This is a genomic window from Streptomyces dangxiongensis (assembly GCF_003675325.1).
Classification (GTDB): Bacteria; Actinomycetota; Actinomycetes; order Streptomycetales; family Streptomycetaceae; genus Streptomyces; species Streptomyces dangxiongensis.
Genome location: NZ_CP033073.1, coordinates 3,157,308 through 3,214,978, shown reverse-complemented (window position 1 = coordinate 3,214,978; position 57,671 = coordinate 3,157,308). Strand labels below are relative to the sequence as shown.

The following is a 57,671-nucleotide window of genomic DNA, read 5'->3' as shown; positions in this document are numbered from 1 at the left end:
GTCGCGGCGCAGCCGGGTGGCGACGGCGAGTTCGTCCGCCGGGGCGGTGTCGCGGACCTCGTCGAGGAGGGCGCGGCCTTCGGGGGTGAGGAGCAGAGCGAGGTCGTTCACCGGGTCATTGTGGGCCAGTCGGTGGATGGTGCGCGCCCGGCGGCGGTGTCGGCCCGGTGCGGACGCCCGGGCCTGGGAGGATCCGACACCATGCGAGTAGTAGTACAAAATGACAAAAGTCAGGCATCGGGCGTGCCGGTGGCCGTCCGCTGCGCAGCTCTCGCGCTGGCCGCCGCCGCCCTCCTCACCGGCTGCGCCGACCGCACCGAACCGGCCACCGGCCGGGGCGGCCCCGCCCGCGCCCCCGACCCGCAGACCCGCCGGGCCGCGGAACACGCCCGCCAGGCCGCCGAACACGCCCGGCTGGCCGCCGCCGCCCACCGCTGGGGCCTGGACCGCGCCCCGCTCGCACCCCCGGCCCCGCCCGCCAGGAAACCCGAGATCACCGCCCGGGACGGCTTCGAGGTGGACGGGCAGGAGGAGGAGGGGCTCCCGCCGGTCTTCACGACCATCCCCACCCGGCAGAAGGTCGTCTTCCTCACCATTGACGACGGCGCGGAGAAGGACCCCGCGTTCCTGCGGATGATGAGCGAGCTGAAGATCCCGTACACCGCCTTCCTCAGTGACTACCTCGTCAAGGAGGACTACGGCTACTTCCGCAGGATGCAGGCGCGGGGCGTGACCCTCAACAACCACACCCTGACCCACCCCTACCTGCCCGGACTGTCCTACGACGAGCAGAAGCACGAGATCTGCGGCATGCAGGACATCATGAAGAAGCAGTTCGGCAAGGCGCCCACCGTCTTCCGGCCGCCGTACGGCAACTACAACGGCGACACCCTGCGCGCCGCCAGGGCCTGCGGGATCAGATACGCGCCCATCTGGGACGAAGAGGTCTTCGTGGACCACTGGGAGTACCGCGAGTGGGACCGCAGCCTGCACCCCGGCGACATCGTCCTCACCCACTTCCGCGGCCGGGACGACTGGAACGGCACGATGGTGGACGACATGCGCCGCTTCCTGGACAAGGTCACGCGCGAGGGCTACGCCGTGGCCCGCCTGGAGGACTACCTGTGAGGCCGCGGGGCCCGGCCGCGGTCCTCGCCGCGGCCCTGCTCCTGACGGGCTGCGCCCCGTCCGTCGACCCCATCGAGCGGCTCGGCAAGAAGGCGGCCGAAGGGGTGCGCCCGCACGGCCGGGCCCCCGACCGCGGCTACCGCCGCTGGGGGCTGACCGAACCGCTCGCCCGCTCCCCGCTGCACACCGCCCGGCCGCTGACCGCACACCCGGGGGCACACGCCCTGCCCCCGGTGGCCGACCACGTCCCCACCCGCGACCGGGTCGTCTTCCTCACCTACGACGACGGCGCCGAACAGGATCCCAGTTTCCTCGACATGGTCCGCGACCTGCGGCTGCCGGTCAGCATGTTCCTCACCGACAGCGTCGCCGGCCCCGGCTACCGCCACTTCGCCCGGCTGCGCGCGCTCGGCGCCGGCATCGAGAACCGCACCCTCGGCCACCGGGCGTCGGCCGGCACGCCGTACGCCTCCCAGCGCGCCGAGATCTGCGGCCAGCAGCACCGGCTCCGCGCCCGCCTCGGCGTCCGCCCGCGCCTCTTCCGGCCGCCCTACGGCTCGTACGACACCACCACCCTGCGCGCGGCGGCGGACTGCGGCATCACGGCGGTCGCCCTGTGGCGCGCCGCCCTGACCCCGGCCGGCCTCGTCTACACCCACGGCCCCCACCGGCTGCGCCCCGGCGACATCGTCCTGGTGGGCCCGGACGAGTCGACGGGCCTGTCCTTGCGCGAACGCACGGCGCGGGTCCTGCGCCACGCGCAGGAGCACGGGCTGACCGTCGGACGCCTCGAGGACTACCTGTAGAGGCGGACCGGGTGGACCCGGAGGCCCCCGGCACGGGCGGCCCCGGCCGCCCGCGCGGGACGCTCCGGCACCCCCGGATCGGGGCGACGCGCCGCGCGCATTGGCACTCCGCTTGACCGAGTGCTAATCACGGTCATAGTCTCGGCCCTGGCACTCGGCAGTCGAGAGTGCCAACAAAGCGACGGGCAGGTCCGGCACCCGCGACGACGGATCGACCTGGTCGCCACCTCAGACAGTTAACCCCGTGAGATCTCCGAAGGGGGAGGTCGGATCGTGACGACCACCAGCTCCAAGGTTGCCATCAAGCCGCTCGAGGACCGCATTGTGGTCCAGCCGCTCGACGCCGAGCAGACCACGGCCTCTGGCCTGGTCATCCCGGACACCGCGAAGGAGAAGCCCCAGGAGGGCGCCGTCCTCGCCGTGGGCCCGGGCCGGTTCGAGAACGGCGAGCGCCTGCCGCTCGACGTCAAGGTCGGTGACGTCGTCCTCTACAGCAAGTACGGCGGCACCGAGGTGAAGTACAACGGCGACGAGTACCTCGTCCTCTCGGCTCGCGACGTTCTCGCGATCATCGAGAAGTAATTCACCTCAAGCACTTCGCTGCTCTGAGCTGCGCCCCTGGCCCCCGCGAATCGATAAGAAGCCGGGCGTCCGGGGCGCAGTCTCTTTTCACCCACACTTTCGGAGAGGGCTCCCGCTGTCATGGCGAAGATCCTGAAGTTCGACGAGGACGCCCGTCGCGCCCTCGAGCGCGGCGTCAACAAGCTTGCCGACACGGTGAAGGTGACGATCGGCCCCCGCGGCCGCAACGTCGTCATCGACAAGAAGTTCGGCGCCCCCACCATCACCAACGACGGTGTCACGATCGCCCGCGAGGTCGAGCTCGAGGACCCGTACGAGAACCTCGGCGCCCAGTTGGTGAAGGAGGTGGCGACCAAGACCAACGACATCGCTGGTGACGGCACCACCACCGCCACCGTGCTCGCCCAGGCGCTGGTGCGCGAGGGCCTGAAGAACGTCGCCGCCGGCGCTTCCCCGGCTGCCCTGAAGAAGGGCATCGACGCCGCGGTCAAGGCCGTCTCCGACGAGCTGCTCGCCACGGCGCGCCCGATCGACGAGAAGTCCGACATCGCCGCCGTCGCCGGGCTGTCCGCCCAGGACCAGCAGGTCGGCGAGCTGATCGCCGAGGCCATGGACAAGGTCGGCAAGGACGGTGTCATCACCGTCGAGGAGTCCAACACCTTCGGTCTGGAGCTGGACTTCACCGAGGGCATGGCCTTCGACAAGGGCTACCTGTCGCCGTACTTCGTGACGGACCAGGAGCGCATGGAGGCCGTCCTGGAGGACCCGTACGTCCTCATCCACCAGGGCAAGATCGCCGCCATCGCCGACCTCCTGCCGCTGCTGGAGAAGGTCATCCAGGCCGGTGCCTCCAGGCCGCTGCTCATCATCGCCGAGGACGTCGAGGGCGAGGCCCTGTCGACCCTGGTCGTCAACAAGATCCGCGGCACCTTCAACGCCGTCGCGGTGAAGGCCCCCGGCTTCGGCGACCGCCGCAAGGCCATGCTCCAGGACATCGCCACCCTCACCGGCGGCACCGTCATCTCCGAGGAGGTCGGCCTCAAGCTCGACCAGGTCGGCATCGACGTGCTGGGCTCGGCCCGCCGCATCACCGTCACCAAGGACGACACCACGATCGTCGACGGCGCCGGCAAGACCGAGGACGTGCACGGCCGCGTCGCGCAGATCAAGGCCGAGATCGAGAACACCGACTCCGACTGGGACCGCGAGAAGCTCCAGGAGCGCCTCGCGAAGCTGGCCGGCGGCGTGTGCGTGATCAAGGTCGGCGCCGCCACCGAGGTGGAGCTGAAGGAGAAGAAGCACCGCCTGGAGGACGCCATCTCCGCGACCCGCGCCGCGGTCGAGGAGGGCATCGTCTCCGGCGGCGGCTCCGCCCTGGTGCACGCCTCCAAGGTCCTGGCCGGCAACCTGGACAAGACCGGCGACGAGGCCACCGGTGTCGCCGTGGTCCGCAACGCCGTGGTCGAGCCGCTGCGCTGGATCGGCGAGAACGCCGGCCAGGAGGGCTACGTCATCGTCTCCAAGGTCAAGGACCTGGAGCCGGGACAGGGCTACAACGCCGCCACCGGCGAGTACGGCGACCTGATCAAGGCCGGCGTCATCGACCCGGTGAAGGTCACCCGCTCCGCCCTGGAGAACGCCGCCTCCATCGCCTCCCTGCTGCTCACGACCGAGACCCTGGTCGTCGAGAAGAAGGAAGAGGAGCCTGAGGCCGCGGGCCACGGCCACAGCCACGGCCACTCGCACTGAGCGAGCAAGCGCCCGAGTGAAGGCCCGGTCCCGGCAGGGGACCGGGCCTTCGCCCTGTCCACGGCGCGCAGGCCCGGCCGCGTCCGGCCCGGCGGTGTCACGCGCGCTCGCCGGGCTTCTCTCCCGAGCGGCAACTCCACCGGTGCCACGAGCCGCGACGCGTCCGGACGGCCCCGGCCGGCCGCCGGGCCGCCGCGAGACCATGAATCCGGGCCGGCGGAAGACTGTGGATCCGGGCCGCCGGAACATCGGGCCGGCGGAACACGGGGAAACCGGGACACCAGGCCGGTGGCGTCCCCCGTCCGCTACTGCGGCCCGTACCTGCGTCCGGTCTTCGAGCTGATCCCGCCCAGCAGTGCGCGCGGCGTCACCTTCACCAGCCCCATCAGCGCCTTGTACCGGGGATCCGGGACGGACACCGTCTTCCCCCGCGCGAGGTCGGTCAGGGCCGCCGCGACCAGCTTGTCGGCATCCAGCCACATCCAGCCCGGGATGTTGTCCGTGCCCATGCCGGCCCGCTGGTGGAACTCGGTGCGCACGAAGCCCGGGCAGAGCGCCATCAGCCGGACCCCGCTGCCGGCCAGGTCCTTCGCCGCGCCCTGGGTGAACTGCACGACCCACGCCTTGGACGCGCCGTACGTGCCGCGCGGGACGAAGGCGGCCACGGAGGCGACGTTCACCACGCCGCCCCGGCCCCGCTCCCGCATCGCCCCGGCCGCCGCCGACGTCAGCCGGAGCACCGCCTCGCAGTGCACCTTGAGCATCATCAGCTCGTCCGGCATGGGCACGTCCAGATAGCGGCCCTTGTTGCCGAAGCCGGCGTTGTTCACCAGCAGGTCGACCGGGTTCTTGCGGTCGCCGAGCCGGTCGGCGACCGCCTCGATGCCCTTGTCCTCGGACAGGTCGGCGGTCAGCACCTCCACCTCGATGCCGTGCCGGTCGTGCAGTTCGGTCGCCTGCTCGCGCAGCCGCCCGGTGTCCCGGGCCACCAGGACGAGGTCGTGCCCGTCAGCCGCGAGCCGCCGCGCGAACGCGGCACCGATTCCCGCGGTCGATCCCGTAATCAGAGCCGTTGTCATGGCCCAAGCGTAGTGACCCGGACCCGCGGAGTCCGCTGCGGCGACGGCCCGTCAGCCGGTCCGCGCGGCCAGGTACGCGCGGGCCGCCGCCCGCGCCTCCGGGTGCAGCGCGTCGCCCGCGGCGAGCAGCTCCGGCAGCAGGTCCCGGTCGGTGGTGATCGCGCGGAACTGCAACGCCGCCGTCACCCCGTGGTCCGGCCGGTACACGATCTCCACGGCGTCGCCCGCCTGGATCTCACCCGGCTCGATCACCCGGAGGTAGGCACCCGATGCGCCCTTCTGTGTGAACCTCCTGACCCAGCCGCGCTCGCCCAGATGGCCCTGGAACGTACGGCACGGAACACGGCCCGAGGTCACCTCCAGCACCACCGTGGGGCCGATCCGCCAGCGCTCGCCGATCAGCGCCCCGGAGACCTCCAGGCCGTCCGTCGTCAGGTTCTCCCCGAAACAGCCGTTGGCCAGAGGCCGGCCGAGTTCGCGCTCCCACGCGTCGAGGTCCTCGCGGGCGAACGCGTACACCGCCTGGTCGTCCCCGCCGTGGAAGCGCCGTTCGCACACCGCGTCCCCGGCGAGCCCGCTCCCGCCGGTCCCCTTGGGCCCGGGCGCCGCCACCCGCACCGGCCCGTCGGCCGGCCGCTTGTCGATACCGGTCAGCCCGTCCGGCTGACCCGTGTAGGGCACGCGCCGGGGGCGGCCCACATTCACCGAGAGAACCTTCATTCCCCGCACGGTACGGGACCGGGACCCAAAGTACCGACGCGTGATCGGACGTCTCGTCCAAGGCTGTCTTATGCTCCTGGGGTGATCGAGGCCCGTCATCTCCGCGTTCTGCGCGCCGTCGCCACCACCGGTTCCTTCTCCGCGGCGGGGCGCCAACTGGGCTGCACCCAGCCGGCCGTCAGCCAGCAGATGAAGGCCCTGGAAACCTCCGTCGGCACCCCGCTGCTGGTCCGCGCGGGCCGGGAGATGCGTCTCACCCAGGCGGGCGAGGCCCTCGTGCGGCACGCCGCCGGCATCCTCGCCGGGCTCACCGCGGCCGAGGAGGAGGTCGCCGCCATCGCCGGTCTGCGCGCGGGCCGGGTCCGGCTGGTCTCCTTCCCCAGCGGCAGCTCCACGCTGGTCCCGACGGCCTTGGCCGCCCTGCGCGCCGCCCATCCCGGCACCCGCGTCTCCCTGGAGGAGGCCGAACCCCCGAGGTCCGTCGAACTGCTGCGCGAGGGGGACTGCGACCTGGCCCTGGCCTTCCGTTACGAGGGCGCGGCGGTTGCCGAGGACTGGGACGACCTCGTCGTACGGCCCCTGCTGACGGACCGGCTGGTCGCCCTGGTGCCCGAACGGCACCGGCTCGCGCGCGCGGACGCCGTCGCCATCGGAGAGCTGGCCGCCGAGCCCTGGATCGCGGGCTGCCCGCGCTGTCGCGGCCAACTGGTCGCGGTGTGCGAGAAGGAGGGCTTCACCCCGCGGATCGACTTCGCCACCGACGACTACCCGGCGGTGGTCGGCCTGGTCGGCGCGGGTCTGGGGGTCGCCGTACTGCCGCAGCTCGCGGTGGAGTCGGTACGGCCGAGGGGCGTGCGGACGGTACGGCTGGAACCGGCGGTACGGCGGGAGATCGTCGCGCTCACCCTGCCCGACCTGGCACAGGTGCCGGCCGTGGCGGCGACGCTGGAACAACTGGCCCGCGCGGCCCGGACGACCGGACGCGGCTGACGCGGCGCCGACGATCGGACGCGGTCGGTACGGCGCTGGCCGGGCGCCGCCCACTCGGCCCGGTCACCGGGCGCGGCAGGCGCGGTGCGGACAGCCGGGCGCGTCCTGGCCTCGCCCGCGTCCAGGAGCTGCCCGGCGGCGTCGAGGGCACGCTCGCGTGCCCGCCGAGGGGTGGGGTGCGAATCTTTGCAGAAACGTTCCTTCAGTGCTCAGGGGTGGTGTCGCCGCTGGTGGTCGACGCCGACACCAGGCGGTTGCGGGCCCGCCCCATCAACTCTTCGCGCTCGTCCTCGGTCAGGCCGCCCCAGACGCCGTACGGCTCGCGCACCGCCAGTGCGTGCGCGGCGCACTGCGCACGGACCGGGCATCTCATGCAGACCTCCTTGGCCGAGTTCTCGCGAGCACTCCGAGCCGCCCCGCGCTCGCCCTCGGGGTGGAAGAAGAGCGAGCTGTCCACGCCCCGACAGGCAGCCAGTAGCTGCCAGTCCCACAGGTCCGCGTTCGGTCCGGGAAGGCGGGAGAAATCTGCCATTACGTGACCCCTTGTAGCCGTTCTGGGCGGAAACGGTGCCTACGACCGTACGTCTCCGGTCTAAGGAGATGAAAATATGACTCATTGCGAATCTAGCCCCGGACACTACGAAACGGGAAGAAAAGGGGACGAATGGGTCATAGACGTGATGAAAAGGTGAGAGTCCGACGGCCATGTCTGCACCGTGTCGACGCCCTCACATAGAGTGCCGAAGACGGCACCCGGCCCCGTAACTCTTTCGAGTGACCGTCGTTGAGAGGGCGGAGGCGGTTGAAGAAACAAGCGCTCGGGCAGGCGTCCGAGACGGTCGACCGCACAGGTGACGATTCCGTACCAGCCTGGAGGCTCAAGGTGACGCGCATCAGCTGCGGAGGGCGGTCATGACATCCGTCCTCGTCTGCGACGACTCCCCGCTTGCCCGAGAGGCGCTCCGCCGCGCGGTCGCGACCGTGCCCGGTGTCGAGCGCGTGACGACGGCGGCCAACGGCGAGGAAGTCCTCCGCCGCTGGGGCGCCGACCGCTCCGATCTCATCCTCATGGATGTGCGCATGCCCGGCCTGGGCGGCGTAGAGACCGTGCGCCGTCTGCTGTCCGCCGACCCGGGCGCGCGCATCATCATGCTCACCGTCGCCGAGGACCTCGACGGCGTGGCCCTGGCGGTCGCCGCGGGCGCGCGGGGCTATCTGCACAAGGACGCGTCCCGCGCGGAACTGCGGGCCACGGTCACCCAGGCCCTCGCCGACCCCACCTGGCGACTCGCCCCGCGCCGCCTGCGCTCGGCCGAGATGGGCGCCGCGCCCACGCTCACCGCGCGCGAGATCCAGGTGCTGGAGGGCATGAGCCACGGCCGCTCCAACGCCGAGATCGGCCGTGAGCTGTTCCTCTCCGAGGACACCGTGAAGACCCACGCCCGGCGTCTGTTCAAGAAGCTCGGCGCCTCCGACCGGGCCCACGCGGTGGCCCTCGGCTTCCGCTGGGGACTGGTCCGGTAGCGGGTGAGCGACCCCGCGGGGCACCTTCCGTCCGCCGGGCCCCGCCCGGCAGTGCCCCGCCCCCCGCCCCGCTCCCGTTCCCCCTTACGGTTCCCTCGCCGACCGGCCGACCCGACGGCGAAGGTGCCGCCGGGAGAAGCGGAAGCGGTGCCGTCCGGAGATGCGGAAGCGGTGCCGTTCAGGTGTCGGGTCGGTACGGGCGGCTCGCGGGGTGCGGTGGGGCGCCGGAGGCCGCCTCCGGCCGCCGTGACTTTTTTCGCAGTCCCGTGTGGGGCGAGGGCGCCGTGCGGCCTCGGCGGGTCCGGCGCACGCAGCCGTCCCCGGGTCTCCCGGACGCCGCGTCCGCACGGCCGTTCCGGGTTCCCGCCCGGCCCGGTCGTAGGGCGGGACCGCGTCCCGCGTCCAGCCCGGGACCGCGTCCCGCGTCCAGCCCGGGACCGCGTTCCGCGCCCGGCCTGGTGGGCGCCCGGTGTCCGTGCCCGTATGGTTTCCCGGGGTAACGCAGTTCCGTGCTGCCGCTTCCGGGGTCCGGCCCGAGCGCGCCCCGCGGTGTCGGTGCCCGCAGGGGCGCGCCGGCGGCAACCGCCTCCGGCGCGCGCTCCGGGGTTACGCGCTCCGGGCGTACGCGCCCCGGAACACCAGCCCGCCCCACCTGCCGACAGGCGAGGTGCAAGGCGACCCGCCGGACGCGCGCTGCTCGTTTCGGCGCGGATGCCGCATCCTTGAGGTGTGGAGTCTCTCGGGGACGAGTCGGTCGAGCGGAAGGGGAGGGCGCAGGGAATGAGTGCCGGCGCACCTGCTCATAACGCTTCGGTGCACAACCACGGACAGGATGCGACGGACCGGACGGCCGCAAGGCACCATGGACCGATGCGCGACGACGAGGCGGGCACGGCCCACGGGGCGATCGGTGCGCTCGTGCACCGGGCCGTCGACGGCGACGCGCAGGCCACGCACGACCTGCTCGCCCATGTGCACCCGCTGGCGCTGCGCTACTGCCGCACCCGGCTGTCCCGGCTCCCCGGCGACGCGCGCCACTTCGTGGAGGACCTCGCGCAGGAGGTCTGTGTGGCCGTCCTCCTCGCCCTGCCCCGCTACCGCGACACCGGCCGCCCCTTCGAGGCGTTCGTCTTCGCCATCGCCTCCCACAAGGTCGCCGACCTCCAGCGGGCGGCCATGCGCCACCCGGGATCGACCGCGGTGCCGTCCGACGAGATGCCCGAGCGGCCCGACGACTCCCTCGGCCCCGAGGAGCGCGCCCTGCTCAGCAGCGACGCCGAGTGGGCGAAGAAACTGCTGGCCAACCTCCCCGAGAACCAGCGTGAACTGCTCCTGCTGCGCATCGCCGTGGGCTTGACCGCGGAGGAGACGGGGCAGATGTTGGGAATGTCACCCGGTGCGGTCCGCGTGGCCCAGCACCGGGCCCTGAGCCGGCTGCGGGCGCTCGCCGAACAGTGATCCCCCCTGTGCGGGGCCTCCGTGGCCCGTCGTTGAACAGGCGCGCCGCTGGTTCCGTACGAACATACGAAGCCTGAAGCGACCTCGTATCGTGGAATTTGCTAGCGACGCTTCCCGTTAGCATGGACATCCGCACCGAGCAAGGCCATTTGGGGAAGGTGTCATGACTGCCAACGTCGACGGAGTGCCCGGAAAATTCGCGACACTCGGGCTGACCTACGACGACGTGCTGCTGCTGCCGGGCTCGTCGGACATGGCACCCGACGAGATCGACACCGCCTCGTACGTCTCCAAGAACGTGCGGGTCAACATCCCGCTGCTGTCCGCCGCCATGGACAAGGTGACCGAGGCCCGCATGGCGATCGCGATGGCCCGCCAGGGCGGCGTCGGCGTCCTGCACCGCAACCTGTCCATCGAGGACCAGGCCAACCAGGTCGACCTGGTGAAGCGCTCCGAGTCCGGCATGGTGACCGACCCGATCACCATCCACCCGGAGGCCACCCTCGCCGAGGCGGACGCGCTGTGCGCGAAGTTCCGCATCAGCGGTGTGCCGGTGACCGACGGGGACAAGAAGCTCCTCGGCATCGTCACCAACCGCGACATGGCGTTCGAGAGTGACCGCAGCCGCCGCGTGCACGAGGTCATGACCCCGATGCCGCTGGTCACCGGCAAGGTCGGCATCTCCGGCCCCGAGGCCATGGAGCTGCTGCGCAAGCACAAGATCGAGAAGCTGCCGCTGGTCGACGACGAGGGCGCCCTCAAGGGCCTGATCACCGTCAAGGACTTCGTCAAGGCGGAGAAGTACCCGAACGCCGCCAAGGACGCCGAGGGCCGCCTGCTCGTCGGCGCGGCGGTCGGCGTGGCCGGTGACGCCTACGAGCGCGCCCAGGCCCTGATCGAGGCGGGTGCCGACTTCATCGTCGTGGACACCGCGCACGGCCACTCCCGGCTGGTCGGCGACATGATCGCCAAGATCAAGTCGAACTCCGCCGGCGTCGACGTGATCGGCGGCAACGTCGCCACGCGCGACGGCGCGCAGGCCCTGGTCGACGCGGGCGCCGACGGCATCAAGGTCGGCGTCGGACCCGGCTCCATCTGTACGACCCGTGTGGTCGCCGGTGTCGGCGTCCCGCAGGTCACCGCCATCTACGAGGCCGCGCTGGCCGCCAAGGACGCCGGTGTCCCGGTGATCGGCGACGGCGGCCTCCAGTACTCCGGCGACATCGCCAAGGCCCTGGTCGCGGGCGCCGACACGGTCATGCTCGGCTCGCTGCTCGCGGGCTGCGAGGAGTCCCCGGGCGAGCTGCTGTTCATCAACGGCAAGCAGTTCAAGTCGTACCGCGGCATGGGCTCGCTCGGCGCCATGCAGACCCGTGGTGAGCGCAGGTCGTTCTCCAAGGACCGCTACTTCCAGGAGGGCGTCGCCTCCGACGAGCAGTTGATCCCCGAGGGCATCGAGGGCCAGGTGCCCTACCGCGGTCCGCTGTCCTCCGTCGTCCACCAGTTGGTCGGCGGCCTGCGCCAGTCGATGTTCTACGTCGGCGGCCGGACCGTGCCCGAGCTGCAGACGGGCGGCCGGTTCGTGCGGATCACCTCGGCGGGTCTCAAGGAGAGCCACCCGCACGACATCCAGATGACGGTCGAGGCGCCGAACTACAGCAGCAAGAGGTAGCTCTCAGGCAGTACGCACGCGTCTGCACGCGCGCGTGACGGCCGTCGACGGCGGCTCCGCACCCCGCGGGGCCGCCGTTGCCGTGCCCGTCGGCGATACTGGAAGACGCTGAAACGCATCAGGGAAAGGCCCAAGACGTGACTGAGATCGAGATCGGGCGCGGCAAGCGCGGCCGCCGGGCGTACGCCTTCGACGACATCGCCGTCGTCCCCAGCCGCCGTACGCGGGACCCGAAGGAGGTCTCGATCGCCTGGCAGATCGACGCCTACCGCTTCGAGCTGCCGTTCCTGGCCGCCCCGATGGACTCCGTGGTCTCCCCGGCCACCGCGATCCGCATCGGTGAGCTGGGCGGCCTCGGCGTGCTGAACCTCGAGGGGCTGTGGACCCGCTACGAGGACCCGCAGCCGCTGCTGGACGAGATCGCCGAGCTGGACGCCGAGACGGCCACCCGCCGTCTCCAGGAGGTCTACTCGGCCCCCATCAAGGAGGAGCTGATCGGCGCCCGCATCAAGGAGGTGCGCGACTCCGGTGTGGTCACCGCCGCCGCGCTCTCCCCGCAGCGCACCGCCCAGTTCTCCAAGGCGGTCGTGGACGCGGGCGTGGACATCTTCGTCATCCGCGGTACGACGGTGTCGGCGGAGCACGTGTCGTCCTCGCACGAGCCGCTGAACCTGAAGCAGTTCATCTACGAGCTGGACGTGCCGGTGATCGTCGGCGGCTGCGCCACGTACACCGCCGCGCTGCACCTGATGCGCACCGGCGCGGCCGGCGTGCTGGTCGGCTTCGGCGGCGGCGCCGCGCACACCACGCGCAACGTCCTCGGCATCCAGGTCCCGCTGGCCACCGCCGTCGCCGACGTGGCCGCGGCCCGCCGTGACTACATGGACGAGTCCGGCGGCCGGTACGTGCACGTGATCGCGGACGGCGGAGTCGGCTGGTCCGGCGACCTGCCCAAGGCGATCGCGTGCGGCGCCGACGCGGTGATGATGGGCTCCCCACTGGCCCGGGGCACCGACGCGCCCGGCAAGGGCCACCACTGGGGCATGGAGGCCGTCAACGAGGAACTGCCCCGCGGCAAGAAGGTCGACCTCGGCACGGTCGGCACGATCGAGGAGATCCTCACCGGCCCGTCCCGGATCCCCGACGGCTCGATGAACTTCTTCGGCGCCCTGCGCCGCGCCATGGCCACCACCGGCTACAGCGAGCTGAAGGAGTTCCAGCGGGTCGAGGTCACGGTGGCGGACTCCCAGCACCGCCGCTGACTCCCGCGACATGCGAGGGGCCGGTCACCCGGGCGGGTGACCGGCCCCTCGCGTTCGTCCGGCTCCTCGCGTTCGTCCGGCCGGCGCGCGGGCCGGCCGCCGGGTGGCGGGCCGCCGTTCCGGGGCACGGGCCCCTTCACAACCGGTGCGCCGCCCCTGTGGGCGTGGCGCCCCGCGTGTCCAGCAGGAGCTGCGCCTTCACCGACAGGCCCTGGAGGTCGTAGGTGCGGTGCTGCTGGAGCAGGATCGTGAGGTCGGCGTCGGCGGCGGCTTCGTAGAAGGAGTCCACGCGCGGGACCGGGCGGTCCAGGACGCTCCACGCGGGCACGTACGGGTCGTGGTAGCTGACGGCCGCGCCCAGCTCCATCAGCCGTACGGCGATCTCCTGGGCCGGTGTGCCCTGCTGGTCGGCGAGGTCGTGCTTGTAGGTGACGCCGAGGAGCAGGACGCGGGCGCCGCGCGCGGACTTGCCGTGCTCGTTGAGGAGCGTGGCGGCGCGCCGGACGACGTACCGGGGCATCCGGTTGTTGACCTGCTGGGCCAGTTCGACCATGCGCAGGGTGCGGGTCGCGTGGCCGGTCAGGTCCTGGGGGACGCCGTGCCCGCCGACGCCCGGACCGGGCCGGAACGCCTGGAAGCCGAAGGGCTTGGTCTCCGCGCAGCGGATGACGTCCCACAGGTCGACGCCCAGCTCGTGGCAGAGGACGGCCATCTCGTTGACGAGTGCGATGTTGACGTGCCGGTAGTTGGTCTCCAGTAGCTGCACCGTCTCCGCCTCGCGCAGCCCGCGCGCGCGGACGACCTTGTCGGTGAGCCGGCCGTAGAACGCGGCGGCCGACTCGGTGCAGGCGGGGGTGAGGCCGCCGATGACCTTCGGCGTGCCGGCGGGGGTGTGGTCGCGGTTGCCGGGGTCGACCCGGCTGGGGGAGTAGGCGAGGTGGAAGTCACGGCCGGCGCGCAGACCCGAGCCCTTCTCCAGCAGCGGGCGCAGGAAATCCTCCGTGGTGCCCGGCAGCACGGGCGACTCCAGGATGACCGTGGTGTGCGGGCGGAGCTGTCCGGCCAGGGTGCGGGCCGCCCCCTCGACCTGGCCGAGGTCGAGTCCGCCGTCGGCGCCCCGCGGGGTGGGCGCGCAGATCACCGCTGTGCGCACCCGGCCGAGCTGGGCCGGGTCGGTGCCGGGCCGGAAGCCCGAGGCGTGCATCCGGCGCAGCTCGGCCGGGCTGAGCGAGCCGGCCTCGGGGCCGGTGGCGTAGCCGATGGTGGCGATGCCGGCGGCGACGGCGGCCTGGGCGAGCGGCAAGCCGTAGGGGCCGAGTCCGATGACGGCGAGGTCTGCGGGCATGGCGTGGGCCGTCCTTCCCAGTAGCCGAAGCGGAACAGGTACGCAACCGCTGTGGACAAGACGAGCGAGTGCACTGTCAGACTAGGTACACATATGACCGTTATGTGTGATTGTGTTCGTGTGTCTTCCGGGGGTTCTGCGTGAGTTGTCCACAGGGTGTCAGTACGTGGTGGCCGAAGTCGGACGGCGCGGTCAGAATTTGGGCATGAGGAGGGGATGAAACCGGGCTTCGCCCGCCGGGTGCGGCCGACGTGAGTACGTCTTGCGACATCGGGAGGCAGCGGTGAGGACAACGACTCTGGGGCCGGCGCAGCGCGCCGAGGCACTGGCGGCGATGGCGGAGCGCGAGCTGGACGTCCTGGTGATCGGCGGCGGAGTGGTCGGCGCCGGCACCGCGCTGGACGCCGTCACCCGCGGCCTGTCCACCGGCCTGGTCGAGGCCCGCGACTGGGCGTCCGGCACGTCCAGCCGGTCCAGCAAGCTGATCCACGGCGGCCTGCGCTATCTGGAGATGCTCGACTTCGCGCTCGTCCGCGAGGCCCTCAAGGAGCGCGGCCTGCTCCTGGAGCGGCTCGCCCCGCACCTGGTCAAACCGGTGCCGTTCCTCTACCCCCTCCAGCACAAGGGCTGGGAACGGCTGTACGCCGGCTCGGGCGTCGCGCTCTACGACGCGATGTCCATGGCCCGCGGCCACGGCCGGGGCCTGCCCGTGCACCGCCACCTGAGCCGCCGTCACGCCCTGCGCGTCGCCCCCTGCCTGCGCAAGGACGCCCTCGTCGGCGCCCTCCAGTACTACGACGCCCAGGTCGACGACGCCCGCTTCGTGGCCACCCTGGTGCGCACGGCGGCGTCGTACGGCGCGAAGGTGGCCAACCGTGCGCGCGTGACCGGGTTCCTGCGCGAGGGCGAACGCGTCGTCGGCGCCCGGGTGCGGGACGTGGAGACCGGCGGGGAGTACGAGATCCGGGCCCGGCAGGTCGTCAACGCCACCGGCGTGTGGACCGACGACACCCAGGGCATGGTGGGCGAGCGCGGCCAGTTCCACGTCCGCGCCTCCAAGGGCATCCACCTGGTCGTCCCCAAGGACCGCATCCACTCCACCACCGGCCTGATCCTGCGCACCGAGAAGTCCGTCCTGTTCGTCATCCCCTGGGGCCGGCACTGGATCGTCGGCACCACCGACACCGGCTGGGACCTGGACAAGGCCCACCCGGCCGCGTCCAGCGCCGACATCGACTACCTGCTGGAACACGTCAACTCCGTGCTCGCCGTGCCGCTGTCCCGCGACGACGTGCAGGGCGTGTACGCCGGGTTGCGCCCGCTGCTGGCCGGCGAGTCCGACGCCACCAGCAAGCTGTCCCGCGAGCACACGGTCGCCCACCCGGCACCGGGGCTCGTGGTCGTGGCGGGCGGCAAGTACACGACGTACCGGGTGATGGCGAAGGACGCCGTCGACGAGGCCGTGCACGGTCTCGACGCGCGCGTCGCCGACTGCGTGACGGAGGAGACCCCGCTGCTGGGCGCGGAGGGCTACCAGGCGCTGTGGAACGCGCGAGCGCGCATCGCCGCCCGCGCCGGACTGCACGTGGTCCGCGTGGAACACCTGCTGAATCGTTACGGCTCGATGGCCGAGGAGGTCCTGGACCTCATCACCGCCGATCCGGCGCTCGGTGAGCCGCTGAGGGCCGCCGACGACTACCTGCGCGCCGAGGTGGTGTACGCCGCCTCGCACGAGGGCGCCCGGCACCTGGACGACGTCCTCACCCGCCGCACCCGCATCTCCATCGAGACGTTCGACCGGGGCACGCGCAGCGCCCGGGAGGCGGCCGAGCTGATGGCACCGGTCCTCGGCTGGGACCGGGACCGGATCGAGCGCGAGGTCGAGCACTACGAGAAGCGCGTGGAGGCCGAACGGGAGTCCCAGCTCCAGCCGGACGACCAGACGGCGGACGCGGCCCGGCTGGGAGCACCGGACATCGTGCCGCTCACCTGAGCCCTGCCGGCGCCCCGGCCGGGGGGCTTTCACCCGAACGAGTCGCGTGAACCGGGATCTGCGTTCGGAAGCGGCTCGTTCTACCGGGTGTGAGGGCGGAATCCGCCCGTGAGCGGGCCGCGTGGCAGCGGTCCGGGTGGGCCGGCATGTCACCGGCTCGCCCGCGCCGGCCGGGTGCGGGTCCGGTTCGGTGGACGTGGCCGGCTCGGTGGACGTGGTCGGAGCTGAAGCGCGACGGGCGGCCCGGGTGGGCGGAGGGAGGGGGCGTTATGGGTAGGTCTGAGGTGGGGTCAGCGGAGGCGTGCTCCGGGCGACTTCCCGAAGCCGGGCAGCCCGCCGGGGTGGGCCAGCGGGACCGGGCGGATGGGTCGCCGTCGGTGCCGCGCCCGTGGGGCGGCCACGGCGGACGCCGGTATGGCCGGGAGTGTCCGAAGCGTCGGCATGCCGGTTCCTCCCCTCTTGCAACCCATCATCCCGGTAAGCGGAACGCCCGCTTCACGAGGGCTTCGGGGGCGCGGGAGGCGGCCTTCGGCCACAGGCACCCTGGGCGTCGGCCACTTGCGGGGTAAGAGACAATGGAGGCTCTGTCAGGGCGGGTTGTATGAGGGGACGCATGTCGGAGACGGAGCGGGCGGGTACATCCCGTCAGGAGACTCGTCAGGACAACGGCGAGCGGCGTCTCCTCGCCGGGCGGTACCGGCTGGGAGACGTGCTGGGCCGCGGCGGCATGGGCACGGTCTGGCGCGCCGAGGACGAGACCCTCGGCCGGACGGTCGCCGTCAAGGAACTGCGGTTCCCGACGAACATCGACGAGGAGGAGAAGCGGCGCCTGATCACGCGCACCCTGCGCGAGGCCAAGGCGATCGCCCGGATCCGCAACAACAGCGCGGTGACGGTCTTCGACGTGGTCGACGAGGACGACCGGCCGTGGATCGTCATGGAGTTGGTGGAGGGCAAGTCCCTCGCCGAGGTCATCCGCGAGGACGGCCTGCTGAAGCCCAGGCGCGCCGCCGAGGTGGGGCTCGCCGTCCTCGACGTACTGCGCTCCGCGCACCGCCAGGGCATCCTGCACCGGGACGTGAAGCCGTCCAACGTGCTCATCGCCGAGGACGGCCGGGTCGTTCTCACCGACTTCGGCATCGCGCAGGTCGAGGGCGACCCGTCCATCACCTCCACCGGCATGCTGGTCGGCGCCCCCTCCTACATCTCCCCGGAGCGCGCCCGCGGCCACAAGCCCGGACCGGCGGCCGACCTGTGGTCGCTCGGCGGCCTGCTGTACGCGGCGGTCGAAGGGGTGCCGCCCTACGACAAGGGCTCGGCGATCGCCACGCTCACCGCGGTGATGACCGAGTCCCTGGACGAGCCGAAGCACGCGGGACCGCTGCGGGACGTCATCTACGGCCTGCTGACCAAGGATCCGGCCCAGCGGCTCGACGACGCCGGGGCCCGGGCCATGCTCAACGCGGTGATCCACGCGCCCGAGCAGGAGCCGATGGACGCCACACGCGTGGTCCCCCTGCCGGCGCAGCCGGGACCACCCGGCGGCAAGCGCGGTGAGGAGGCCGGGGAGAAACGGCGCGGCGCGCTGCGTTCGGTCCGCAAGGCCGCCGGCGCGGCGGCGGCGCGGCCGAGGACCACGAGCGAGACGACGGCCCCGGCGGCCGGCGGTGCGGCCACCGGGGCGCGGTCCGCCGCCGCCGGGCCGGCGGGCACCGGTCCGGCCGGCAGACCGGCCGTTCCCGCACAGGGTTCCGGATCCGTGCCGGACTCCGGTGCGGCCAAGCAGAGTTCCGGCTGGCCCGTGGTGCCGCCGCCGGACCTGGACCTGCCGCCGAGGCCGGTGCCCAGGGCGCCGCTGACCGACGTGGTGCCCCGGCGCACGCTCGTCATCATCGCCGTGGTCGTCGCTCTCGCGGTGCTCGGCACCGTGCTCGCCCTCACGCTGAGCGGCGACGACAAGAACGGCGGGAACAGCGGAGCCAAGGCCGCCGCCAGCGCCACCGCGTCCACCAAGGAGGACAGGAAGACGGGCGGCGGCACGGCCAGCGGGAAGCGGACGGACGGCGCGAGCGCCGCACCGGCCGGCACCGGTTCGGCGTCGGCCCCCGGGCCGGACTCCGACGCCGGCCCGTCCGCCGACGACTCCGGCCCGTCCGGCGGTGAGGACGACGGCAAGGACGGCGGGAGCGCCCCGGCGGTCTCGACCCGCAAGAGCGGCCAGGGGTACTCGATCGGGCTGCCGAAGGGCTGGCAGTACCGCTCCACCGGAGGCGCCGGCGACCGCTACACCGGGCCCGCCGGACAGAAGCTGCTCGTCGCCTGGACCGGCACGCCCAAGGGAGACCCGGTGGCGGACTGGAAGAACCAGGAGCGCTACATGGTGCGCTCCCAGTACCGCAAGCTACGCATCGAGAAGGTCGGCTACCGCGGCTGGAACACGGCCGACTGGGAGTTCACCTACGACGAGGGCGGCACCGGGTACCGGACGATCGACCGGGGCTTCGTGGTGAACGGCCACCTCGGTTACGCGCTGATGTACACCGCGAAGGGCGCCGACTGGCACGGCGATCTGCGCAAGGACACCTGGAAGACGCTCACCAAGTCCTTCACGCCCAAGTCGTAGGCCGGGCGCGCCGGTTTGGTGCGTGGGAATCCGTCATCCACTCCGTGCGGGTTGCCTCCGGCACGTATCGTGAATGGTCGCGGACCGTACGCAGCCGCATGCGTGTGCGAAACGGGCCGTACGACGAACGGAAGTGACGGATCTCGGGCGGCCGGGGGAGGCCAAGTGGACGACTACGCGGGTCGGGTGCTCGCCGACCGCTACCGCCTGCCACTTCCGCCGTCCGACGCGTACGAACTCACCGAGACCCGCGCCTTCGACACCTACAGCGGTCAGGAGGTCCTGGTCCGGCAGGTCCCGCTGCCGGAGGTCGTCGAGGCCGAGGTCCTCGACGCGGAGGGGCTGCCCGAGGGGTTCACCGCACGGGAGCGCGCGTCCCGCCGGGCACCCGAGGCCAGGACCGCCACCCGGCAGCCCGCCGACCCGGCCGTGCGGCGTGCCGTCGAGGCCGCGCAGGCCGCCGCCCGTGTCCCCGACCACCCGCGCCTCGACCAGGTCTTCGACGTGTTCGCCGAGGGCGGGTCGCTGTGGATCGTCAGCGAGCTGGTGGCCGCGCGCCCGCTGGCCGCCCTGCTCGCCGAGACCCCGCTCTCGCCGTACCGGGCGGCCGAGGTCGCCTCCGACGTCCTCATGGCGCTCCGCGTGCTGCACGCCCACGGCTGGGTGCACCGCAACCTCACCGCCCGCACGGTCCTCGTCTGCGACGACGGCCGCGTGATGCTGACCGGCCTCGCGGTCGGCGCGGCGGAGGAGGCACTGTGCGGGTACGACCCGGTGCCGGCTCCGGAGGGGCTCACGGCGGACGTGGGGGAGGCGGGGGACGTACGGGGGGACGATTCGCCGGGAGACGGGCGGGACGCGGGAGCTCCCGGCGTCGCGGGTGTCCCCGGCGTTCCCGGCGCTTCCGGCAGGTCCGGGGTTCCCGGCGTGCCCGGGGTCTCCGGCAGGTCAGGGGTCTCCGGTGTGCCCGCGGTCTCCGACGGTGACGGGGGCTTCGCCGGGGGCGGTCCGGACGGTGGGCCGGCCGCGGGGGCCGATCCCGAGGCGGCGCGCCGGGCCGCGATCCAGGCGCGGGCGGCCGGCGGCCTGCCGGTCCCGGGGGCGGGTGAAGCGACCGGTGCCGGTGCGTCCGGGCCGGCGGGCCAGCGGGCTCTGGAGAGCGGCGAGGACATCCGCGCCGCCCGTGCCGGTGCCATCGCCGCCTACCGCGCGGGTGCCCGGGCCGCCGCCCGGGTGCAAGAGGCCCAGCAGTACGGGCGCCCCGCCCTGCCCGCGGCCCGTCCACCGGCCGAGGCCGGCGGCGGTACCGGCCGAGCCGACGCCGCGGCACCGTCGCCGTACGGCCCGGAGACGGGCGGCGCGAGGCCGTCCGAGCGGATAGCCGACCCGTACGGGGTGCGCGGCGCCCCGTGGCACGGCGCCGCACCGCGCGGTGAGCACTCCGCCGTTCCCGGCCACTCCGCCGATCCCGGTCGTTCCGCCGTTCCCGGCCGCGTGGGCGAGTCCTCCGGCGTTTCCGCACCCTCGGCCGCCTGTTGGGACGAGGGGGGTGCCGTGCGGCGGGGACCCGGTACGGCGTTGGCCGCGGAGCGGGCCCGGCAGCTACGGATGACCGTCGTGGGGCCGGTGACCGAGCGGTGGGCGCCGGAACAGGCCGGATCCGTGCACGAGAACTGGCAGCTTGCGGCGCCGATCGGTCCGGCCACCGACCTGTGGGCGCTGGGCGCGCTGCTGTTCCGGTCGGTGCAGGGGCACGCGCCGTACCCGGAGGAGTCGACGGCCGAGCTGGTCCAGTTGGTCTGCGCCGAGCCGCCCGCCTTCGCCGAGGAGTGCGGCCCGCTGCGGCCGGTCGTGGAGTCGCTGCTGCGTCAGGACCCCACCGAGCGGCCCGAGACGGAGGAGCTGAGCGGCTGGCTGCGGTCACTGGTGCGCTCCGCGCCCGAACCCGACGCCGGCATCAACGTCGTGCCCGTGCCGCCCACCGACCCGCGCCGACTGCCGATCGTCCGGCGCCGCGGCGAGCTGGTGCGCCGGCGCCGTGCCGGGCTGCCCGCGACCCACCCGCACGGCCGGCACAAGCGGGCCCGGGAGGGCGCCCGTTCGCCGCGCAGCCTGGGCCGGACCCTGCTCCTGCTGATCCTGCTCCTGCTGGCCGGCGCGGTCGCCTACGCGCTGCTCCTCATGCCGAAACAGGGCGAGAGCGGCGAGGCGGACCGTGGCCGTACCGGCGTCACCGGGCGGACCGGCCCCGTGCCGTCCCGCTCCGCGGGGGCGTCGGCCGGGCCGAGCGCACCGGACGGCGGCGCCTCCGCGCCCGCGACCGAGACGCAGACCGGCGGTGACTCCGCCGTCGCCGACGGTTTCACCCTGCGCAAGGACCCGGACGGCTTCCAGGTCGCCGTCGCCGAGGGCTGGCACCGCACCCCGAAGAACGGCAGCGGTCAAGTGCAGTACGCACAGGGGAACTTCGAGCTGATCGTCGTACCGGGGCGGGACGGCACCTCGGCGTTCGGCAGCGATCCGATGGCCTACCAGCGGGACAAGGAGCGTGAACTCCAGCCGTACCGGGACTCGAGCTGGGCCACGGCCACCGGGTTGCGCACCATCGAGGTGGGCGGACGGACCATGGCGGAGGGGCAGTTCACCTGGACCGACGGGCAGGGGCGGGACCTGTTCGTGCGGAACATGGCGCTGCTGCTGAACGGGCGCTACCACGTCATCCAGGTCCGCGGCCCGGAGGCCGAGCGCGACGAGGTGACCCGGCTGTACGAACAGGCGACCACGACGTACCGGCTGAGCGGTTGAGCGGGTCACGGGGGCCTGCCGGCGCGGCGGCCGGACGGGCCACCGCCACGTACCGCCCTCGCAGTTGAGCGGTCGCAGTGGCGGCCCGCCGGCCGGGAGCGATACGCGCGCGCGTGCGGGGGGCGTCAACCGTCACAGTGCTGTCACCTTGGCACCCCGCCGGTTCCCTGCGGGCAGGCCGGTCCTTAGTCTGAGCCTGTCAAGAGCATTGCGGGGCAACGTGAATCAGATGCAGGGCCTGCTCATAGCGGGCCGATACCGGCTCGCCGACTCCATCGGCAGCGGCGGCATGGGCCGGGTGTGGCGCGCCCACGACGAGGTGCTGCACCGGCAGGTCGCCGTCAAGGAGTTGACCGCCGCGCTCTACGTCTCCGACAGCGACCGGTCCGTCCTGCTCGCCCGTACCCGGTCCGAGGCGCGTGCCGCCGCGCGCATCAACCACTCCGCCGTCGTCACCGTGCACGACGTCCTGGAACACGACGGCCGCCCGTGGATCGTGATGGAGCTGGTCGAGGGCAACTCGTTGGCCGACGCGGTCAAGGAGCGGGGCCGCATCGAGCCGGCGGAGAGCGCGCGGATCGGGCTGTGGGTACTGCGTGCGCTGCGCGCCGCTCACGGCGCCGGTGTACTGCACCGGGACGTCAAGCCCGGCAACGTCCTCCTCGGCGATGACGGCCGGGTCCTGCTCACCGACTTCGGCATCGCCCAGATCGAGGGCGACACCACCATCACGCGCACCGGGGAGGTCGTCGGCTCGGTCGACTACCTCGCGCCCGAGCGGGTGCGCGGTCACGACCCCGGCCCGTCCTCGGACCTGTGGGCGCTCGGCGCCACGCTGTACACGGCCGTCGAGGGCCGCTCGCCGTTCCGGCGCACCTCGCCGCTGAGCACCATGCAGGCGGTCGTCGAGGAGGATGCCGACGAGCCGCGACACGCCGGTCCGCTCGCGCCCGTCATCGCCGCGCTGCTGCACAAGGACCCGGCGCGGCGCCCGGACGCGGGGGAGACGGAGCAGATGCTCGCCGAGGCGGCGGAGGGCCGCCGACCGCGTTCGGCACAGGCGTTCGTCCCCACCCAGGGTTCGGGCGTGCACCCGGGCAGCGGTCACGGCCCGGGCGGGCCCTACGACTCCGGGGCCCCGGCGGGCGGTTACGGCCCCGCACCGGCGGGCTCCGGTCAAGGCTGGCCGACGGCACCCACCACCGGCACGCCCACCACCGGCACACCTATGGCCGGCACGCCCACGGGCGGCCCGGTCAGCCCCGGTGGGTCGACGGCAGGTGGGGTCACCGTGCTGCAGCCCGCCACCGGGGGCGGCCGGGCGGATGACCGGCCCCGCCACCGGCTGCGCGCCCTCGCGCTGGTCGTGGCCGTCGCGGCGGTACTCGGCGGTGGCGCGGCGGCGGCCGTCCAGTGGTGGAGCGGAATGGAACAGGACACCCGGACGAGCGGCGACTCCGGCCCGGCTCCGCAGCCGGCGGTGAGCGGCAGCGGCACGCCCGGCTCCACCGGCACGATCCCCGCGGGCTGGCGGACGTACCACGACCCGCTGGGCTTCAGCCTCTCCCTGCCCAAGGGCTGGACGCGCAAGGTGTACGGCATCGAGGGCGACCTCAAGCAGGTCGATTACACGCCCGACGGTGGCAGACACTTCGTCCGCATCGCCATCGACACCGCGCCGGACTACGCCAAGCCCCTCTCCCACCAGGAGGACCTGGAGCGGCAGCTCCAGCGGCTGGTCGACTACCGGCGCGTGACCATGAAGGAGAACATCTACCGCGACCGCGACGGCGCGTTGTGGGAGTACACCTGGACCGCGCTGAAGAAGGACCCGCCCTACGTCGCCGGGCCGCGCCATGCTGTCGAGGAGACGTACTTCTCCCGTGAGGGCACCGAATACGTGATCTACATGTCGGCACCGGCCGCCGACTGGGTGACGGCCGGCAAGCGGTTCACGTGGGTACTGCGGAGCTGGCAGCAGCCGAACGAGGGCTGATCCGGCGCGGCGGGCGGCGCAGACGGCCGAAACAGGCAGGCTGTGCGGGGTGGCTTGGCCGGTCGGCGCCCCGGAGGGCATGCCCGCCGTGCGGCATGATGGGGCGCATGGGGACCGAGGGAGCCGGCTTCCGGCTGATCGCGGGCCGTTACCGCCTGGAGGAACGCATCGGGCGCGGCGGCATGGGCGTCGTCTGGCGGGCGAGCGACCAGGTGCTGGGCCGTCACGTGGCGGTCAAGGAACTCCTTCCGGACGACGCGCTCCCGGACGACGACGCGCGTCGCCGCCGGGACCGCACGTTCCGCGAGGCCCGCGCGGTCTGTCAGTTGCGGCACCCGCACATCATCGTGGTGCACGACGTGGTGGAGCAGGACGAACGGCCGTACCTCGTCATGGAGTTGATCGACGGCGGTTCGCTCGCCGACCGGATCGCCCGGCACGGCCCGGTCGACACCGCCGAGGCCGCGCGGATCGGCATCGCCCTGCTCAGCGCGGTGCGTACGGCACACGAGGCGGGGGTGCTCCACCGGGACATCAAGCCCGCGAACGTCCTGCTCGAGTCCGGCACCGACCGGGTCGTCCTCACCGACTTCGGCATCGCCCAGGTCGAGGGCGCCACGACGCTCACCGAGACCGGCTCCTTCGTCGGCTCGCCCGAGTACACCGCGCCGGAACGCATGTCCGGGCTGCGCACCGGCCCGGAGTCCGACCTGTGGTCGCTGGGCGCGCTGCTGTGCACGGTGCTCAGCGGCGAGTCGCCGTTCCGGCGCGACTCGCTCGGCGGCATCCTGCACGCCGTCGTCGCCGACGAGATCCGGCCGCCGGCCCAGGCCGGACCGCTGCTGCCCGTCGTCCTGGGCCTGCTGGAACGGGACCCCGACCGGCGGCTGGGCGCGGCGGACGCCGAGCAGATGCTGGGGACGTACCTGGAGACGGGCCGGACGCCGCCCGCGCCGGGCGGGCAGGGCGCGGCGGGGAGCACGCACGGCAGCGGGCGCCTCCACCGGATCGGCGGCGGCCGGACGCCGAAACCCTCCGCGCACCACCCGCCCCCTCAGTGGGACCTCCCGCACGGCGGGCCGCCGCCGTACGCCTCGCCCCGGTCGCCGGGGGAGGCGGTGCCGGCCCGGTCGTCGCCCCGCGGTGTGCTGGTCGCGGCGCTGCTCGTCGCGGCGCTGGCCGGCGCGGGCGTGTCGGCCGCGGCGCTGCTGCTGCACCGGGACGGGGGCGGGGGCGGCGGCACCCCGGGCGGTACGGCGACGAGCCCGGCCACCCGGACCGGCACGGGAGGCACGGCCCTGTCCCCGTCGCCACCAGCGACCCGGCCGACCGCGTCGCCCACCCCCTCACCCACCTCGTCGCCCACCCCGTCGGCCGCCTCCGCCGCACCTCGCCCGACCGCCGCCGACTCGCATACCGCGCCCTCCGGTTACCGCGCGGCCCGGGACCCGGCCGGCTTCTCCCTCGCCGTACCGGAGGACTTCACCCGCAGCCCACAGGGCGAGCGGGTCTTCTACCTCTCACCGGGCGAGACCTTCCGCCTGGGCGTCAAGGTCGGCCCGCCCCAGCCGGGCGGCCCCGCCGGGGTGATGAACCGGTCGGCCGCCGACGGCGCCTCCAGCAACCCCGGTTACCGCGACGGCCGGGTCGCACGGACCAGGCACGCCGGACACCCGGCCGCGCTCTGGGAGTTCACCTGGGACGGCTTCAGTGCGGCGGAGGGCCCGCGCCACACCTACGACCTGTGCTGGGAGGAGGGCGGGCGGCTGTACGACGTGTGGGTGTCGGCGCCGGTCGGCAGGGTGCGGGAGGCCCGGGAGTACTTCGACGTGGCCCTGGACACCTTCTCGGTCACGGAGGCGTGACCGGCCGGCGCACCCTGTGGGCTATGGGCCATGGGTTCGGACCGCGGGAGACCGCGGGACTACGGGCCGGCGGTTGCCGGCGCCGGATGCGCGGTTACGGCCGCCCGCTTCGACAACGGCCTGGTGCGCACGGTACTCATGTGCCATGACCGAAGACGGCGAACTCCCGCTCGACGCACGCCTGATCGGCGGTCGCTACCGGCTGGCCGGACGTCTGGGATCCGGGCCGGCCGGCACCGTCTGGCGTGCCCGGGACGAACAGGGCGGGAGGCTGGTGGCCGTCAAGGAGCCGCTGCTGCCCGGTGATCCGGCCACCGACGAGGAGAGCCGGCGCGTCGCGCACCGGCTCCACCACGAGGCCAGGGCCGCCACCCGGGTGCGGCACCCCTCCGCCGTGACGGTGTATGACGTCGTCACCGAGGACGGCGTCCCCTGGATCGTGATGGAGCTGGTGGCGGGCGAGTCCCTGCGCGAGGTGCTGCGCCGTGGCCCCCTGCCGCCGACCGAGGCCGCCCGTATCGGACTCGCCGTGCTCGGCGCGCTGCGCGCCGCCCACTCCGTCGGCATCGTGCACCGGGACGTCAAACCGGCCAACGTGCTGCTGGAGTCCGGTACCGGGCGGGTCGTCCTCACCGACTTCGGCATCGGGGACGGGCACGCGGACGAGTCGCCCGCCGGGTTCGTCGCCCCCGAGCGGGCGGCGGGGCCCGGCGCCGGTCCGGCCTCCGACCTGTGGTCCCTGGGCGCGCTGCTGCGTGCCGCCGTGGGGGACGCGGACCCCGGGCGGCTGGGTCCGTTGGGCCCACTGCTGGACCGCCTGCACGCCGGTGAGCCGGCGGCGCGGCCGGACGCCGAGGAGGTCGCCGCCGTACTCCACGACCACCTCGGCCCGGCCCCCGCACCGGAACCCGTCCCCATACCCCGGGCGCCGAGTCCGGACCCGGCGTCCGCCCCCGATCCGCCCTCCGACTCCACCCCGGGCCCGACCCCCGCCCCCGCCCCCGCGGGTGGCGCCGCGCCCGCCCCCGCGCCGGCGCCGTGGCGTGCGCCCCTGTCCGCGCTGGGTCTGCTCCTCGCCAAGAAAACCGAGAGCGACTGAGGGCCGCCCACTCGACGCCCATGATCAGCATATTCGCTGCCAGTGATCACTGGCGGGATGTGCGTACTGCGTGAATCCCCGTTACCGACGGGTACACAAAGCCTGCGCCGCGGCATACCCTGCGCCTCATGACGGACACGCAGGCCCCGGACATCGCCGGTACCAACCCGCTCGCGCCCGCTCCAGAAGGCGCCCGCACGGCCGCCGACGTGGTCACCCCGGAGCTGGTGGCCCAGCTCGTCAAGGGAGTCGCCGGCACCGGCCGTACCGCCAACCACACCCCCCTCACCGGCGAGAGACTGGCCGACCTGCCCGAGTCCACCCCGGACGACGTCCGCGGGGCCTTCGAGGCGGCCCGCGCCGCGCAGGCCGTGTGGGCGAAGGTACCGGTACGGCAGCGGGCCGCCGTCCTGCTCCGCTTCCACGACCTGGTGCTGGAGCGGCAGGCCGAGGTCCTCGACCTGATCCAGCTTGAGACCGGCAAGGCCCGCCTGCACGCGCACGAGGAGGTGCAGGCCGTCGCCGTCGCCGCCCGCCACTACGGCCGCCGGGCCGCCGCCTATCTGCGCCCCAGGCGGCACGCGGGCGCCGTGCCGGCCCTGACGCAGGTCACCGAACTCCGGCACCCACGCGGGGTCGTGGGCCAGATCGCCCCCTGGAACTATCCGCTGGAGCTGTCCGTCGGCGACGCCCTGCCCGCCTTCGCGGCCGGCAACGCCGTGGTGATGAAGCCGGACACGGAGACCTGCCTCACCGCGCTGTGGGCGCGTGACCTGCTCGTCGAGGCCGGGCTGCCCGACGGTGTCTTCCAGGTCGTCCTCGGCGAGGGCCCGGTCGTCGGGCCGGAGCTGGTCAGGCACGCCGACTACGTCTCCTTCACCGGCTCCACCCGCACCGGCCGCGAGGTCGCCGTCGGCGCCGCCGCCCGCCTGATCGGCGTCTCCCTCGAACTGGGCGGCAAGAACGCCATGCTGGTGCTGGACGACGCCGACATCGAGAAGGCCGCCGCCGGAGCCGTCCGGGCCTGCTTCTCCTCCGCCGGCCAGTTGTGCATCTCCATCGAGCGGCTGTACGTCCACGACTCCGTCGCCGACGCCTTCCTGGAGCGCTTCACCGCCCGCACCCGGGCCATGCGGCTCGGCGGCTCCCTCGCCTACGGCGCCGACATGGGCTCGCTGGTCGGCGAGCGGCAGTTGCAGACCGTCGAACGGCACGTCGAGGAGGCCGTCGCCAAGGGCGCGAAGGTGCTCGCCGGCGGGGTGGCCCGGCCCGACATCGGTCCCTACTTCTTCGAACCCACCATCCTCGACGGCGTCGTCGACTCCATGGCCGTCTGCGAGGAGGAGACCTTCGGTCCGGTCGTCTCCGTCTACCGCTTCACGACCGACGACGAGGCCGTCGAGCGCACCAACGCCACACCGTACGGCCTCAACGCCTCCGTCTGGACGCGGAACGCCCGCCGCGGCCGGGAGATCGCCTCCCGCCTGCGCACCGGCACGGTCAACATCAACGAGGGCTACGCCCCCGCCTACGGCAGCGTCCAGTCCCCCATGGGCGGCATGAAGGACTCCGGCCTGGGCCGCCGCCACGGCTCCGAGGGCATCCTCAAGTACACCGAGGCCCAGACCGTGGCCCGGCAGCGGCTGCTGCCCATGGCGCCCTCGCTGGGCATGACGGACGAGAAGTACGCCGCCTTCATGAGCACGAGCCTGCGGCTCATGAAGGCCTTCCGGTTCCGCTGAGTGCGGCGCGGGGGCGCGGGGCCGCAGCCGGCGGGCGCCCCCCGCTCCCTCGGCCGCGCGAGCGCGTAAGACCACGGACGGCCCGCACGCACACCCAATGAGGAGACACCCGTGCCCCAGGACGCTTACGACTACGACGTCCTCATCGTCGGCTCAGGCTTCGGCGGCTCGGTGTCCGCCCTGCGCCTCACCGAGAAGGGATACCGGGTGGGCGTCCTGGAGGCCGGCCGCCGCTTCACCCGCGAGGACCTCCCGCGCAACTCCTGGGACCTGAAGAACTACCTGTGGGCCCCCCGGCTCGGCTGCTACGGCATCCAGCGCATCCATCTCCTGGGCGACGTGATGGTGCTGGCCGGCGCGGGCGTCGGTGGCGGCTCGCTCAACTACGCCAACACCCTCTACGTACCGCCGAAGCCTTTCTTCGACGACCCCCAGTGGCGGGACATCACCGACTGGCAGGAAGAGCTGAAGCCGTACTACGACCAGGCCCAGCGCATGCTCGGCGTCCGGATCAACCCCACCATGACCCCCTCCGACGTGCACCTGAAGGCGGCGGCCGGGCGGATGGGCGTCGCCGACACCTTCCACCTCGCGCCGGTCGGCGTGTTCTTCGGCGACGGCAAGGACGCCGACGGGAAGACGAAGGCCCGGCCCGGGGCGGAGGTGAACGACCCGTACTTCGGCGGCGCCGGCCCCGGCCGGAAGGCCTGCATCGAGTGCGGCGAGTGCATGACCGGCTGCCGGCACGGCGCGAAGAACACCCTCAACGAGAACTACCTGTACCTCGCCGAGAAGGCGGGCGCGGTCGTCCACCCCATGACGACCGTCGTGTCCGTCACGGACGACTCGCGGGGCGGCTACGCGGTCACGACCCTGCCGACGGACCGGAAGAAGAGGGGGCAGGGCCGGACCTTCACCGCCCGCAGGGTCGTCCTCGCGGCCGGCACCTACGGCACCCAGACCCTGCTGCACCGCATGAAGGCCGGCGGCCAGTTGCCCTACCTGTCCCCCCGGCTCGGCGACCTCACCCGCACCAACTCCGAGGCGCTGGTCGGCGCGCAGACCGACAACCGCCGCTACCACCGGGCCACCGGCGCGCCACGGGCCGACTTCACCCGGGGCGTCGCCATCACCTCCTCGATCCACCCGGACGCCAGCACCCACATCGAACCGGTCCGCTACGGCAAGGGCTCCAACTCCATGGGCAGCCTGTCGATCCTCCAGGTGCCGTACGCGGAGGGCTCCTCGCGCATGCTGGCCTGGCTGGCGAACGCGGCCCGGCACCCGATGCTGGTCGCCCGCTCCCTGTCCAACCGGCGCTGGTCGGAGCGGACCATCATCGGCCTCGTCATGCAGTCGCTGGACAACTCGCTGACCACGTTCCTGAAGCCCGGCGGCGTCGGCAAGGGGCTGCTCACCGCCCGGGCAGGGGCACGGCTCGCCCAACCCCAAGCAGATCAGGGCCGCGACCCAGGCCGCCTCCGCGCTCGCCGCCGAGATCAACGGCTTCGCCGGCAGCAACGTCGGCGAGCTGATGGGCACCCCGCTCACCGCGCACTTCCTCGGCGGCTGCCCCATCGGCGACTCCGCGGAGACGGGAGTGATAGACCCGTACCACCGCCTCTACGGCCACCCCGGCATCTCGGTGGTGGACGGCGCCGCGGTCTCGGCGAACCTGGGCGTGAACCCCTCGCTGACGATCACGGCGCAGGCCGAACGGGCCATGTCGTTCTGGCCGAACAAGGGCGAGCAGGATCCGCGTCCGGCGCGGGGAGCGGCGTACGAGCGGCTGAAGCCGGTGGAACCGCAGACCCCGGTGGTCCCCGCGGACGCGTTCGGCGCGCTGCGGCTGCCGTTCCTTGGGATACCGGCGGTGCCGCCGAAGAAGTGACCGGAACGGCGCGGACGGATCGCGCGGCTGAGCCGCGGACGAACGGTGAGAGGGACCTGCCTCCCCCTCCGGAGGCAGGTCCCTCTCACCGTTTGTTGATCCGGCAGGTTTGATCAGCGAGAAGCGCGAAGGGTTGCTCCGGGGCCGTGTTGTTCCCCTGTGACCTGAGTCACGTATGCGCCCCGTCCCGGTGCCGGGCATGACGAAGGGCCCCGCGGGACGGAGAGGCCGCGGGGCCCATGTGCCGGTCGGCACCGGCGTCGGGGCGGCGCCGGTGCCCGGAAGCGGCGCCCGGGGGAGCGCGCCGCTCGCTTCTTGCGACCAGAGGCCTGCGCAGGCGATCCCCGCCTGTGGGCTCCGGCCGGTGTGCGGTTCTCCGTCGGCCGGCCCCGGGCCGGCACGGACGACCCCCTCAACGACGCGGTGCGCGCACTGGTCACGCGCCGTACGGGTGAGAACGGGGGCGAACTCAGACGCGACCCCGGCACAGCTCCAGCAGGGTCATGGCGAGGGAGGTGCCCGGCTTGCCGAGCGCGTCGCGGTAGCGGCCGAGGATCTCCATCTCGCGGGACAGGTTCACCCGCCGGCCGCCGGAGGCGATCCGGGTCTGCTGGACGACGGCGGAGACGGCCATCCGCTCCTGGACGAGGCCGATGATCCGGTCGTCGAGCACGTCGATGCGCTCCCGGGGCGTCGGCGATGACCGTTTCCGGACTGGTGGCGGTCGCGTGCGGACCGGTGGCGGTCGCGTGCGCGCCGGAGGTGGTGGCGTGCGGGTGGGCGGTGGTCGCGCGGAGGCTGGCGGTGCTCAGGTGCGGGCTGGTGGTGGTCACGTCGGGCTCCTCGGTCGGGACGGCGGATGCCCTGGAACGGCAGAACCCGGAAAACGACAGGCGCCCCGGGCCTTGTCGGCCCGGGGCGCCTGGGAAGTCGCTTGGCGGTTCGCTCAAGCAGCACGACCATGGCAGCCGGCGGGCCGGGTGCCATAGGTAAAGACGAAGATCGCGTGCTGGAGCATGGCGCCAGTATGCCACGGGCCCTCAGCAGAGGAAGCCTCCCCGTCCACCCCGTTAGACTCGGTAGCACAGACCCCCGCCCGACCACCAGAAGGCACCCCGTGTCATCAGCGACTCACACTGCCGCCAACCCCGACACCGTTCTGGTCGTGGACTTCGGCGCGCAGTACGCCCAGCTCATCGCCCGTCGCGTCCGCGAGGCGCGGGTCTACAGCGAGATCGTGCCGAGCACCATGCCGGTCCGGGAGATGCTCGCCAAGAAGCCCGCGGCCATCATCCTCTCCGGCGGCCCCTCGTCGGTGTACGAGGAGGGCGCTCCCCGCCTCGACCGCGAGATCTTCGAATCCGGCGTCCCCGTCTTCGGCATGTGCTACGGCTTCCAGCTGATGGCGCAGAGCCTCGGCGGCACGGTCGACAACACCGGTGCCCGCGAGTACGGCCGCACCGACCTCCAGGTCTCCCGGGTGTCCTCCACCCTCTTCGAGGGCACCCCCGCCGAGCAGCACGTGTGGATGTCGCACGGCGACGCCTGTTCCGCCGCGCCCGAAGGCTTCACGGTGACCGCGTCCACCGACGTCGTCCCGGTCGCCGCCTTCGAGAACGACGACAAGAAGCTCTACGGCGTCCAGTACCACCCCGAGGTCATGCACTCCACGCACGGCCAGCAGGTGCTGGAGCACTTCCTGTACCGCGGTGCGGGCCTGAAGCCGGACTGGACCACCGGCAACGTGATCGAGGAGCAGGTCGCCGCGATCCGCGAACTGGTCGGCGACAAGCGCGTGATCTGCGGTCTGTCCGGCGGGGTGGACTCCGCGGTCGCCGCCGCCCTCGTGCAGAAGGCCATCGGTCACCAACTGACCTGCGTCTACGTCGACCACGGCCTGATGCGCAAGGGTGAGACCGAGCAGGTCGAGAAGGACTTCGTCGCGGCCACCGGCGTCCAGCTGAAGGTCGTCGACGCCGAGGAGCGCTTCCTCACCGCCCTCAAGGGGGTCAGCGATCCCGAGGAGAAGCGGAAGATCATCGGCCGCGAGTTCATCCGCGTCTTCGAGCAGGCCCAGGCCGAGATCATCGCCGACGAGGGCCCGGCCGTGGAGTTCCTCGTCCAGGGCACCCTGTACCCGGACGTCGTGGAGTCCGGCGGCGGCACCGGCGCCGCGAACATCAAGTCGCACCACAACGTCGGCGGCCTGCCCGAGGACCTCGAGTTCAAGCTGATCGAGCCGCTGCGCATGCTGTTCAAGGACGAGGTCCGCATGGTCGGCCAGGAGCTGGGCCTGCCCGAGGAGATCGTCCAGCGCCAGCCGTTCCCCGGCCCCGGCCTGGGCATCCGCATCGTCGGCGAGGTGACCAAGGAGCGTCTCGACCTGCTGCGCGAGGCCGACGCCATCGCCCGCGAGGAGCTGACCGCGGCCGGTCTCGACCGCGACATCTGGCAGTGTCCGGTCGTGCTGCTCGCAGACGTCCGCAGCGTGGGCGTCCAGGGCGACGGCCGCACCTACGGCCACCCGGTCGTGCTGCGCCCTGTCTCCTCCGAGGACGCCATGACCGCCGACTGGTCCCGGCTGCCCTACGACGTCCTCGCCCGCATCTCCACCCGCATCACCAACGAGGTCCGGGACGTCAACCGGGTCGTGCTCGACGTGACCTCCAAGCCGCCGGGCACCATCGAGTGGGAGTAGTCCTCCCCGGGGCCTAGCTCCGCCGGAGAGTGCGCACCGGCTCTCCCGGCTTCCAGACACGGGTGACGAGATACCTGTCGTCCTCGACGGAGGTCCGTACGACCTCCGTCAGCTCGGTGCGGAAGAGGTGGAACGGCTGCGGCGGTTCCACCTCTTTCACGTACGCGGCCTTCGCCGCGCCGTCCTCCACCTCGTACGCCCGCCCGCTGACCCGTACGTCTCCACCGCCCATGCCCGTCCCCTCGCCGGGGTTGGCCTGGAGGGCGAAGCGGGGGTCGCGGCGCAGGTCGAGGGCCTTGAGGGAGCCCGGCATCATGCCGAGCCAGAGTTCCCCGCCCAGGAAACGGACCTCGAGGCCGGACGTGCGGGGCGAACCGTCCTTGCGGAGGGTCGCGAGAACATGATGACGGTACGCGCCGAAACGCTTCTCGGTGGTCGCCGCCAGTTCGGGTGCGGCGGTGCTGAAGGCTGCCCAGTTCATACAGGACACTCTCGCCGGGAATGCCGACATCCTCTGTCGGGTATCCGCGGCATACGGCATCTTCACACGACGGCTCTGCTCTTCCGCCCCGGCCGGAGGTAACTTCCGCCCGTACGGCAATCCCAGTGCTGGAGGACCTATGCGCGGGCCCGAACCGCCCCTGCCGCTGCCCACCGACCAGCTTCGGTTCGCCATGCCGCCCATGCACGAGTCGGCCGAGGACGAACGCCGGCACCGCAAGGAGCGGCTCGCGGGCGCCCTGCGCATCTTCGGGCGGGCCGGCCTGGAGGAGGGGGTGTCCGGGCACATCACGGCCCGCGACCCCGAGTTTCACCGACTGTTTCTGGGTCAACCCGTTCGGGATGCCGTTCCGGCACGTCACCGTCGGCGACCTCGTCCTCGCCAATCAGGACGGGCAGGTCGTCGAGGGCCGCTACCACGTCAACCAGGCCGCCTTCACCGTCCACGCCCAGGTCCACGCCGCCCGCCCGGACGTCGTCGCCGTCGCCCACTGCCACTCCGTGCACGGCCGCGCCCTCGCCGCCCTCGGCGACCTCATCGAGCCGATCACCCAGGAGAGCTGCGCCTTCTACGAGGACATCGCCCTGTACGACGCTTACACCGGTGTCACCGTCGATGCCGGGGAGGGCCGCCGGATCGCCGCCACGCTCGGCTCCCGCAAGGCGCTCGTCCTGCGCAACCACGGGCTGCTCACCGTCGGCGACTCGGTGGACGCGGCGGCCTGGTGGTTCCTGTCCCTGGAGCGCTCCTGCCAGGTGCAGCTAATGGCCAAGGCGGCGGGCCGCCCGGTGCTCATCGACCACAGACCGGCCGTCGCCACCCGGGAACAGCTCGGCGGCGACCTGGTGGCCTGGATCAACTACCAGCCGCTGTGGCAGGACATCAGCCGCAGGGAACCGGACCTCCTCGGCTGAAGCCCCGGTACGGCCACCTCCGTCACCACGGACTTCCCCCGCTGTGTCGACCCGGCGGTACGGCAATGTGCGCAGCCGGGTCAACACGGCGGTCCACGCTTCACCCGCGGCACCCCCGCACCAGGGCCCCCGAGGCCCTGATGTAGGGCACAATTCGCTGTCGACATCGGGCAGTTGCCGGACGGTCGCGCGCACCGCGCGGACCGGCGGCCATGACGGCAGGTCATGGGGAAGGCGGGCGTCGGGCATGGCGGTGCAGGAGGCCAGAGGGGGCACGGGTGCCGAGGGCGACGAGGGCGGCTGCACCTGCGGGGACTGCCCGCACGGCGCGGGGGAGGGGCACCGGCGGGCCGTCGCCGCGTTCCTGCGCCGGCGCGACGAGTTCGCGGCCGGCCGGGGACTGCCGGCCGCCGTGGCGCACTCCGCACCGGCGTCCCGCCAGTGGGTCTCCGAGGAACTGACCCAGCGGGCCGAGGCCGTCGCCGAACGCGGCCGGGCCGAGGGCGCCACCTGGCTCGCCCGGCTGTGGCTGCGGACGGTGTACACGGTGTGGGGCGCGGTCACCGTCCTGCTGCTCACCGAGGCCCTCACCGCGATCGGCGCGGGCTGGACCGGCGCCCGGACCGCCGCTCTGCTCGCCGCGCTCGCCGTCGCCGGTGCGCTGACCGCCGCCTGCTTCCTCCACCGGGCGCGCGGCGGAGCGCTCGCACCGGTGATCGGCGAGGACAACCGCATGTCCACCTCCCGTACCGTGGCCGCCTGCTGGGTGCTGTTCGTCGGTTACGCCGTCCTGCTGCTGGCCGCCCGCCTGGCCGCGGCCTCCGACCCGGCCGCACGCGACGCCCTGGTCTCGGGCCTCGGCCTCGCACGCGGTGCGGGTGTGCTGACCGTCCTCGCCGTGGTGTGCGGCATCGCCGTCCTGGTTCGCCGGGTGGTGGGCCTGCGCATCCTCGCCCAGCGGCTCCAGAAGGTGCCGGCCCACCGGCCGCGCGCCGCCGACCTGCTCACCGACGACTCCGGCCGGGGCGCCTTCACCGACATCCAGTACGTCGCCGTCAGCGCCGTCGCCCTGCTGTTCGCCGCCGTACGGCTGGCCCGCCGCCCCGATCTGCTGCCCGACCTGCCCTGGGGCCTGGCCGTGATCGTGCTCATCTCGGCCGGGACCTACCTGGCCGGCAAGTACGCCGAGGGTGGTCGCCCCGTGATCCTCTCGGTGGTCCGCGCCCGCGAACCCGGCGACCTCGACGGGCCCGTCCGTACCGGCGACGACATCGAGATCCGCGGCGCCGGTTTCGTCCCGCCCGGCGCCCGGACCGCCGACCACCTCGCCCGCATGGTGGTCCGCATCGGCGCGGTCGACGTCCACGTCCCCCTCGTCCCCGTCACCGGCGGCTTCCGCAACCCCACGGACACCGCCCTGACCGTGCCCGTACCCGCCGACGTCGAGCCCGGTGCGGTGGACATCCAGGTGGTGACCGCGGCCGGCGCGGCGACCAACCGGTACCCGGTCCACGTGACGGAGTGAGCGACGGGGGAGCGGTGCGATGAGAGAGGTGATTCTGGGGGGGGGGCCGTGTGGGGCGTACGGGGCGAGGGTGAGGGGCGAGAGGGCGTACGGGGTGGCGGCGAGGGGCGAGAGGGCGTACGGGATGGCGGCGAGGGGCGAGAGGGAAGACGGGGTGCCGTTGGAGGGAGAGTGAGGTGAATCCGGCACGGCACGCCTCCGGGCCGGACCCGTCGGTCCCCACCCACCCCGCCATCCACACGAACCTCGGAAATCCGGAGAATCGACCGGGACAGGATTGAACGGGCTCCCTTCGCCATACGTATCGTCAAACCAGGGGTGCACGGTGGGCGAGAGGCGGCTGGCAGCGATGACTCACGGCATGCGGACGGACACGTACACCAACCGCCTGAACGGTCCCCGTCCCTGGCGGGACGCCGCCACCCACTACGCCCTGCTGCCGCTGCGCGTCTTCCTCGGGGTCACCTTCGTCTACGCCGGCCTGAACAAGCTCACCGACAGCGCGTTCCTCCACTCCAGCGGTGTCGGCTCGATCGGCGAGACCCTCCGCGCGGCCCGCGGCTCCGCCGCCGTCCCGGCCCTGATCGACCTGGCCCTGAAGAGCCCGGTCGGCTTCGGCTACGCCATCGCCCTCGCCGAGCTGGCCGTCGGCATCGGCACCCTGCTGGGTCTCTTCGGCCGGCTGGCCGCGCTCGGCGGCGCGCTGATCTCGCTCAGCCTCTGGCTCACGGTGAGCTGGGCCACCACCCCCTACTACTACGGCAACGACCTCGCCTACCTGATGGCCTGGCTCCCCCTCGTGCTCGCCGGTGCCCCGTACCTCTCCCTGGACGCGGCCTGGCGGGCCCGGCGGCAGCGGGCCGGCGGCTACCGCTAACCGCCCTCGGCACCCCCGCGTCTGCGCATCCCCCGGGTCAGGGCGGCCGTGATGCCGGCCAGGCAGAGACCGCCCACCACGAGCGGCACGACCGCGAACCACGGTGTGTCCCACAGGCCGCCCGCGTCCCCCGCGTACAGGGCGCCGGTGGCGGTGAGGAAGAGCCCGGCGACCAGCTTCCCGGGCTGGAACTCATGACGCAGCACGGCTGACCTCCACCTGTCCCACTCCGACGCCGAGCGTCAGGTCCAGCGTGCCTGCGTCCCCGGCACCCTCGGCCGGCACCAGCGTCATGTCCTTGTGCCTGCCGGGTTTCACGTCCACGTCCCTTCCGCTGTCCCCGGGCAACCGGATGTCGCCCACGCCCACATCGATGCTCATCCGCACGGTCGCGTCCGCCGGCACGATCACCTTGAGCTGTCCCGCGCCCACCCGGACGTCCGCGGCGACCGTCTGCCCCTCGCCCGGATGCACCCGGGTCAGGTCCAGGGTGCCCCGGCCGGTGCCGAGGTCGTACGCCGACCGTAGCTGGGCTGCGGCGGCCGGTTTCCAGGACATCTCTCTCCAGTCGCCGGTGATGTCCCGGGGCAGGGCCACCGCCCCGGCCAGGAGGGCCGCCGTGACGAGCGCCAGGAACACCGTGCCCGCCCCGGTCCGGCCCAGGAACGCGCTGAACGCGATACCCAGGCCGAACACCGCCAGCGCGCACGCCAGTCCGGTCTGGAGGCTGGTGCCCAGCGGGTGGCTGTCCCAGCTGAGCCCGCTGCCCAGGCCGCCCGCCAGCAGGGCCAGCAGGAACAGCCGGCCACCGATCCAGCGGGGGCCGCGCGGTATCGGGGGCTCGGTGCGGGGCGGCCGTACGGACCCCTGATGCGTCCAGGGGGTGGCGATGCCGATGTCGACGACCGAGGTGAGGTCCCGGTCCCGGGCGTCGCCGGGCCCCCACAGATAGCCGGTGCCGCCGACATGGGTGCCGTCCTTGACGATCGGGTCCCGCCACCAGGACGGGTAGGTGACGACCGGCGGCGCCTGGGCCTCCGGCGGGGCGTCGGCGGCGGCCTGCGCGGCCAGTGGGTCGGCGTCGGGGGCGTAACGGCGCCGCGACCAGTACCCGGCGCCCGCGAGCAGCAGCGAGAGCACCGCGGCGAAGGCCAGCACCCCGCCGTTTCTCAGCATCGTCAGGAAGATCCCGCAGCCGACCAGCGCGAACAGCACGGCGGCCAGCGCCTGGCCGTCGACGCGGCCCGTGAACAGCTTGCGGAGTTCGTTCTCCTCCTCGTCCTCGTACGGCACCAGCAGCCAGGCGAAGCCGTAGAAGATGAGGCCCAGACCGCCGGTCGCCGACAGCACGGCCAGGGTGATCCGGAAGATCACCGGATCCATGTCGGTCTGCCGTCCCAGCCCCGCGCACACGCCCGCGATCATCTTGTGTCCGCGGTCGCGCCGGAACCGCTCGGAGACCGCGGTGGCGTCCTGCCGTCCTTCCCGCTCGTCGGCCTCGCCGCCGGTGCCGCTGCCGGCAGCGGTGGAGGCATTGGTCCCGGCGTCGGTGTCGGTGTCGCTGTGGGCGTGGGTGTGGGTGCCCGGGCCGGCCGCTCCTGCCTTCCCCGTCGCGGCGGGCGCGGCATCCGTCGGCCCGGTGCCCGGGGCCGGGCGCGGGCCGGAGCCGGGTCCCGGACCCGTCGCGGCGTGCTCGTGATCCGTCATGCGTCCATGGTGACGGCCCGCCCGCCCCGGCGGCAGTCGGGACAACCCTGGCCCGACCCTGAAATCGGCCCCGAGACGGAACGGGGAGACGTTCGACCGGCACCGGCCGCCCGACGGTCCGCCCACCCCGGCCGGCTCCGGCGGAAGATCAGGGGCGTCTCGGGGGCCGACCCTGATGCCCTGCCCCACCGGCCGTGTGACCATCAATGCCATGCCGGAAGCCGCAAGCCCGCCCCTCGACGACCCGCGGCCGCCGCGCAAGCTCTACCGCAGCAGCGACGGACGCTGGCTCGGCGGAGTGGCGCGGGGCCTCGCCGGGCATCTCGGGCTGCCCGTCGTCTGGGTGCGGCTCGTCTTCGTCGGCCTGTTCATGGCAGACGGACTCGGAGCGCTGCTGTACGCGGCGTTCTGGTTCTTCGTCCCGCTCGGCATCGGCGGCGTCGGCGGCCAGAAACCGTCGCTGGTGGGCACGGAGACCTCGCCGGACGGTCGGCGCAAGCTGGTGGCCCGCAAGCCGGACCGGGGACAGATCGCCGCGCTGCTCCTCATGGTCATCGTGTCCATGGTCTTCGTAGGCAGCGTCAACCTCGGCGGCCCGGCCAAGGCCTATCTCGTGCCCGCCGTGCTCGTCGCTGCCGGTGTCGCCCTCGTCTGGCGCCAGGCGGACAACGCCCGCCGGGCCCGCTGGGTCGAGGTCGGCCGCCGGCGCCGTACCCTCACGCTGCTGCGGGCCGCCGGTGGTGTCCTGCTCGTCACGGCCGGTGTCTCGGCCGTCTTCGTCCTCCAGGGCTCGACCGCCCACCTCGGCGCCGTCCTCCAGGCCGCGCTCGCCGTTCTGGTGGGCATCACCCTGCTCGCCGGGCCGTATCTGGTCCGCATGACCCAGGACCTGTCCGAGGAGCGCCTGATGCGCATCCGCGCCCAGGAACGCGCGGAGGTCGCCGCCCATGTGCACGACTCCGTGCTGCACACCCTCACCCTGATCCAGCGCAACGCCGACAACGTGAGCGAGGTGCGCCGTCTCGCTCGCGCCCAGGAGCGCGACCTGCGCACCTGGCTGTACAAGCCGGAGGGCACCGGCAAGGACGAGGAGGACGAACCGGACACGATCGCCGAGGCGGTGCGGCGCAACGCCGCCGAGGTGGAGGACAAGCACGGTGTGCCCATAGAGGTCGTCATCGTCGGTGACTGCCCGCTGGACGACAGGACCGGGGCGCAGATGCAGGCGGCGCGCGAGGCGATGGTGAACGCCGCCAAGTACGGTGGCGACGGCGGTGCCGTACAGGTGTACGCCGAAGTCGAGGGGAAGTCGGTCTTCGTGTCCGTGCGTGACCGGGGCCCCGGCTTCGATCTCGACTCGATACCCGCCGACCGCATGGGCGTCAGAGAATCGATCATCGGCCGTATGGAACGCAACGGCGGTACGGCCCGGCTGCGGGCGGTGCCGGGGGGCGGGACCGAGGTCGAGCTGGAGATGGAGAGGGCGGAGAGGACGTCATGAGCGACGCGACCGAGGCGAACGGCACGGCGGGGGCTGCGGAGGCGCCAGGGACCGAGCGGTCCGAAGGCGGGGGCGTGGACGGGCGGCAGGTACGGGTGGTGCTCGTGGACGACCACCGGATGTTCCGTACCGGCGTCCGGGCAGAGATCGGCCGGACCGCCGAGACCGGGGTCGAGGTGGTCGGCGAGGCCGCGGACGTCGATGAGGCGGTCTCGGTCATCACCGCGACCCGGCCCGAGGTGGTCCTCCTCGACGTCCACCTGCCGGGCGGCGGCGGGGTCGAGGTGCTGCGCCGGTGTGCGGCCCTGATGGCGGACCCCGAGCGGCCCGTCCGTTTCCTGGCGCTGTCCGTGTCGGACGCGGCGGAGGACGTGATCGGGTGATCCGTGGTGGCGCCCGCGGCTATGTCACCAAGACGATCACCGGCACCGACCTGGTCGACTCGGTCTTCCGCGTCCAGGAGGGCGACGCCGTCTTCTCCCCGCGGCTGGCCGGGTTCGTCCTGGACGCCTTCGCCTCGACCGACGCCCCGCCGGTGGACGAGGACCTGGACCGCCTCACCCAGCGCGAACGCGAGGTACTGCGTCTGATCGCCCGCGGTTACGCCTACAAGGAGATCGCCAAGCAGCTATTCATCTCGGTCAAGACGGTCGAGTCCCATGTCTCGGCGGTCCTGCGCAAGCTCCAGCTGTCCAACCGTCATGAGCTGACCCGCTGGGCGACCGCCCGCCGACTGGTCTGACCCCTGACCCCTGACCCCTGACCCCTGACCCTTGCGGCACCTCCCCTTGGCCCTCGCTCCACCCGAGACACTGGTGCCGTCCCTCACCCCCCTGGTGCGGACCCTCACGCCACCCGGGTCGCTCCCGCGAACGGCATCTGATCGACCGGGGCCAGGCGGACGGGGGCCGACGGGTTCGGGGCGTGGATCATCTGGCCGTTGCCCACGTAGATGCCGACGTGACTGATCCCGGAGTAGAAGAACACCAGGTCGCCCGGCTGGAGTTCGGAGCGGGCCACCCGCCGGCCCGCGGCGATCTGGGCGTAGGTGGTGCGGGGCAGGGAGATGCCGGCCGAGCGGTAGGCGGCCTGGACCAGTCCCGAGCAGTCGAAGGCGTTCGGTCCGGTCGCGCCCCACACATAAGGGGTGCCCAGTTTGCCGTAGGCGTAGGCGACGGCCGCCGCCGCGCGTGCGGTGACGGCAGGGAAGGCCCCGGTCCGCATCGGCTCCCGCGGACCCGTGGCCGACCGGGAGACGTGCCGGCTCCCGCCGTCGGCGTCGGTGACCTCGGTCCGCTGCCGGGGCGTCAGTCGCGCGAGCAGCCGCCGGGCCTCGTCCAGCTTGCCGGTGACGGTCCTCTTCTGCCGGTTCAGCTCGGCCTGCCGTGAGCGCAGCGACTTCAGTTCGATGCGGGCGGCACCGCGTAACCGCTCGATCTCCCGCAGTTGGTCGCGCACCCGGGACACGGCGGCGGCCTGCCGGTGGCCGGCCCGTTCCGCGAACGCGGCGTCGTCCAGGTATCGGTCGGGGTCGCTGGAGAGGGCGAGCTGCCAGGCCGGGTCGACGCCGCCGTCCCGGTACTGCGCCGCCGCGATCGTGCCCAGTGCGTCGCGGGCCGAGCTGAGCCTCTGCTGTCTGCGGGCGGCCTGGTCCTGCAGCCCGGCGATCCGCCTCTGGGCCGCCGACGACTGTTCCTCGGCCCCGTCGTACTTCTCGGTGGCCGTCTCGGCCTCCCGGTACAGGCGGTTCACCTCGGCCCTCACCTGCCCGGGCGTCAGCTCGGGCTCGGCGTGGCCCGTCCCGTCGAAGCCCGTCGCGGTGGCCACGCCCGCCAGGGCGAGTGTGGCGGCTGTGCGAGCCGTATGGCCACTGAGCGAGCGTTGCCGGGGCTTGCGGTGCGTTGCCACCTGGACCGTCACGTCCTTCCGTACGGCTCGTATGTCGAGCGGTCAGTGCGCCCGGCGGCGGTCCGCACAGGGGAACGGGCCGCCGCCGGGTCCTTCTCGGCGCGGGTGGCCGGCTGCCGCCCCGGTCCGGGCGGCGTGGGGAGCCGGTCACCTGGGGACGACGTTAGGCCGGATGGTGACGAGTTGGTAACGCACTGTACGGAACTGTCCGCGGCGAACCGGAATGTGACCGAAGGTGATCCCTCCCCGCGTGGGGAGACGATTCCTTCACGCTGTGTGATGATCAAAGCGCGGGAAGTGGGACAGAAGGGAGAGCTGGGGTGTTATGGCTCGCATATGTACGACAGCCGTCGGCGCCTCCGACCCCCGTCACGGTCCCTCGGGTGGGGCCGGTGACGGGAGAGCGGGACACCCCTGGTTAGGCTCCGGCCCCATGGACGTACTCATCCATCTCTTCGTCGGCCTGCACATCGTCGGTATCGCCGCGCTGCTCGGCGGTTTCCTCACCCAGATGAAGGCGATGGGCCGGGGCACGGCCCGGTTCGTGCCCGGGATGCTGCACGGCGCGCTGACCATGCTGGTCACCGGTGTGGCGCTGCTCGGCCTCAACCAGGCCGACGACCACCACATCAACACCGTGAAGATCGGCGTGAAGCTGGCCCTGCTGATCGTGATCCTCGGGCTGGTCTACGTCAAGCGCGACGAGGAGCGGATCGACAAGGGCCAGTTCGCGCTGGTCGGCCTTCTGACCACGGTGAACATCTTCATCGCCGTCCTCTGGACCTGACCCCCGGCGCGGAGGGCCGGCCCGCGCCGGCCCGGTAGGTCAGACCGGCCGCACCACGCTGTGGACGGCCGACTCGCCGGCGGAGGACATCGGTTCCTCACGGACGTACGCGCCCGGTCTGGGCGCGTGGATCATCATGCCGTCGCCCGTGCAGAGCCCGACGTGTCGGCGGTCGTCGTGGAAGAGGACGAGATCGCCGGGGCGGGCGTCGGCCGGCGGGACCGTGGTGCCGGCGGCGGCCTGGTCACGGGCGGTACGCGGCAGGGTGACGCCGGCGGACTTCCAGGCGGCCTGGGTCAGGCCCGAGCAGTCGTAGGAGCCGGGGCCGGCGGCACCCCACACGCACGGCTTGCCGAGCTGGGCCCGGGCGAAGGCGACGGCCTTCCCGGCCTTGGCCGCGTCTGCGCCGGACGGCGCGGAGCCCGGGGCGGTCCGCCGCGCCAGCACCACGCGCGCGTGGGCGAGTTTTCGCTGCACGGCTGCCTTCACCGCCTTCGGGTCCCTCGGATCCCGCGCGACGACCTCCGGCCGAGCGTTCCCGGGCGATACGACGGCGTCCACGAGCGGTATGACGGGTGCGCCCCGGTCCTGCCCCCCGGCGTGCCTGGGCGGTATGACGGGTGTGCTTCGGTCCGGTCCCGCCGTGTGCCTGGGGGGTGCGACGGGCGCGCCCCGACCCGGCGTCGCGGCGCCTCCGGTCGGGGCCGTCGGTGCGGGCGTCGTGACGTCGTCTACCAGGGCCGGTGCCACGGCGCCCCCACCCCAGCGGGGTGCTACGACGTCCCGGCCCTCCGCCGGTGCTGCGGCGCCCACGCTCCCCATGGGCGCCACGGCGTCCCCGCCCCGCGTGGGCGGGAGGGTGGCCGCGTCAGGGGCGGGGGCGGTGCGGCGCTGGGCGGGGGCGGCCGTGCCGGGGCGGGCGTGGGTGGCGCCGCGGGTGGCCGGGACGGCGCGGGCCCGGGCCGCGCGCCGGGCGACCTCGTCACGCAGTCGCTGGAGGCTGTCGGCCTGCCGCCGTGGGGCGCCGGCCGGCGCCTCGGCCACTCCGGCCGTCCCGGTCGCGGACTCCGCCCGGCGGTAGAGGTCGTCGATCTTCCGCTCGACCTCCTCCGGGCTCGGCCTGCCGTGACCGGCCTCGGGAACGGCCTCCGCGGTCTGGGAGAGCACGGCGAGGGAGGAGAGGGCGGCGGTGGCGAGAGCGGGGGTGCGGATGCCCGCTCCGGGGGTTCCGCCGGGGCGCGGCTTGCGGTGCGACGCCAAGGGAGGCGACTCCTTCCTAGCTGCCGCCTACCGGGTTAGCTGTCGGGTTCGGGCGGACGGAAGGGTTGCCCTACGGCGTCGTCCCGGGCGGGAGTCGGCCGATTCACCCCAGGATTCGGTGGGTCCCCGGCTCCGGGCGCCGCACAGGGGGCACGCCGGACTCGGCGGAGGCCGCGCGGCCCGGCGACGTTCGCCGGAGGGGGGTCGTGCGGCCTGACGGCAACCTAGCCAACTCGTGTGTCTTCTGTGAAGGTTGGTGCGCAGTATGTCCGATACATTTCCGTGACCTGGGGCCGGATTCACACGCGTGTGACCAGGTGCTTCCGGTGCGTGAGGGGTCATACGGCCCTGTGTGGCGAAGACCGGTCCGCGGGACGGTGACCGGTTGTCGGTGGGGCGCCCTAGACTCGGAGAGCGATGAGCAGCCTCTTTGACGACAGCTTCCTGGCGGACCTCCAGCCCCCGCGCGGGCACGACGAGGAGCTTCCGCCGCCGCCCGAGCACGACCACACCCCGGAACCGCTTCCGGACGATCTGTTCGGCGGGAAGTTCGACGCGCCGCCGGACCGGGACGCCCACTACCGCGACGGCGCCCCCCGCCCCGTGATCGACGCGGCGACACTCCTGGCGGGGCTGAACGCGAACCAGCGCGCCGCGGTCGTGCACGCCGGCTCTCCGCTGCTCATCGTCGCCGGCGCCGGCTCCGGCAAGACCCGTGTGCTCACCCACCGCATCGCCCACCTGCTCGCCGAGCGGAGCGTCCACCCGGGTCAGATCCTCGCGATCACCTTCACCAACAAGGCCGCCGGCGAGATGAGGGAGCGTGTCGAGCAGCTCGTCGGCCCGCGCGCCAACGCGATGTGGGTGATGACGTTCCACAGCGCGTGCGTGCGCATCCTCCGCCGCGAGTCGAAGAAGCTCGGTTTCACCTCGTCGTTCTCGATCTACGACGCGGCCGACAGCAAGCGCCTGATGGCCCTGGTCTGCCGTGACCTGGACCTCGACCCCAAGCGCTACCCGCCCAAGTCCTTCAGCGCGAAGATCAGCAACCTCAAGAACGAGCTGATCGACGAGGAGGATTTCGCCGCCCGGGCCGCCGACGGCTTCGAGAAGACCCTCGCCCAGGCGTACACGCTCTACCAGTCGCGGCTGCGCGAGGCGAACGCCCTCGACTTCGACGACCTGATCATGACGACGGTCAACCTGCTGCGCGCCTTCCCGGACGTCGCCGAGCACTACCGCCGCCGTTTCCGGCACGTCCTGGTCGACGAGTACCAGGACACCAACCACGCCCAGTACGCCCTGGTGCGCGAGCTGGTCGGGACGGGCGAGCGTGCCGCCGAGGACGTCGACGTACCGCCCGGCGACGGTGACCTGCCGCCCGCCGAACTGTGTGTCGTGGGCGACGCCGACCAGTCGATCTACGCCTTCCGGGGCGCGACGATCCGCAACATCCTCCAGTTCGAGGAGGACTACCCGAACGCGACGACGATCCTGCTGGAGCAGAACTACCGCTCCACGCAGACGATCCTGTCCGCCGCCAACGCGGTCATCGAGCGCAACGAGTCCCGCCGCCCGAAGAACCTGTGGACCAACGCCGGCCACGGCGCCCGGATCACCGGTTACGTCGCCGACACCGAGCACGACGAGGCCCAGTTCGTCGCGGACGAGATAGACCGGCTCACCGACGCGGGGGAGGCACGCGCCGGGGACGTCGCTGTCTTCTACCGCACGAACGCCCAGTCCCGTGTCTTCGAAGAGGTCTTCATCCGCGTCGGCCTGCCGTACAAGGTCGTCGGCGGCGTCCGCTTCTACGAGCGCAAGGAGGTCCGGGACGTCCTGGCCTACCTGCGCGTTCTCGCCAACCCCGAGGACTCGGTGCCGCTGCGCCGCATCCTCAACGTGCCCAAGCGGGGTATCGGCGACCGCGCGGAGGCCATGGTCGACGCCCTCGCCCAGCGCGAGAAGATCAGCTTTCCGCAGGCCCTGAAGCGCGTCGACGAGGCGTACGGCATGGCCGCGCGGTCGACGAATGCCGTGAAGCGGTTCAACACGCTGATGGAGGACCTGCGCACGATCGTCGAATCCGGTGCCGGACCGGCGACCGTCCTGGAAGCCGTGCTCGAACGCACCGGGTATCTGGCCGAGTTGCAGGCCTCCACCGACCCGCAGGACGAGACCCGCATCGAGAACCTCCAGGAACTCGCGGCCGTGGCACTTGAGTTCGAACAGGAGCGCGGCGAGGGAGAGACCGGCACGCTCGCAGACTTCCTGGAGCAGGTCGCCCTGGTCGCCGACTCCGACCAGATCCCCGACGAGGAGGGCGGCGACGGTGTCATCACGCTGATGACGCTGCACACCGCCAAGGGCCTGGAGTTCCCGGTCGTGTTCCTGACCGGCATGGAGGACGGCGTCTTCCCGCACATGCGCGCCCTCGGGGAGGCCAAGGAGCTGGAGGAGGAGCGGCGTCTGGCCTACGTCGGCATCACCCGCGCCCGGGAGCGGCTGTACCTCACGCGGTCGGCGCTGCGCAGCGCCTGGGGCCAGCCCTCGTACAACCCGCCCTCCCGCTTCCTGGAGGAGATCCCGGCCGCCCACCTGGAGTGGAAGCGGACAGGGGCTGCGGCACCGGTGTCGTCCGGACCGGCGTCCGGGATCGCGGCCTCGCTGTCCTCGTCCCGCTCCCGGTCCTCGGCGTCGGGTGCGGCCGGGTTCGCCACGCGGCGCACGGCCGAGAAGCCGGTGGTCGCGCTGGCCGTCGGGGACCGGGTCACCCACGACCAGTTCGGGCTGGGCACGGTCGTCGGGGTGAAGGGCACGGGTGCGAACGCGGAGGCCACGGTCGACTTCGGTGACACCAAGCCGAAGCGGCTGCTGCTGCGGTACGCGCCGGTGGAGAAGCTGTAGTGCGAAGGGCCCCCGCCGCTCGGCGGGGGCCTGCCGTTACCTACGTCGGATCGAGCCCGTGGCTTCGCAGCCACGGCAACGGGTCTATGGCCGCCCCGCCCGCCGGACGCACCTCGAAGTGGAGGTGCGGACCCGTGGAGTTGCCGGAGTTGCCGGAGTAGGCGATCGGCTCGCCGGCCTTGACGGTCGTACCGGAGGCGACGCGGTAGCTGGACAGGTGGCAGTACCAGGTCTGCGTGCCGTCCTTCGACGTCAGGATCAGCATGTTGCCGTAGGCGCTGTTCCACTGGGTGGTGACCGTGCCGTCGGTGGCGGCCATCACCGTGGTGCCGTACGAGACCGGGAAGTCGATGCCGGTGTGCACCGACATCCAGTTCACGCCCGCCTGGCCGAAGTACGCGCTGAGTCCGCGCTGGGCGACCGGCAGCACGAACTTGGGGCGCAGCCGCTCCTTGAGCGCGGCCTCCGCCGCGGCCTTCTTCTTCTCCAGCGCCTGCTGTGCGACGAGGTCGATCCGCTCCTGGGTGCGGCTCGCCCGGTCGGCGAAGTCGTGGGCGCCGTCGGAGAGCGTCCTGAGCTGGGTGTCCAGCTTGCTGTTGGCGATCGACGGCTTGACCACCTGCACGTCCGGGGCGGAGGCGGTGGTGTCCTCGGAGCTGTCGCCGAGCGCGCCGACCGAGGCCGCGGCGATTCCGGCGACCCCCATCACGCAGGCCGAGGGCACGGCGACGGTCAGCAGCGCGGAGCGCTTGGCGGGCGTACGGCGCCGGGAGCGTGCCGCGCCGCGTGCGCCCGCGCGGGTCTGCGGCGCCGGGCCGGTCTCCTCCTGACCGTCCAACAGGCCGGTCACGGCGGGCAGTTCGCCGGTGGAGCCCGGCTCGTCGGCACCGGAAGGCTGTTCGTCGTGGGCGGTGTCCTCGTACGACGCCCGCTCGAAGGCCTCGGCCTGCGCGTCGCCGACCGCCTCGAACGTGGCGGTGGCCTGCTGGTCGAACGGTTCGCCGTCCTGTTCGAGGTCCGGCGTCCCGGTCTGCCCCGCGGAGTTCCACTGCGTGGCGTCGTACGCGCCCGTGTCGAAGGTCTGGGTGCCCCAGTCCCACTGCTGCGCGGGGTCGGCGCTGCCGGGCCGGCCGGACTGGTGCCAGGCGCCCGTGTCCCACTGGCCGCTGACGTCGTTGCCGGTGGCCTGCGTGGGGAACGTCCAGGCGGTGGTGTCATGGACGCCGGAGTCGTAACCGGCGTGCTGCTGGGCCGCGTAGGGGTCGTAGTCGGGGGAGTGGCCGCCGGCCGGCGGCCACTGGGCCGTGTCGTACGCGCCGGGGGTCTGCTCGCTGCCCGGAAAACTGCCGAAGAGCGGGTCGGTGTCGAAGGCCGCGGTGCCCGTGGAACCACTCGTGAAACCGGTGGTGTCATAGGCGCCGTACGTGGTGAGGTCGTCGTAGGGGACTTCCTGTGCCCCGTACGGCGCGTAGTGCGCGGTGGGGGCGTCGGAAGCCGGGGCCGGGGTGGTCATGGTCCCCGACGGGTGACGATCGTTCACCAACTTCTCTTTCGCCTCGACAACAGGGGCTGCCAGAGCAGTGCGGCGACTGTACCCGGCGGTACGTGGGCGCGACAATCTTCGGCTGGTTTCCCGTGGGCCTGAAACGGGCATTCGGCTGTGTTTCGGGGGACGCAGGACCCGACCTTGGCCTTACGTTCGAAGCCTGTTCGATGCCACGTGACTCTGAGTCAACCGTGCGCGGGCTCGTCCCTCCCGGGTCGAGGCGGTCTCAGGCCACCGTCAGGCCCTCGCCGACCCGCTCCCCGGGGTGGGGGGCGTCGAGGACCTCACGTATCCCGGACGCCACGGCGGGGTGCACGGGCAGGGCGAGATGCCCGATGCCGGTCACCCGGACGTTGTGCGCGTCGAGATCGGAGTGCTCCAGGCAGGCCGTCTCCAGCGGGTCCATCATCGAGTCGAGGTCGCTCCAGAAGCTCACGAACCGGGTACGGCAGCCGGGGGCGGGCCGGGCCAGCTCCTTGATCACCGGCGATCCGGGCCGCATCTGTCGCACGATCGGATGGGCGTCGGCCAGCGGCGCAACCTTCGTCCCGGAGTGGGGCGTACCGAGCGTCACCAACGTCCGTACGCGCAGGTCACCGCCCAGGCACTGGACGTAGTAGCGGGCGATCAGGCCACCGAGGCTGTGTCCCACGATGTCGACCCGGGCGCTGCCGGTGCGCTCGCAGATCTCCTCGATGTGCCGGCCGAGCAGATCGGCCGCGGCCCGTATGTCACAGGTCAGCGGGGAGTAGTTGAGCGACTCGACGCGCTGTCGGCCGTGCTGGGCGAGGGTGCGGCGCAGCAGGACGAACACCGAGCGGTTGTCGATGAAGCCGTGCAGCAGCACGACCGGCGTGCCGGGGTGGGCGGGCAGCCGGGTGGCGCCCTCCGCCGCGGCCAGGGCCGCCGAGCGGCGTTCCTGGGCGAGACCCGTCGGATACAGCAGGAGGTGTCCGGCGAGGATCGCCGCCTCGAGGGCGGTCGCCTTGAGCAGCGCCATGGAGAGTCCGGTGAGTCTGCCGGGCCACAGGCGGCGGCAGACCGGGAGGAAGAGTGGCAATACCCCGGTGACCTTCATGGCCGACCTCCTGTCGGCACGCCGGGAGGCGGCTCGGTCCCCCGTGTGCCCTCATGTCCCACCATGTGATTTCCCCCTCCCTGCGTGCCGTAAAACCGCGGGTTGCGGGATGCTGTGGATAACGTTCGTTCACTTCGCGACAGTGGCGGGACGCGCCAAAAGTGCGGTACTTGTCGGTACGGACGGAAGCGATCGCTTCCGTGGTCGCTTGATGGAGGCAGTGATGGGTGTGGCAGCCGGTCCGATCCGCGTGGTGGTCGCCAAGCCGGGGCTCGACGGCCACGATCGTGGGGCCAAGGTCATCGCGCGCGCGTTGCGCGACGCCGGTATGGAGGTCATCTACACCGGGCTCCACCAGACCCCGGAACAGATCGTCGGCACGGCCATCCAGGAGGACGCCGACGCGATCGGCCTCTCGATCCTCTCCGGCGCCCACAACACGCTGTTCGCAGCGGTCATCGACCTGCTCAAGGAGCGGGACGCGGCGGACATCCTCGTCTTCGGGGGCGGCATCATCCCGGAGGAGGACATCGCGCCGCTGAAGGAGAAGGGCGTCGCCGCGATCTTCACGCCGGGCGCCACCACCACGTCGATCGTGGAGTGGGTGCGGGAGAACGCCGGTCAGCCGGCCGCGTCCGGCGGCTGAGGGGCTGCCTGAGGGGGCGGCGAGGTCACCTGCGGGGGTCGAGCGGGGGCGGGCGGTGACGCCGGCGCATCTGATGGCTGAGCGGGGGCAGGCGGCGGCGCCGGTGCCTGTGACGGCTGAGGTGGCTGAGCGGGTGCCTGCCGGGGTCGAGCGGGCGGTGGCGCCGGCGCCTGTGGTGGCCGGGCCGGGGCTCCGGTGGGTGTCGGTGCCAGCTCCCGCGCCATCACCGCCCGTAGCCGCAGCGTCGTGACCAGGCGCTGGAACGCCTCCGCCCAGTACCCGCCGGCCCCCGGCGCGGCGTCCTCCCGCTCGTCGGGTATCGCCAGCAGTGCCTCCAGCCGTACGGTCTCCGCCGGGTCCAGGCAGCGTTCCGCCAGCCCCATCACCCCGCTGAAACTCCAGGGATAACTGCCCGCGTCGCGCGCGATGTTCAGAGCGTCCACCACCGCCCGGCCCAGCGGGGCGGCCCAGGGGACGGCGCACACCCCGAGTAGCTGGAACGCCTCCGACAAGCCGTGTGTCGCGATGAACCCGGCCACCCATGCCGCCCGCTCCGCCGGTGCCAGCGCCGCCAGCAGCTTCGCCCGTTCCGCGAGGGACACCGCGCCCGGGCCGCCCGCCTCCGGCGCGGACGGTGAGCCGAGCAGTGCCCGGGACCACGCGGCGTCCCGCTGCCGTACCGCCGCCCGGCACCAGGCCGTGTGCAGCTCGCCCTGCCAGCCGTCCGCCACCGGCAGCGCCACGATGTCCCGCGCCGTCCGGCCGCCGAACCGCCCGGCCCAGGTGCCGAGCGGGGCCGCTTCCACCAGCTGCCCCAGCCACCACGATCGTTCCCCTCTGCCCGAGGGCGGTGTGGCCACCACACCGTCGCGTTCCATGCCGGAGTCGCACTCGGGCGGCGGCTCCACCACGATCACGGCCGAGTTCCCCGTCCGGTCCAGGGCCACACATGCCGCGGCCCGTACGGCCATCCGCGCGGCGAGGGCGGAACCCGGCAGCGCCGACAGCAGGTCTGCCGCGGTCGCCCGGACGTTGCGGCTGCGGTCGCCCAGCGCCTGCTCCAGGAACGGCTCGTCCGCGTCCGACAGGCCGGTACGCAGCGAGTCGAGGAACATCAGCCGATCCTCCGCCCGCTCCGTCGCCCAGGTCGATGCCAGCAGCTCGCGCCCCAGCGCCGGCGTACGGGCGCGCAGGGCGCCCAGCAGCGCCGCGCGCTCGGCGAACAGTCCTTCCGACCACAGCCGGCACACCGCCTCGGCGTCCTCGGGGCCGGGCAGGGTGGCGCCGCCGCCGGGGGCCGCGCGCAGGGCGAAGCGCCAGTCCGGGTTCAGCCGGGCCAGCCACAGCGCGCGTGGTCCCGCGAACGCGAGTGCCGCCGGCCGCAGGTCCGTACGGCCCCGGGCCGCGTCCAGCAGCGCGGGCAGCGCCTGCGGGGGCGCCGCGTACCCGTGCGCGTTGGCCGCCGCCAGCCACTGCGGCAGCAGTTCCATGAGGTCCGGGGAGCTGCCCCGCCGGCCGGCCGCCCTGCCGGAACGGTCGGCGAGCAGCGTGGTCAGCCGGCCTGCCGCCGCCGTGGGCAGGGCCGGGCGCGGGTCGGCGGGCGCTCGCTCCGGCCGCCGTGGCGCCCGCGCGGGCCGCAGTCCGGCCCGCCGCCGTACGGCCGCCACGGCAGCCGCGTCCAGCAGCGCGACCGGTGCGGCGCGCCCGGGTATGCCGTACGCCGGGGCGCGCCGGTCGGTGCCGAGAAGCGCGGCGGTCACCAGGTCCTCCCACGAGCCGCCGGAATCCGCGGGGGCCGTGCGGCCCGGCACGGCACCGACCGGCCCCGCGCCGCTGTCCGGCAACCCCGCGCTGCGGCCCGGCACGGCGTGGCTGTCCGGTACGGCGCAGTCGAACGGCACCGCGCCGCTGTCCGGTACGGCGCAGTCGACCGACACCGCGCCGCTGTCCGGTACGGCGCAGTCGGCCGGGCTCCCCTGGGCGTTCGGTGTCATGGCGCCGTCGGGGGCATCGCTGCTGTTCCGGGGGTCGCTCCCGGGGCGGGGCGCGGTGCTGTCCGGTGTCTGCTCGCGGGCCGGTGCATCGCCGTCGGTCGGTGTCGTGCCGTCGGCCGGTGTGTCCTTGTCGGACGGTGTCCCGTTCATCGTGTTTCCCTTCCGTGCGGCTGGCCGGGTGTTGCCGAGAGGCTCCGGGCGGTCAGCACAGGGGCACCGCGTCGCCCGTTCTCTCCGGCCAGGCGGTGAGCGGGGTGAAGCCGCGGTGGCCGGACTCGCCGAAGACCGTGACGGGGGCGCCGCCGGAGAGGGCGACCAGCCGCCACAGGCCGGGGCGGGAGCGGGCGGCCCGGGTCAGCGGCAGGGCCGTGTCCGTGTCGGCGTCGGCCAGCCGCCACCGGTCGCCGTCCGGGACCGGTATCACCCGGCCCAGCGTCACCGGGACCGACTCCAGCCAGGGATCGTCGCGCAAGGCCTCGCCGTACCGGGCCGCCGCCTCCGTGGTGGTCACGCCCGGCGGGCGGAACGCGGCCGGGGCCGGGGCGGTGAACCGTTCGCCCAGGGCGGCCCGGGACCGGCCGGTGCCCGGGTAGGCGGACAGTTCCGCGTCCAGGGCGAGCCCGACCGGCAGCGTCGTCTCCGGCGGACGTCCGGCCGCGCCGTAGGAGAGCAGCAGCCGGGTGTGGCCGGACTCGGCGCCGTACAGCCATATCCGTCGGGTCGTCAGTTTCGCGTCGGCCGTGTCGTACTGGGCGAGGACCAGCCAGCGGTCGCGCAGCGGTGGCCCGTCCGGCGTGGCGGGCAGGCCGAGCCGGGAGCGGACCGTGGCCGCGAGAGCGTCCGGCAGCGTGTCGCGGCGCAGCCAGCCCTGGTCGAGGAGGTGCAACAGCGCGCACTCCTCCAGCAGCCGGGCGGGCCAGCCCGCACCCGAGGCCGGTATCACCCCCAGTTCCCGCACCCGGGCGGCCAGTCCGGGGGCCTGGGCGTCGACCATGCGGGCCGCAGTCTCGTCCCACAGCCCGTACCCCGCCTGTTCGGCCGCGGCGAGGCCGCCGCGCAGCAGGTCCGTCAGGCGCTGTTCCAGTTCCGTCGCGCCCGCCGTGACCCGCTCGGCCCGGCGCTCGGCCCGCCGGCGGGCCGCCTCCGGACCCGCGGACCCGGCCGGCGGGCCGCCGGCGGCCTGTGCCGCTCTCGTCACCTCGCGTCCGCGCCGGCCCGCGATCCACCGCTCCGCCCAGTCCGGCGGCTGCGCGGACCCCGGCACCACGTCGTCGCCGCCCGCCCAGAGCAGCAGCAGGCCGAGCGCGTGCTTGCACGGGAACTTACGGCTCGGACAGCTACACCTGTACGCCGGCCCGGCCACGTCCGCCAGGTCCACCACCGTCTGGTACGGCCTGCTGCCACTGCCCTCGCACAGCCCCCACACCGACCCCTCTCCGCTCCCCGTCCCGGACCACGGCCCGGCCACCCCGAGTCTGCTCCCCGCCTTGCGTGACGCGGCGTCAGGCGCCAGTGCCAGCACCTGCTCCGCGGTTCGGCGCACCCCCTGCTCAGTCATGCCACCGACGGTAGGTCCCCCCACTGACAATCACCCCGACGCGGGCGTTCGTACAGGTCAGAGCGATTGTCAGTGGCGTGGTGCACGGTGGGTGTCAGATCCGAACCGGCCGAGCTGGAGGGGGCCTCAGCCATGTCTGTGTCCGTGGAGTCCGTGGAACCGACGACCGCCGCATCCGAGCGCGACGAGACCGGGCAGGTGCTGCGCCCGCACGCCGAGCAGGCCTTCGCGGCCGAACTCACCGCGCTCGCCGAACAGGACGACCGCCCGCGCCCGGCCCGCTGGAAACTGTCGCCGTGGGCGGTGGCGACGTACCTGCTCGGCGGCACGCTGCCGGACGGCACGGTGATCACCCCCAAGTACGTGGGGCCGCGCCGGATCGTCGAGGTCGCCGTCACCACGCTCGCCACCGACCGCGCCCTGTTGCTGCTCGGTGTGCCCGGCACCGCCAAGACCTGGGTGTCGGAACATCTGGCCGCCGCCGTCAGCGGAGACTCGACGCTGCTGGTCCAGGGCACGGCCGGCACCCCGGAGGAGGCCATCCGCTACGGCTGGAACTACGCACGGCTCCTCGCGCACGGCCCCAGCCGGGACGCCCTCGTGCCCAGCCCCGTCATGCGCGCCATGGCGGAGGGCATGACCGCCCGCGTGGAGGAGCTGACCCGCATCCCGGCCGATGTACAGGACACGCTCATCACCATCCTGTCCGAGAAGACCCTGCCCGTCCCCGAGCTGGGCGAGGAGGTCCAGGCGGTCCGCGGCTTCAACCTCATCGCCACCGCCAACGACCGTGACCGCGGCGTCAACGACCTCTCCAGCGCGTTGCGTCGCCGCTTCAACACCGTGGTGCTGCCGCTGCCGGAGAGCGCCGACGCCGAGGTCGACATCGTCACCCGCCGGGTGGAGCAGCTCGGCCGCTCCCTGGAGCTGCCGGCCACGCCCGACGGCATCGACGAGATCCGGCGTGTCGTGACCGTCTTCCGCGAATTGCGCGACGGCGTCACCGCCGACGGCCGCACCAAGCTGAAGTCACCCAGCGGCACGCTGTCCACGGCGGAGGCGATCTCCGTCGTCACCAACGGCCTCGCGCTCGCCACCCACTTCGGCGACGGCGTGCTGCGCCCGGGTGACATCGCCGCGGGCATCCTCGGTGCCGTCGTCCGTGACCCGGCGGCCGACCGGATGATCTGGCAGGAGTACCTGGAGACGGTGGTCCGCGAGCGCGACGGCTGGACGGACTTCTACCGCGCGTGCCGGGAGGTGAGCGCATGACCGGCGCCGGCGCCGGCACGGCGTACGACTCCGGGCCGCTGCTGCTCGGCGTCCGTCACCACGGGCCCGGCTCCGCGCGCGCGGTGCGGGCCGCGCTGGACGCCGCCCGGCCCGTGACCGTCCTGATCGAGGGTCCGCCCGAGGCCGACGCGCTGATCCCGCTGGCCGCCGACCCGGGGCTGCGGCCCCCGGTCGCCCTCCTCGCCCACGCCGTCGACGAGCCCGGCCGCTCGGCCTTCTGGCCGTTCGCCGAGTTCAGTCCCGAGTGGGTGGCCATCCGCTGGGCCGTCGAACACGGCGTCCCGGCCCGCTTCATCGACCTGCCCGCCACGCACACGCTCGCGTGGCAGGACACCCCTCGAACCGGGACGGACGAGGACGGCGGGACGGGCCTGAACGGTCAGGAGGGCGACGACGCTGAGGACGGTCAGGTGGACGGTCCCGGGGCCGCCTCCGCCGCCGGGGACGACGCTCCCGCGTCCGCTCCCACCGCCGACGGCGACCAGGTCCGCGTCGACCCCCTCGCCGTGCTCGCCGAGGCCGCCGGGTACGACGATCCGGAACGCTGGTGGGAGGACGTCGTGGAGCACCGGGGGCCGGGCGACCGGGATCCTTTCGCGCCGTTCGCCGCGGTGGCGGAGGCCATGGGCGTGCTGCGCGAGCGGTACGGCGCCGGCGGGCGCCCAAGGGACCTCGTCCGCGAGGCACACATGCGGCTGCGGCTGCGCGACGCCCGCAAGGAGGCGGGGGACGCCGTGGCCGTCGTGTGCGGGGCCTGGCACGTGCCCGCGCTGCGCGAGAAGACCACCGTCACCGCCGACCGGGCACTGCTCAAGGGGCTGCCCAAGATGAGGACGGACCTGACCTGGGTGCCCTGGACTCACCGCCGGCTGGCCCGGGCCGGCGGGTACGGCGCGGGCATCGACTCGCCGGGCTGGTACGCGCATCTGTTCCACGCCCCCGACCGGCCGGTCGAGCGGTGGCTGACCAAGGTCGCGGGGCTGCTGCGTGAGGAGGACCGGATCGTCTCCTCCGCGCACGTCATCGAGGCCGTGCGGCTCGCGGAGACGCTGGCGGTGCTGCGGGGCCGCCCGCTGCCCGGCCTGGGGGAGACCACCGACGCGGTCCGCGCGGTGCTGTGCGAGGGCTCGGACGTGCCGCTGTCCCTGGTGCACGACCGGCTGGTGGTCGGGGACGTCCTGGGCGAGGTGCCCGAGTCGGCGCCCGCGGTGCCGCTCCAGCGGGACCTCGCCCGGCAGCAGCGCGCGCTGCGGTTCAAACCCGAGGCGCTGGAGCGCGAGCTGGAGCTGGACCTGCGCGGGGACACCGACGCGGGCCGCAGCAGGCTGCTGCACCGGCTGCGGCTGCTCGGCGTCGGCTGGGGCGAGCCGGCCCGGTCCCGGGGGAGTACGGGCACCTTCCGGGAGACCTGGCGGCTGCGCTGGGAGCCCGAGCTGTCGGTGCGGGTCGCCGAGGCGGGCGTGTGGGGGACGACCGTGCTCGACGCGGCGCAGGCCAGGGCCGAGGCGGACGCGACCGCCGCGCGTGCCCTCGCCGACGTCACCGCGCTCGCCGAACAGTGCCTGCTGGCCGGCCTGCCGGACGCGCTGCCCGTGGTCATGCGGGTACTGGCCGACCGGGCCGCCCTCGACACGGACGTCAGTCATCTCGCGCAGGCCCTGCCGGCCCTGGTCCGTGCCCTGCGCTACGGAGATGTACGCGGCACCGACACCGGCGCGCTGACCGCGGTCGCGGCGGCCCTCGCCGAGCGCGTCTTCGTCGGTCTGCCACCGGCCTGCGCCGCGCTGGACGCGGACGCGGCGGAGGAGATGCGCGGCCACGTGGACGCCGTACACACGGCGGTGGCACTTCTCGCGGAAAGCCTGCCCGGCCCGGACACTCCCGCCCACGCAGGCGACGCGGGGCGCGGGAATCCCGGGGATCAGCGGAGCGGCGTGGGCCGGCGGCGTGGTCATGCCGGGTTGCGTGATCGCTGGCGGGGCGTGTTGCGGGCTCTGGCGCTGCGGGACACCGTGTCCGGTGTCATCCGGGGGCGGGCCGTGCGGCTGCTGTTGGACGACGGGGCGCTGCGGGCGGAGGAGGCGGCCCGGCTGATGGGGCTCGCGCTGTCGCCCGGCACGCCGCCCGCCGCTGCCGCCGCCTGGATCGAGGGGTTCGCCGGCGGCGGGGGCGGACTGCTGCTGGTGCACGACGAGCGGCTGCTCGGACTGCTCGACACGTGGCTGACCGGGGTACCGGCGGCCGCCTTCACGGACGTACTGCCGCTGCTGCGGCGCACGTTCGCGGCGTACGAGCCGGGGGTGCGCAGAACCCTCGGCGAGCTGGTCCGGCGCGGCCCCGGAGACCGGCCCGGCGGGACCACCGCCCGGACAGTCGCGGTGCCCGGGTTCGCCGCCGAACCGGATGCGCGGCGCGCCGACGCCGTCCTGCCGGTGCTGCGGCTGCTGCTCGGCCTGGACTCCGACCGTGACACGACGAACGACACCGGCTTCGTGGGAGTGGGCGCATGACGAACCGGACGACGGAGGCGGCGACCGGACCCGCGGTGACCGGAGCGGCGGCGACCGAAGTGGTGAGCGGAGCCGCGGTGACCGGAGCGGCGGCGACCGAAGTGGTGAGCGGAGCCGCGGTGACCGGAGCG

The 57,671-nt window shown here is 73.3% G+C and carries 39 protein-coding genes, 5 pseudogenes and 1 riboswitch (2 of these 45 cut by a window edge); of the genes and pseudogenes, 29 read left to right on the top strand and 15 right to left on the bottom strand.

The window, feature by feature from the left end; genetic code table 11:
• Nucleotides 1-111 carry the 5' portion of a class I SAM-dependent methyltransferase gene (locus D9753_RS14090; RefSeq protein WP_163010700.1) on the bottom strand. The gene continues 1,053 nt to the left of window position 1, outside the view, so only the first 111 of its 1,164 coding nucleotides appear in the window; the start codon lies at nt 109-111; its stop codon lies off the left edge, out of view.
• Between the two features lie 90 nt (nt 112-201).
• On the opposite strand from D9753_RS14090, the gene D9753_RS14085 reads away from it, so the two are divergent.
• The 4 genes from D9753_RS14085 (at nt 202) to groL (ending at nt 4,265) form a co-directional block, all read left to right on the top strand.
• Complete coding sequence (locus D9753_RS14085) at nt 202-1,128, top strand: polysaccharide deacetylase family protein (protein ID WP_121791063.1); 927 nt, start codon at nt 202-204, stop codon at nt 1,126-1,128.
• Nucleotides 1,125-1,934 carry a polysaccharide deacetylase family protein gene (locus D9753_RS14080; RefSeq protein ID WP_121787341.1) on the top strand — a complete coding sequence of 270 codons (810 nt, stop codon included), beginning with the start codon at nt 1,125-1,127 and terminating at the stop codon, nt 1,932-1,934. The genes D9753_RS14085 and D9753_RS14080 overlap by 4 nt, the downstream gene beginning before the upstream one ends.
• Before the next feature lie 273 nt (nt 1,935-2,207).
• A complete protein-coding gene (gene groES, locus D9753_RS14075; protein ID WP_066995800.1) occupies nt 2,208-2,516 on the top strand; it encodes a co-chaperone GroES in 309 nt (102 codons plus the stop codon).
• A 120-nt stretch (nt 2,517-2,636) separates the two neighbouring features.
• The gene (groL, locus tag D9753_RS14070) at nt 2,637-4,265 is read left to right on the top strand and encodes a chaperonin GroEL (RefSeq protein ID WP_121787340.1); all 1,629 of its coding nucleotides are present in this window, start codon (nt 2,637-2,639) and stop codon (nt 4,263-4,265) included.
• 305 nt (nt 4,266-4,570) lie between these two features.
• On the opposite strand, the gene D9753_RS14065 is transcribed toward groL, so the two are convergent.
• Nucleotides 4,571-5,344: an SDR family NAD(P)-dependent oxidoreductase gene (locus D9753_RS14065; RefSeq protein ID WP_121787339.1), complete on the bottom strand. Its 774-nt coding sequence runs from the start codon at nt 5,342-5,344 to the stop codon at nt 4,571-4,573.
• A gap of 51 nt (nt 5,345-5,395) precedes the next feature.
• Nucleotides 5,396-6,064, bottom strand: coding sequence for an MOSC domain-containing protein (locus D9753_RS14060; RefSeq protein ID WP_121787338.1), 669 nt, complete (start codon nt 6,062-6,064; stop codon nt 5,396-5,398).
• An 81-nt stretch (nt 6,065-6,145) separates the two neighbouring features.
• Here D9753_RS14060 and D9753_RS14055 point away from each other — a divergent pair, with 81 nt between their 5' ends.
• A complete protein-coding gene (locus D9753_RS14055; RefSeq protein WP_121787337.1) occupies nt 6,146-7,054 on the top strand; it encodes a LysR family transcriptional regulator in 909 nt (302 codons plus the stop codon).
• A 202-nt stretch (nt 7,055-7,256) separates the two neighbouring features.
• On the opposite strand, the gene D9753_RS14050 is transcribed toward D9753_RS14055, so the two are convergent.
• Complete coding sequence (locus D9753_RS14050) at nt 7,257-7,586, bottom strand: WhiB family transcriptional regulator (protein ID WP_121787336.1); 330 nt, start codon at nt 7,584-7,586, stop codon at nt 7,257-7,259.
• 380 nt (nt 7,587-7,966) lie between these two features.
• Between D9753_RS14050 and D9753_RS14045 the strand changes: the two genes are divergently transcribed.
• From D9753_RS14045 to D9753_RS14030, 4 genes are all read left to right on the top strand, one after another.
• Nucleotides 7,967-8,578 (top strand): response regulator transcription factor, encoded by a 612-nt coding sequence (locus D9753_RS14045; protein WP_003948568.1) that lies wholly within the window; start codon nt 7,967-7,969, stop codon nt 8,576-8,578.
• 870 nt (nt 8,579-9,448) lie between these two features.
• A complete protein-coding gene (locus D9753_RS14040; protein ID WP_121787335.1) occupies nt 9,449-10,036 on the top strand; it encodes a sigma-70 family RNA polymerase sigma factor in 588 nt (195 codons plus the stop codon).
• Nucleotides 10,037-10,199: 163 nt separating this feature from the next.
• Nucleotides 10,200-11,708, top strand: coding sequence for an IMP dehydrogenase (guaB, locus tag D9753_RS14035; protein ID WP_121787334.1), 1,509 nt, complete (start codon nt 10,200-10,202; stop codon nt 11,706-11,708).
• 137 nt (nt 11,709-11,845) lie between these two features.
• Nucleotides 11,846-12,970 carry a GuaB3 family IMP dehydrogenase-related protein gene (locus D9753_RS14030; protein WP_121787333.1) on the top strand — a complete coding sequence of 375 codons (1,125 nt, stop codon included), beginning with the start codon at nt 11,846-11,848 and terminating at the stop codon, nt 12,968-12,970.
• Between the two features lie 136 nt (nt 12,971-13,106).
• On the opposite strand, the gene D9753_RS14025 is transcribed toward D9753_RS14030, so the two are convergent.
• On the bottom strand, nt 13,107-14,315 hold the full coding sequence (locus D9753_RS14025) for a nucleotide sugar dehydrogenase (protein ID WP_121787332.1): 1,209 nt from the start codon (nt 14,313-14,315) through the stop codon (nt 13,107-13,109).
• Between the two features lie 283 nt (nt 14,316-14,598).
• Between D9753_RS14025 and D9753_RS14020 the strand changes: the two genes are divergently transcribed.
• The 8 genes and pseudogenes from D9753_RS14020 (at nt 14,599) to D9753_RS13985 (ending at nt 30,329) form a co-directional block, all read left to right on the top strand.
• The gene (locus D9753_RS14020; RefSeq protein ID WP_121787331.1) at nt 14,599-16,308 is read left to right on the top strand and encodes a glycerol-3-phosphate dehydrogenase/oxidase; all 1,710 of its coding nucleotides are present in this window, start codon (nt 14,599-14,601) and stop codon (nt 16,306-16,308) included.
• Between the two features lie 613 nt (nt 16,309-16,921).
• On the top strand, nt 16,922-18,931 hold the full coding sequence (locus D9753_RS14015; RefSeq protein WP_121787330.1) for a serine/threonine-protein kinase: 2,010 nt from the start codon (nt 16,922-16,924) through the stop codon (nt 18,929-18,931).
• 165 nt (nt 18,932-19,096) lie between these two features.
• Entirely contained in the window at nt 19,097-21,736 is a 2,640-nt protein-coding gene (locus D9753_RS14010; protein ID WP_121787329.1) for a protein kinase, read from the top strand.
• A gap of 229 nt (nt 21,737-21,965) precedes the next feature.
• A complete protein-coding gene (locus tag D9753_RS14005) occupies nt 21,966-23,732 on the top strand; it encodes a serine/threonine-protein kinase (RefSeq protein ID WP_121787328.1) in 1,767 nt (588 codons plus the stop codon).
• 107 nt (nt 23,733-23,839) lie between these two features.
• Nucleotides 23,840-25,597 carry a protein kinase domain-containing protein gene (locus D9753_RS14000; protein ID WP_121787327.1) on the top strand — a complete coding sequence of 586 codons (1,758 nt, stop codon included), beginning with the start codon at nt 23,840-23,842 and terminating at the stop codon, nt 25,595-25,597.
• Nucleotides 25,598-25,742: 145 nt separating this feature from the next.
• Nucleotides 25,743-26,696 (top strand): serine/threonine-protein kinase, encoded by a 954-nt coding sequence (locus tag D9753_RS13995; RefSeq protein WP_121787326.1) that lies wholly within the window; start codon nt 25,743-25,745, stop codon nt 26,694-26,696.
• Nucleotides 26,697-26,824: 128 nt separating this feature from the next.
• A complete protein-coding gene (locus D9753_RS13990) occupies nt 26,825-28,438 on the top strand; it encodes a succinic semialdehyde dehydrogenase (RefSeq protein WP_121787325.1) in 1,614 nt (537 codons plus the stop codon).
• Between the two features lie 111 nt (nt 28,439-28,549).
• Nucleotides 28,550-30,329, top strand: a pseudogene (locus D9753_RS13985) (GMC oxidoreductase).
• 469 nt (nt 30,330-30,798) lie between these two features.
• Here the strand turns inward: D9753_RS13985 and D9753_RS39340 are convergent.
• Nucleotides 30,799-31,162, bottom strand: a pseudogene (locus D9753_RS39340) (chorismate mutase).
• A 284-nt stretch (nt 31,163-31,446) separates the two neighbouring features.
• On the opposite strand from D9753_RS39340, the gene guaA reads away from it, so the two are divergent.
• Nucleotides 31,447-33,027, top strand: a complete 1,581-nt coding sequence (guaA, locus tag D9753_RS13975; protein WP_121787324.1) for a glutamine-hydrolyzing GMP synthase — start codon at nt 31,447-31,449, stop codon at nt 33,025-33,027.
• A 13-nt stretch (nt 33,028-33,040) separates the two neighbouring features.
• Here guaA and D9753_RS13970 read toward each other — a convergent pair whose 3' ends face one another.
• Nucleotides 33,041-33,508 (bottom strand): pyridoxamine 5'-phosphate oxidase family protein, encoded by a 468-nt coding sequence (locus D9753_RS13970; RefSeq protein ID WP_121787323.1) that lies wholly within the window; start codon nt 33,506-33,508, stop codon nt 33,041-33,043.
• Between the two features lie 139 nt (nt 33,509-33,647).
• Between D9753_RS13970 and D9753_RS13965 the strand changes: the two are divergent.
• From D9753_RS13965 to D9753_RS13950, 3 genes and pseudogenes are all read left to right on the top strand, one after another.
• A pseudogene (locus D9753_RS13965) lies at nt 33,648-34,443 on the top strand (class II aldolase/adducin family protein).
• 247 nt (nt 34,444-34,690) lie between these two features.
• Nucleotides 34,691-35,968 (top strand): hypothetical protein, encoded by a 1,278-nt coding sequence (locus D9753_RS13955; protein ID WP_121787322.1) that lies wholly within the window; start codon nt 34,691-34,693, stop codon nt 35,966-35,968.
• 349 nt (nt 35,969-36,317) lie between these two features.
• Nucleotides 36,318-36,845: a DoxX family protein gene (locus D9753_RS13950; protein ID WP_121787321.1), complete on the top strand. Its 528-nt coding sequence runs from the start codon at nt 36,318-36,320 to the stop codon at nt 36,843-36,845.
• Here D9753_RS13950 and D9753_RS13945 read toward each other — a convergent pair.
• Nucleotides 36,842-37,051, bottom strand: coding sequence for a hypothetical protein (locus D9753_RS13945; protein ID WP_121787320.1), 210 nt, complete (start codon nt 37,049-37,051; stop codon nt 36,842-36,844). The two genes, D9753_RS13950 and D9753_RS13945, sit on opposite strands and share 4 nt — an antisense overlap.
• The gene (locus D9753_RS13940) at nt 37,038-38,552 is read right to left on the bottom strand and encodes a PspC domain-containing protein (RefSeq protein WP_121787319.1); all 1,515 of its coding nucleotides are present in this window, start codon (nt 38,550-38,552) and stop codon (nt 37,038-37,040) included. Before D9753_RS13940 ends, D9753_RS13945 begins: the two co-directional genes overlap by 14 nt.
• Before the next feature lie 211 nt (nt 38,553-38,763).
• Between D9753_RS13940 and D9753_RS13935 the strand changes: the two genes are divergently transcribed.
• Both D9753_RS13935 and D9753_RS13930 read left to right on the top strand, forming a co-directional pair.
• A complete protein-coding gene (locus D9753_RS13935; protein WP_121791062.1) occupies nt 38,764-40,053 on the top strand; it encodes an ATP-binding protein in 1,290 nt (429 codons plus the stop codon).
• Nucleotides 40,050-40,795: pseudogene (locus D9753_RS13930) on the top strand (LuxR C-terminal-related transcriptional regulator). The gene D9753_RS13935 and the pseudogene D9753_RS13930 overlap by 4 nt, the downstream one beginning before the upstream one ends.
• Before the next feature lie 104 nt (nt 40,796-40,899).
• Here D9753_RS13930 and D9753_RS13925 read toward each other — a convergent pair.
• Nucleotides 40,900-41,961, bottom strand: coding sequence for a C40 family peptidase (locus D9753_RS13925; RefSeq protein WP_205614145.1), 1,062 nt, complete (start codon nt 41,959-41,961; stop codon nt 40,900-40,902).
• Nucleotides 41,962-42,394: 433 nt separating this feature from the next.
• Here D9753_RS13925 and D9753_RS13920 point away from each other — a divergent pair, with 433 nt between their 5' ends.
• Complete coding sequence (locus tag D9753_RS13920) at nt 42,395-42,748, top strand: hypothetical protein (RefSeq protein ID WP_121787317.1); 354 nt, start codon at nt 42,395-42,397, stop codon at nt 42,746-42,748.
• A gap of 39 nt (nt 42,749-42,787) precedes the next feature.
• Here D9753_RS13920 and D9753_RS37905 read toward each other — a convergent pair whose 3' ends face one another.
• Nucleotides 42,788-44,008, bottom strand: a complete 1,221-nt coding sequence (locus D9753_RS37905; RefSeq protein ID WP_240468149.1) for an NlpC/P60 family protein — start codon at nt 44,006-44,008, stop codon at nt 42,788-42,790.
• An 8-nt stretch (nt 44,009-44,016) separates the two neighbouring features.
• Nucleotides 44,017-44,185, bottom strand: a riboswitch (cyclic di-AMP (ydaO/yuaA leader).
• Between the two features lie 240 nt (nt 44,186-44,425).
• Between D9753_RS37905 and pcrA the strand changes: the two genes are divergently transcribed.
• Complete coding sequence (pcrA, locus tag D9753_RS13905) at nt 44,426-46,915, top strand: DNA helicase PcrA (RefSeq protein WP_121787316.1); 2,490 nt, start codon at nt 44,426-44,428, stop codon at nt 46,913-46,915.
• A gap of 40 nt (nt 46,916-46,955) precedes the next feature.
• Here the strand turns inward: pcrA and D9753_RS13900 are convergent, their stop codons facing one another.
• Entirely contained in the window at nt 46,956-48,455 is a 1,500-nt protein-coding gene (locus D9753_RS13900; protein ID WP_121787315.1) for a M23 family metallopeptidase, read from the bottom strand.
• Nucleotides 48,456-48,687: 232 nt separating this feature from the next.
• Nucleotides 48,688-49,539, bottom strand: coding sequence for an esterase/lipase family protein (locus tag D9753_RS13895; protein WP_121787314.1), 852 nt, complete (start codon nt 49,537-49,539; stop codon nt 48,688-48,690).
• A 223-nt stretch (nt 49,540-49,762) separates the two neighbouring features.
• On the opposite strand from D9753_RS13895, the gene D9753_RS13890 reads away from it, so the two are divergent.
• A complete protein-coding gene (locus D9753_RS13890) occupies nt 49,763-50,185 on the top strand; it encodes a cobalamin B12-binding domain-containing protein (protein WP_121787313.1) in 423 nt (140 codons plus the stop codon).
• Between the two features lie 203 nt (nt 50,186-50,388).
• Here the strand turns inward: D9753_RS13890 and D9753_RS13885 are convergent.
• Both D9753_RS13885 and D9753_RS13880 read right to left on the bottom strand, forming a co-directional pair.
• Nucleotides 50,389-52,329: pseudogene (locus D9753_RS13885) on the bottom strand (DUF5691 domain-containing protein); the annotation flags it as partial.
• A 52-nt stretch (nt 52,330-52,381) separates the two neighbouring features.
• Nucleotides 52,382-53,737: an SWIM zinc finger family protein gene (locus tag D9753_RS13880; protein WP_121787312.1), complete on the bottom strand. Its 1,356-nt coding sequence runs from the start codon at nt 53,735-53,737 to the stop codon at nt 52,382-52,384.
• Between the two features lie 132 nt (nt 53,738-53,869).
• Here D9753_RS13880 and D9753_RS13875 point away from each other — a divergent pair, with 132 nt between their 5' ends.
• The 3 genes in view from D9753_RS13875 to D9753_RS13865 are tightly spaced (each overlapping or abutting the next) and all read left to right on the top strand, a layout consistent with a single transcriptional unit that may run on beyond the window.
• A complete protein-coding gene (locus tag D9753_RS13875) occupies nt 53,870-55,009 on the top strand; it encodes an ATP-binding protein (RefSeq protein ID WP_121787311.1) in 1,140 nt (379 codons plus the stop codon).
• On the top strand, nt 55,006-57,540 hold the full coding sequence (locus tag D9753_RS13870; RefSeq protein WP_121787310.1) for a DUF5682 family protein: 2,535 nt from the start codon (nt 55,006-55,008) through the stop codon (nt 57,538-57,540). Before D9753_RS13875 ends, D9753_RS13870 begins: the two co-directional genes overlap by 4 nt.
• Nucleotides 57,537-57,671, top strand: the 5' end (the start) of a protein-coding gene (locus D9753_RS13865) for a vWA domain-containing protein (RefSeq protein WP_394346706.1). It continues 1,266 nt past the right edge of the window; the window shows 135 of its 1,401 coding nt (coding positions 1-135); its start codon is at nt 57,537-57,539; its stop codon lies off the right edge, out of view. Before D9753_RS13870 ends, D9753_RS13865 begins: the two co-directional genes overlap by 4 nt.

What these genes read in the sequence shown, in the direction of transcription:
- D9753_RS14085 (WP_121791063.1), top strand. Translation starts at nt 202, where the DNA reads ATGCGAGTAGTAGTACAAAATGACAAAAGTCAGGCATCGGGCGTGCCG.
- groL (WP_121787340.1), top strand. Translation starts at nt 2,637, where the DNA reads ATGGCGAAGATCCTGAAGTTCGACGAGGACGCCCGTCGCGCCCTCGAG.
- D9753_RS14065 (WP_121787339.1), bottom strand. Translation starts at nt 5,344, where the DNA reads ATGACAACGGCTCTGATTACGGGATCGACCGCGGGAATCGGTGCCGCG.
- D9753_RS14060 (WP_121787338.1), bottom strand. Translation starts at nt 6,064, where the DNA reads ATGAAGGTTCTCTCGGTGAATGTGGGCCGCCCCCGGCGCGTGCCCTAC.
- D9753_RS14050 (WP_121787336.1), bottom strand. Translation starts at nt 7,586, where the DNA reads ATGGCAGATTTCTCCCGCCTTCCCGGACCGAACGCGGACCTGTGGGAC.
- D9753_RS14045 (WP_003948568.1), top strand. Translation starts at nt 7,967, where the DNA reads ATGACATCCGTCCTCGTCTGCGACGACTCCCCGCTTGCCCGAGAGGCG.
- D9753_RS14040 (WP_121787335.1), top strand. Translation starts at nt 9,449, where the DNA reads ATGCGCGACGACGAGGCGGGCACGGCCCACGGGGCGATCGGTGCGCTC.
- guaB (WP_121787334.1), top strand. Translation starts at nt 10,200, where the DNA reads ATGACTGCCAACGTCGACGGAGTGCCCGGAAAATTCGCGACACTCGGG.
- D9753_RS14025 (WP_121787332.1), bottom strand. Translation starts at nt 14,315, where the DNA reads ATGCCCGCAGACCTCGCCGTCATCGGACTCGGCCCCTACGGCTTGCCG.
- D9753_RS14015 (WP_121787330.1), top strand. Translation starts at nt 16,922, where the DNA reads ATGTCGGAGACGGAGCGGGCGGGTACATCCCGTCAGGAGACTCGTCAG.
- D9753_RS14005 (WP_121787328.1), top strand. Translation starts at nt 21,966, where the DNA reads ATGCAGGGCCTGCTCATAGCGGGCCGATACCGGCTCGCCGACTCCATC.
- D9753_RS14000 (WP_121787327.1), top strand. Translation starts at nt 23,840, where the DNA reads ATGGGGACCGAGGGAGCCGGCTTCCGGCTGATCGCGGGCCGTTACCGC.
- D9753_RS13995 (WP_121787326.1), top strand. Translation starts at nt 25,743, where the DNA reads ATGACCGAAGACGGCGAACTCCCGCTCGACGCACGCCTGATCGGCGGT.
- D9753_RS13990 (WP_121787325.1), top strand. Translation starts at nt 26,825, where the DNA reads ATGACGGACACGCAGGCCCCGGACATCGCCGGTACCAACCCGCTCGCG.
- D9753_RS13970 (WP_121787323.1), bottom strand. Translation starts at nt 33,508, where the DNA reads ATGAACTGGGCAGCCTTCAGCACCGCCGCACCCGAACTGGCGGCGACC.
- D9753_RS13955 (WP_121787322.1), top strand. Translation starts at nt 34,691, where the DNA reads ATGGCGGTGCAGGAGGCCAGAGGGGGCACGGGTGCCGAGGGCGACGAG.
- D9753_RS13950 (WP_121787321.1), top strand. Translation starts at nt 36,318, where the DNA reads ATGACTCACGGCATGCGGACGGACACGTACACCAACCGCCTGAACGGT.
- D9753_RS13940 (WP_121787319.1), bottom strand. Translation starts at nt 38,552, where the DNA reads ATGACGGATCACGAGCACGCCGCGACGGGTCCGGGACCCGGCTCCGGC.
- D9753_RS13935 (WP_121791062.1), top strand. Translation starts at nt 38,764, where the DNA reads ATGCCGGAAGCCGCAAGCCCGCCCCTCGACGACCCGCGGCCGCCGCGC.
- D9753_RS13920 (WP_121787317.1), top strand. Translation starts at nt 42,395, where the DNA reads ATGGACGTACTCATCCATCTCTTCGTCGGCCTGCACATCGTCGGTATC.
- pcrA (WP_121787316.1), top strand. Translation starts at nt 44,426, where the DNA reads ATGAGCAGCCTCTTTGACGACAGCTTCCTGGCGGACCTCCAGCCCCCG.
- D9753_RS13895 (WP_121787314.1), bottom strand. Translation starts at nt 49,539, where the DNA reads ATGAAGGTCACCGGGGTATTGCCACTCTTCCTCCCGGTCTGCCGCCGC.
- D9753_RS13890 (WP_121787313.1), top strand. Translation starts at nt 49,763, where the DNA reads ATGGGTGTGGCAGCCGGTCCGATCCGCGTGGTGGTCGCCAAGCCGGGG.
- D9753_RS13880 (WP_121787312.1), bottom strand. Translation starts at nt 53,737, where the DNA reads ATGACTGAGCAGGGGGTGCGCCGAACCGCGGAGCAGGTGCTGGCACTG.
- D9753_RS13875 (WP_121787311.1), top strand. Translation starts at nt 53,870, where the DNA reads ATGTCTGTGTCCGTGGAGTCCGTGGAACCGACGACCGCCGCATCCGAG.
- D9753_RS13870 (WP_121787310.1), top strand. Translation starts at nt 55,006, where the DNA reads ATGACCGGCGCCGGCGCCGGCACGGCGTACGACTCCGGGCCGCTGCTG.